Consider the following 57,671-nt stretch of genomic DNA (forward strand, 5'->3'; position numbering starts at 1 on the left):
CGCCAAGCGCACAAATTTCTCATTCTTCACGATGATTCCTATCGGAATGCTCTCCAAAGAAGGGCAATCACGGGTGTGGTGTCTGGAGCGGTTCTTTCCCGGTAAAAATGCGCATGCAATATCCTCAAATCGAAATAGTGCCGGATGTCTTTTCAATATTTCCGGATCTGCAGGTCTTCGCCCTATTGGTCAATGGGTACGACGATGCAATCTGCCATATCGATATTGAAGCGGTGCACCCAGTGCCCGCGGATATGTCCCTTGCAATGGGAGTGGGGCCGTTGTCAGAACTACCCATTATTTCATCGTGGCGAGAGGTTTATCGAACGATGGGGCTGAAGCCTTCCGTTTACCATGCCAGTGTCGAATCACTTCTTCGGCGCGCGAAAAAAGGATGGGGGCTCTGGCAGACAGGACTTAAGCATGTCGACTTCTACAACGGGTTCTCGATCCGCTGTTATGCACCAATCGGCGGTTATGACATGGATAAGGTTCGGAGCGGGTCGATCCGTGTGCGCATGCTGGATCCGAAAAAGGACATTTTCAGCCCGCTAGGTGGCCAACCGGAAGCGTTCCCTTTGAAGCCGGATATAGCTGTTTATGCAGTAGAAAACGACATTGCTTGCTGGGCATTCAATCACCGTGATTCCCGCGATTATTGTTTGACGGAAACGACGCGGCAAGCAATCTTCTTTAGTGAAGCAAATACGATCATGCAGGCAGCTGCATCGCTTGCAGCTATAGGCGCAATGCGATCAAACCTGTCCTCGCTGCGCGCAGTTTGTTCGCCATGCATCCGATACAGCAGGCAGCATCCGTGCGGGGAGTGTGTGACTTCATGATCAGCGAGGCTTACTCGACCGGCTTGACTGTGGGGCTAAGCCTGATTTTGGCGATAGGTGCCCAAAATGCTTTTGTGCTTAGGCAGGGATTGCGGAACGAACATGTATTGGCAGTGTGCCTGGCATGCGCAGTGTCGGATGCAATCCTGATTGGCGTAGGCGTAGCGGGATTTGGCGTGATTATTGACCGCGTACCATGGCTCGATCCGCTCATGCGCTATGGTGGAGCCACTTTCCTTTTTTGCTACGGCGCACGGAGTCTTATGTCCGCGCTACGGTCCAAAGAGGCATTGGCGATGGGTGACGTCGCCGTTACGGCATTGTGGCCGACTCTTTTAACCTGCCTTTCTCTCACATGGTTCAACCCGCATGTCTATCTAGATACGGTCATGCTTATCGGAACAATTTCGACACGTTTTCCCGGGTTTGAGCCCGCATTTGCAGCGGGGGCAATTACGGCGTCGTTTTTGTTCTTCTTCTCACTCGGTTATGGCGCGACCTATCTGAGACCAGTGTTTATAAGGCCAGTATCTTGGCGTTTGCTTGAGGCGGTCATCGCTGTGACGATGTGGGCGCTGGCCATTAAGCTGGTGATGGGGAAATAACCATCGTGCAGGCAGCAATTTTGAAAGGTGGCGGAATGTGATTATTCAATCGGCCTGCAACTCGGCAACGAAATCGTGGATATTGCCGCGATACCGGGGCGTCGTGAACTCCACCACCCGACCGTCTTCCAGAAAGCCGCGACGTTCAATGTGCAATTCGGCACTCCTTGGGGTGACGTGCGGTAAGCGCGCTTGCCGCGCCCTCGGCAATGCAGCGCGCAGCCGTTGCAGGGCGCGAATCGGTCGGCTGTTGCATTTTTCCAGCGCCTCGTAAAGCGAGTCGTGCACCTCGTGCGGATCGGGCAGCATGCGAGTGAAAATTTGATTGCCATCAATTCTTCCGATGTCTTGAGCCAATCATCGATTTTCCGGCGATACACCCATAACCCACTCTGGGGTGAGTGACATGCCAATGTGGTCAAGCGGTCGTCGCTACATCAGCCGCGCATCGCGCGGGCCGGAACGGGCATGGCCGTCAACTCGATGGAATGGGTGCCGATGGATACGCACCTTACGTAAAAAAATGCCGATGACGATAACGAGGATTTGCTATGAATGATCGCTGCAACTGTGACTACGGTGCTCAAAGTGGTGCGAGTTACCCGCCCGCGTGCGCGACTGACCAGCACGAGTATCCGCAGGATCATGCTTCTGCGCCTGCCAATGACAACAAGCCCTATTCCGTGTCTCCAGGGCCGGGCTTCGAATCTCCGCGTGGCACGAAGGAAAGTTCGGATGAAGTCGCTTCGACAACGAAGTTGTGTACCAGCGCGGATGGTTCTTTCAAGGAGCTGACCACCGTCGGACAGGACCAGCCGGGAAAGAACCACCCATTCATGATAAAAACTTCGACGTTCAAGACTTTCAATGGCGGCACCATCATCAACCGAAGGGAGCTCCATTGGACGATCAAGCCATCGAAGGACGGCAAGACAAGAACGGTCGACTATAAGGTGACGTTGGACAGACGCACTTACGATAGGTATGGACGAGAAACGGCCTCCAGCCACCTGGCTCCGGTTCAAGGCACCTTCAATAATGACGGGGCGCCGCTCCTGTTCGAGCAGCCGGTGCGTTGTGGATGGTCTCGTGATGAGACTCGGTCCAGTGATGAGGAGTCAAAAACGCGCGACCGCGATCTTCGCGCGCGTGCCTATAGCCGAGCATGAGTTTTCTGTTCGACGCTTCGCGCACATTTGACTGGGATTCCGGCTTCGGTCGGCCCGCCGCACAGCAGCGAAGTTGACCCATGACGAGCCGCGGCAGGCGGATCAATCGGTCTGCAATTCCGCGACGAAATCGTAAATATCGCCGCGATACCAGGACGTGGTGAACTCCACCACGCGGCCGTCTTCCAGAAACCCGCGACGTTCAATATGCAATCCGGCGCTGCCTGCGGTGACATGCAGCAACCGCGCCTGCCGCGCCCCCAGCAGCACCGCGCGCAGCCGTTGTAGTGCGCGAACCGGTCGGCAGTTGTACTTTTCCAGCGCTTCGTAAAGCGAGTCGTGCACTTCGTGCGGATCGGGTAGCACGCTGGCCGGCACCACGGTGCGTTCGATCGCCAGCGGTTCGTCTTCGGCGTAGCGCACGCGGTGCAGGCGGACCACCAGCACGCCGGGCGACAGGTTCAGCGCCATCGATTCTTCCGGGGTCACTTCGCCCACGCTGCGCTCGAAAAACTCCGAGCGCGGGTGCAGGCCGCGGGCGCGCAGGTCTTCGGTAAAGCTGGTCAGGCGCGACATCGGCTTGATGATGCGCTCGGCCACGAAAGTGCCGGCGCCGTGGCGCTGGGTCAGCAGGCCTTCCTCGACCAGACCGGAAATGGCCTTGCGCACGGTGACCCGGGACAGGCCCAGGGCCTGCGATAAATCCCGTTCGCTGGGCAGGGTCTGGCCTGGTTCGATATCCCGGTGCTGGATGACATTACGGATGGCCCGGCGCAGCCGCAGGTAGGCCAGCGGCTGGTGGGTGGTCGTGTCGCGGCTGAGGCGCCGGTATTCGTCGGCCAGGGCATTTTGCATAGTTAGAGCCTGCTCAAGGTCGCCGCGTGGCCCGCGCCGGAAGCTGTTTGCACGAAAGTGGCGAGATGGCGCATGGATGTAGTCGATACCAGATTGGGTGGTGACGCAGTCATTTAGGCAAATAGATCCAGCCCTTCGGGTTGTACCTGAGCGGTCGCCAGGCGGCAGCGCGCGGCTTGACCTGACGGCCGGTCAGGCGCTGCGCCATGCACTGCCGCCTGGCAACCGCTCAGGTACAACGCGGGCTACGCGGAGACCTCGAACAGGCTCCATGCACCATACCAATGCCTAACCACTTGTACAACAGGGGGATTCGCAGGCATCGGAGCGCTTAGGAAAATTTTGCATACGATTGCAAGTCACAAAGGACTGGTATTGCCTGGTATGTCATTGGTACGATCAGGGCTCCCCGGCGGCTGCACCCCCGTGGCCCCCCGCATTGCATTGAGGTGAGTTGTGACTGCACCTGCCCAACCGGTCGATCAGTTCGATCTGGTCATTTTCGGCGGCACCGGCGATCTTGCCGTCCGCAAATTGCTCCCTGCCATGTTCCATCGCTTCGCTGACGGCCAGATCCTCGAGGGCAGCCGCATCATCGGCGTGGCCCGCGAAGCGCTTGACGACGACGGCTACCGCAATCAGATCCGTTCCGCGCTAAATGGCGCGGCGGAATCGCACCCCGGCAAGGTCGACGCCTTCCTCAAGCAGGTGCATTACCGTTCGCTGGATGCGCGCAAGGACGATGGCTGGGACGATTTCGCCAAGCTGATGGGCAAATGCCCCGATCACGTGCGGGTGTTCTACCTGTCCACCTCGCCGGACCTGTTCGTCGACATCTGCCAGCGCCTGGGCCACTACGGACTCAACAAGTGCGAATCGCGCGTGGTGCTGGAAAAGCCGATCGGCCACGATCTGGCCAGCGCCAACCGCATCAATGACGACGTCGGCAGCGTGTTTGCCGAATCGCAGACTTTCCGCATCGACCACTACCTCGGCAAGGAAACCGTGCAGAACCTGCTGGCGCTGCGCTTCGGCAATGCGCTGTTCGAGCCGCTGTGGAACGCCGGCCATATCGATCATGTGCAGATCACCGTGGCCGAAACGCTGGGTGTGGGCCGGCGCGGCCCGTATTACGACCATGCCGGCGCGCTGCGCGACATGGTGCAGAACCATATGCTGCAGTTGCTGTGCATGGTGGCGATGGAGCCGCCCGCGTCGCTGTCGCCCGATGCGGTGCGCGACGAAAAGCTCAAAGTGCTGCACGCGCTCAAGCCGATCGACGACAGCAATGCGAGCCAGCTGACCGTGCGCGGCCAGTATCGCGCCGGCGCGGCGGAAGGCCGTAGCGTGCCTGGCTATATCGAAGACCTGAATGCCGACAGCAAGGTGAAGGTGGAGAAATCCAACACGGAAACCTTCGTCGCCTTGAAGGCTGAGATCGGCAACTGGCGCTGGTCCGGCGTGCCGTTCTATCTGCGCACCGGCAAGCGCCTGGCCGATCGGGTGTCGGAAATCGTGGTGGCGTTCAAGCCGGTGCCGCATTCCATCTTCACCGCCTCTGCCGGCCCGCTGGCGCAGAATCGCCTGGTGCTCAGACTGCAGCCCGATGAAGGCGTGAAACTTTGGCTCACGATCAAACATCCGGGGCCGGGCGGTTTGCGCCTGCGTCACGTACCGCTCGACATGAGCTTTGCCGAAGCGTTTGGCGTGCAGCAACCGGATGCCTACGAGCGTCTGCTGCTGGACGTGGTGCGCGGCAATCCCACCCTGTTCATGCGCCGCGATGAAGTCGAGGCGGCATGGCGCTGGGCGGACCCGATCCTGGCGGCCTGGGCCGGCAGCGGCGAAGCACCGCGTCCGTACACCTCCGGCACCTGGGGGCCGAGCGCGGCAGTGGCCTTGATCGAGCGCGATGGCCGCACCTGGGATGAGGATTTCGAATAGTGTCCGCCGCGCAGCAACAACTTCATGCGTTTGACGACGGGCAGGCACTCGCCAACGCGCTTTCATCAAGCATCGCCGATGCCTTGCGCGCGGCCATCGATACGCGCGGTGAAGCACTGATCGCGGTGTCCGGTGGCAGCACGCCCAAGCGTCTGTTCGAAGCACTTTCCCACGAGCTGCTGGATTGGTCGCGCGTCACCGTGACGCTGGTCGACGAACGCTGGGTGCCGGATAGCGACGAGCGTTCCAATGCGCGCATGGTCGAAGCGTTGTTGTTGCAGCACCAGGCGGCGGATGCGGAGTTCGTGCCGCTGTACGTGGAAACGGCCACGCCGGAAGCGGGCATTGGCGAAGTGCGTGCACGCGTCAACGCCTTGAAGCAGCCGTTCGACGTGGTGGTGCTCGGCATGGGGCCGGATGGTCACACCGCATCGTTTTTCCCCGGCGGCGACCGCCTCGGCGAGGCGCTCGACGTGTCCAATACCGCGCAGGTCCTGCCGATGCGTGCGCCGGGCGCGGGCGAGCCGCGCATCACCTTTACCTTGCGCGAGTTGTTGCAGGCGCAGACGCTTTATCTGCACATCCAGGGCGACGACAAGCGCGTGGTGCTGGATCAGGCCGAACAGCCGGGCAGCGAGTTGCCGATTGCCAGCGTGCTGCGCGCCGCAAGGCCACTGAATATCTATTGGTGTCCGTGAAACGACTGGGATTTTCCGAAGCTGCATCCAGGGCGGACGTCACTCCCGTTTTTACGGGAATAACGATGAGGCATGTGCTTGCCTCATCGCAGACATGCCGTTTGGCCGGCTTGTCACTATCGCAACGCCGAGTCTGCTCGGCTGGAGTCTGAAATGAGTTTGCATCCCGTCGTTGCCGAAGTCACCGAGCGTCTGCGCGAACGCAGCCGCGACACGCGCGCGGCCTATCTGGATCACATCAACGATGCCGTCATCGAAGGCACGCATCGCGCGCGCCTCTCCTGCGGCAATCTCGCCCACGGCTTTGCCGCCTGCGGCACGCATGACAAGGCCGCGCTGCGCGAAGGACATGCGCCGAATATCGGTATTGTCACCGCGTACAACGACATGCTGTCGGCGCATCAACCGTATGAGCGCTATCCGGCCTTGATCCGCGCGATTGCGCGCGATGCAGGCTTCACCGCCCAGGTGGCCGGCGGCGTGCCGGCGATGTGCGATGGCGTCACGCAAGGGCGTTCCGGCATGGAGCTGTCGTTGTTCTCGCGTGATCTGATCGCGATGGCGACTGCCGTTGCGCTCTCTCACGATATGTTCGACGGCGCCTTGTATCTGGGCATCTGCGACAAGATCGTGCCGGGCCTGCTGATCGGCGCGCTGAGCTTCGGCCACTTGCCGGGTGTGTTCGTGCCCAGCGGCCCGATGCCCAGCGGCATCAGCAACGAACAGAAATCGAAGGTGCGCCAGGCCTATGCCGAAGGCAAGGCCAACCGCGCCGAATTGCTGGAAGCGGAAGCCGGTTCCTATCACGCGCCCGGCACCTGCACCTTCTACGGCACGGCCAACTCCAACCAGATGCTGATGGAGATCATGGGCCTGCACCTGCCGGGAGCGAGCTTCGTCGCGCCGGATACGCCGCTGCGCGACGCACTCACCGCCGAAGCCGTGCGCCGTAGCGCCGCGCTGGGCAAGCACGCCGAAAACCTGCCGATCGGCCACATCATCGATGAGCGCGCCATCGTCAACGGCGTGATCGGCCTGCACGCCACGGGTGGCTCCACCAATCATCTGCTGCATCTGGTCGCCATCGCGCAGGCGGCGGGCATTGCCTTGCGCTGGGAAGATTTCGACGCCTTGTCGTCGGTCGTGCCCTTGCTGGCGCGCGTGTATCCGAATGGCTATGCCGACGTGAATCAATTCCACGAAGCCGGCGGCATGGGCTTCCTGATCGATCAGTTGCTCAGCGCCGGCCTGCTGCACGGCGATGCGCGCGCCATCACCGGCGGCAGCATGGCCGACTACAACCAGGTGCCGACACTGGACGAAGACGGCGGGCTGATCTGGATGCCGGTGCTCAAGCAAAGCGGCAACCGTGGCGTGTTGCGTGGCGTGGATGAGCCGTTCCGTCCCGATGGCGGTCTGCGCATGGTGCACGGCAATCTTGGCCGCGCGGTGATCAAGGTGTCCTCGGTGCCGGATGATCGTCTGGTGATCGAAGCGCCGGCCGTGGTGTTCCACGATCAGGACGACATCAAGCGTGCCTTCGACCGCGGCGAACTCAACCGCGATTTCATTGCGGTGGTGCGCTTCCAGGGGCCGCGTGCGATTGGCATGCCGGAGCTGCACAAGCTCACGCCGACGCTGGCGGTGTTGCAGGATCGCGGTTACCGCATCGCCCTGGTGACGGACGGCCGCATGTCCGGCGCCAGCGGGCGCGTGCCGGCGGCGATCCATGTAACGCCGGAAGCGGATGACGGCGGTCCGATTGCCAAGATCCGCGACGGCGACATCATCCGTCTCGATGCGAAGCATGGCCAGCTGGACGTGCTGGTGGATGCGAGCGAATTCGCCTCGCGTACGCATGCGATCGAGGATTTGTCGAAACACCAGCGCGGCATGGGCCGTGAACTGTTTGGCATGTTTCGTCGCAATGCGATGGCCGCCGATCTAGGTGCCGGCGTGCTGTGATTTTTTTACGCCATCTCCGCAACGTGGAGATGGCATGACGGTTATGAGAAACATTCGGAATCATTAGGCGCTTAGCATGAACATCGAAACCAAGCAGCAGCAAGTCGAAGCCACCATGCGTCTCGCGCCGGTGATCCCGGTGGTGATCATCGACGACGCCAGGCATGCCGTGCCGATGGCGCGTGCGCTGGTCGCAGGTGGCATTCCTGCGATCGAGGTGACTTTGCGCACGCCCGCCGCGCTCGATGCGATTCGCGCCATTGCCGCTGAAGTGGAAGGTGCCGTGGTAGGTGTCGGCACGGTGCTTACACCGAAAGACTTCCACGCCGCAGAACAGGCCGGTGCACGCTTCGCCGTGTCGCCGGGTGTATCGCCGAACCTGCTGGCGGCGGCTGATGACAGCGCGCTGCCCTTGCTGCCGGGCGCTGCCACGGCAAGCGAGGCGATGACCCTGCTCGAACGCGGCTATCGTTATCTGAAGTTTTTCCCCGCGGTGCCCGCGGGCGGTGCGAAATTACTCGGTGCCTGGGCCAGTCCGCTGCCGCAGCTGCGTTTTTGCCCGACCGGCGGCATCTCGCTGACCAGCGCACCGGATTTCCTCGCCCTGCCCAATGTGTTTTGTGTCGGCGGCTCCTGGCTTACCCCGAACGACAAGCTGAAGGGCGGTGACTGGAGCGGCATCGAGCAGCTGGCGCGTGAAGCGGCGTTGCTCAAAGGCGTCGTCGCTTAAATCACACTACTGCCGTTGTCCCGCAAGCCGGGACCTGGTGTTGTCGCAAGGCGCTGCGACAAGGTCTTACCGGTTCTCAAAACCGCGCACATGCTTGCGCCCTACCCCGCGTCCGCGCGCACATGACTTCTGGGCTGCGCAACCCCCATCACGCCTGCCTAAGCTTGGCGGTCGGCGCCTTGTGCCTGCCTCCGGGAATCTCAGTCCATGCGTAAGCTTCCGCTCGTTATCGCCCTTGCCGCGCTCCTGCTCGGTACTGCCAGCGCCGCAGACAAGAAGGACAAAACGACACCGGAAGACGCGACGCCCGACGCAGCCTTGCTGCATCCGCAAGCTTCCTTCAGTGAAGGCTCGGTGTCGGTCGAAGGCAAACGCGTTTCATACCAGGCGGCGGCCGGCACCATCGTGCTGCACGGCAAGAACGAGAAGGAAAACGAGCCCACCGTCAGCATGTTCTACGTCGCCTACTTCAAGAAAGGCGTGGATGCGTCCAAGCGGCCGATCACTTTCATCTACAACGGCGGTCCGGGCTCGGCGACGGTATGGCTGCATATGGGCGCGTTCGGTCCGCGTCGTGTCATCACCAGCGATGACAGCCACACACCGGCCGCGCCCTATCAACTGGTCAACAACGACTACAGCCTGCTGGATGCGTCTGACCTGGTATTTATCGATGCGCCGGGTGCCGGCTTCAGCCGCCTGATCGCCAACGATCCTGACGCGTCCAAGCGCGAAGAGCAGATGAAAGACCGGCGCAAGGACATCTACAGTGTCGATGGCGATGGCCACGCTTTCGCGCAATTCATCACCCAGTTCCTGTCGCGCTACGGCCGCTGGAATTCGCCGAAGTATTTGTTCGGCGAGAGTTACGGCACCACCCGTTCGGCGGTGGTGGCGAACGATCTGGAAAACGAAGACAGCGTCGATCTCAATGGGGTGATCCTGCTGTCGCAGATCCTCAATTTCGACACCAGCATCGATGGCCCCGATCAAAACCCCGGCATCGACCTGCCTTACGAACTCGCCCTGCCTACCTATGCCGCCACGGCCTACTACCATCACAAGCTGCCGCAACAACCGGCGGAGCTGCAACCGTTCCTGCAGGAAGTGGAGCAGTTCGCACTGGGCGAGTATGCCGAGGCCCTGATGGCCGGCTCGCGTCTTGACGACGCGCGCAAGCAGGCGATTGCCGAGAAGCTGCATCAGTACACCAGTCTGCCGGTCGACTATCTGCTCAAGGCCAATCTGCGTGTCACCGGTGGCATGTTCGAGCACGAATTGCTGGGCGATAGCGACGACACTACCGGCCGCCTGGATACGCGTTTCTCCGGTCCCTCGCTGGACCCGCTGAGCAAGGAAGCGCAATACGATCCACAGTCGTCAGCGATCAGTTCCGCTTACATCGCCGCGTTCAACGACTACGTGCGCAAGGATCTGAAGTTCGGCCAGAATCAGACCTATCGCGAATTTGCCACCGATATGACCGAATGGGGTTTCAAGCACGATGGCCACGACGGCGCCGTGAACGTGATGCCCGATCTGGCGATGGCCATGAAAACCAATCCGAACCTGAAAGTCCTGCTCAACGGTGGTTATTACGACCTCGCCACGCCGTTCTTTGCCGCCGATTACGAAATGCATCATCTGCCCGTGCAGCCGGCGCTGATGAACAACATCAGCTACGCCTGGTATCCGTCCGGCCATATGGTCTACGCCAACGAGCCGTCGCTGAAGCTGCTGCACGACAACGTGGCGCGTTTTATCGAGCAGACCGATAACGTCAAGCGTTGAGCATGTCCTCACCGTGATCCCGGCCTTTGCCGGGATCACGGCCGGCGGGAAACACCCCGAAGGACTGCGCTTCCTTAAGTCAATCGAAGTATCCTTGCCTCGCCTTACCGCGAGACTTCCCCATGCGTGCCCTTATCGACCGCTACATCGACGCCTACAACCGTATGGACGTCGACGCCATGCTTGTCACTATCCATCGTGAAGTCATCTTCGAAAACTACACGGGGGGCACGCTTAGCGTGCGCACGATCGGCATCGACGAACTGCGTCACCTCGCCGAAAGTTCGCGCGGGTTGTTCTCCGCACGCCGTCAGACCATCACCGGCTACAGCGAAGCCGCCGGCACGGCGCATGTGCAGGTCTTTTTCGAAGGCACCTTTGCGATCGACCTGCCTAACGGCGTACGTGCCGGACAACGTATCGCCATGCCGGGGCGCAGTGAATTTCGCGAGCGTGATGGCTTGTTGATCTACATCGCCGATCACAGCGATTGATCTGGCCGAGGCGCACCATGCATGGCGCGCCTCGCCTAATCCTCGTAAGTCCTGATCTCAAGCAGATGGTTATTCGGGTCGTTGAAATAAATCGTCGGTGCAACACCGCGCGCACCTCTTTCCTGGCCAACGCCCGAGTTCGATCCGACCGAATCGAAGCTCGGGCCGTAGGCCATGCCTGCCGCCTTGATGCGCGTGAATACCGCGTCGAACTCGGTGCGCGACATCGCGAAAGCGTAGTGTTGAAAACCATCGGTGCGCTGTGTATGCAGCAGTAGCAGAAAGCCGGGGCTGACCTGGATGAGGGTGAACGGCCCATCCTTGCCCGCCGGCGCAAATCCAAGGATCTGCGTATAGAAAGTCACGCTCGCTTGCAGATCGTTGACGGGCACGATGATGTGGTCGATCGTTGCCATGCGATACGGCTCCTCAGCCGTTCAGCGTTATCCTCGGTTGTCCGCTAGCCTCGCGGCTCCCACAGTTCTATCGGGTTGCCTTCCGGATCGTAAAGTCGCGCAAACCGGCCATTCGGGTACGACTGCGCATTCACTTCCACCGTAAGTCCCGCGTCGCGTAGCTGCAATACCATCGCGTTCAGATCCCTGACCCGGAAATTGACCATCCACTGGCAATACTCGCGGCCGAAATAGGGCGTGTCCTGCGGAAACGGCGCAAACACCGTTGGACCCGCCTCCTGCCGCCATGGTTGCTGCCCATAATCCGCCGGAATCAGTTCGATCCCCAGATGCTGTTTGTACCACCGGCCCAGGCGCTCGGGGTCAGCCGCGCGAAAGAACAATCCACCAATGCCGGTCACTTTTTCCATGGCGCCGCGAAGTATGCAACGTATGGCTGTTCTTCCGCCGTGAAGCAAGGCCGCCTGGACGGAAGTCAGGTGTCGAACGCTTCACGCCGGGCGCTTGCCTTTCTCACTGTGTGTATTCGGCCGAGTGAGGAATGCTTGGCGCTATCGGACGTTGGCCGGATCGAAATGAGGATTTTCGATAATGCCGAAGCGATTGCCGAAAGGATCAATCACAGCCGCCACTTTGATGCCACCGCCTACATCGGTCACGGGATCAAGCGGCTTGGCACCCAGTTCCAGCAACTTCGCATAAGCGGCGGTGATATCGGCGACGCCCCACAAGGGTTGTGGACCGCCGGTGCCGCTTTGTGCGTCAGGTACCAGCCCGAGCTCAAAGCCGCTGACCTGAAAACCGACATAGAAGGGTTCGTCGAAATAGGGTTGCTGGTTCAGCAGCAGCGCGTACCACTGTTTGGCGGCGGTCAGATCGTTGGCCGGATAAATCGCAGTGCGCAGTCCAAGGATCATACGGTTTGCTCCTTTATTCGCTTCCACGAAAACATGGTGCAGTTAACGGCGTACGTAACTCACATCACTGGTGCCGTCGGGTTCCGGGCGGCGCAGTAGCGCGTTGAACCATCGGCGTTGCTGGGCGAGATCGCTGTCGATCAGCCATTGCGGTTTGCTTGAGACGAGTGCGGCGACAGGCATGCCGTCTTCGTACAGCACGCGGGTGCCGGCCAGTGCGGGCAGGCGGTCGCCGGCGAGTGCGGTGCCGACGAGGTTGAGCGGATCGCTGCCACTAAGGCAGATGCATTGTTGTTCGAGCGGTCGCTGGCGGACGCTGCGCAGTTGGCCGATGGCTTCGGGCAGGGCGAATTGTTCGCCGACCAGGCCGTCCACGAAACGGCCGCCGCGAATTTCGCCGCGAGCTTCCAGGCGGTGATAGACACGCAGCAGTTCGCGCCAGCTGGGAAGCCAGGGTGCTTCGCGTTCGAGCAGTTTCCAGAACACGACGCCGTAGCGGCGCAGCAGGGTGCGGGCGATATGTTCGATGGTTTCGTCGGTGCTGTTGGGGGAATCCCGCAAGCTTGTCCCCGCATCCCTGCCTGGTTCCCGCAGTGCAGCGGGTGAGGAGGTTTTGCGGACCAGTGACCAGCGTCCGGCGTCCTCGATTTCGCTCAAGGCATGCCGGCGCACGCGACGATGGCGTGGTGATTCGCGCTTGGCGGCGGGTGTCAGCAAGGCGCGCAGTCCGGCGAAGCTGTCGGCGGTGACGCGTCCGGCGGCAACGAGTTCGCCGAGGGCGTCTTCCAGTTCGGTGCGTAGCAGGCGCGCGATGTCGAGCAGTTCATCGAAGAACAATGCGCCGTGTGCGGCAAGTGCGTCGAGCACCGCCTGGGCACGTGAGGAAAGCAGTAAATCCTGTTCCTGATTGCGATCGGCCATGCCCGTCCAGAGCCCAAGCTGGCGGCGCGGCAGCAGCACGATGGGCGTGGCGCGTACCGGACCGCCGCTGCCACCGCCACTGCGCAGGCGGTTCCAGCCGATACGTCCCGCGCGGCAGAGTTCATCCAGCCAGCGGCTGGAATAGTCTTCGATACGCGAGGTGAGCAATTCGCTTTCCCATGCACCGGCGGCCGCTTCGTAGCCTTCCAGTTGGCTGAGTACGGCGGCGAGCGCATCGGGGCCTTTCAAGCGCGTGCCGGGTGTGGTGTGTTGCCATTCCAGCAGGAAACGCATCAGGTCACGGCGGCTGACCGGTTCGATTTCGCGGCGCAAGCGACCGATGGTGTAGCGATGGATGCGCGCCAGCAGGTGGCGTTCGCACCATTCGATGTCGCGCGCGTCGGGGGTGAAGCGACCTTGCATCACATAGCCTTCAGACTGCAGGCGCAGCAAGGCGAGTTCGACATCGGAGGCTTCCACGCCGAGCGAGCTGGCCAGTGCGGCTACGCTGACGGGGCCGAGGCCGGTCAGGCGGCCGCGTACCAGTTCAAGCAGTGCGTCTTCGCGGATCCAGGTCTGGGCGGTGAATTCGGCGGGTGCGCTGATCGCCGGTTGCATGGAAGTCGCTGCGTGAACGGCTTGCCACGTCGGGAGTTTTTCTGCGCAGACCCACACGCTTGTTCCCTTCTCTCCTTCGCGGAGGGGGGCGAGCGTCAGCAGCGTGGCGCGATGGGATTTGGCGAGTTTGTGCAGCCAGCCGAGCCAGCCTGCATTCGCTTCGGCTTCTGCAGCGGTGACAAAGCCGAGCACGTTGAGCGCTTCATGCATCTCATCCGCGCTGCGTACGTCGGGCCACGCCTCGCCACGTACCGCGGCGATCGCTTCGGGATCGAGCCTGGCCAGATCATCGGTGTCTTCGATGCCGTTCCATTGGCGCGTCTGCACCGCACGCGTGCGGCGCTCTTCCAGTGGTGCATCATCGAGAAACGCGTAGGGCGCGGCATTGAGAATTTCGCTGGCCAGCGGGCTGGGCGCGGTGAGGTCGCGGGCGACGACGTTGATCGCGCCCGATTCCAGACCCTGCAGAATATGCAGCAGGCCATCCACATCCATCGCCTCGCGCAGGCAATCGTGCAGGGTCTGGTTGACCAGCGGGTGATCGGGAATCTGCCGCTCGCCGACAATGTTTTCCAGGCAGGCGACCTGATCGGGAAAGACCGTGGCAAGCAGGTCTTCGCTTTTCATGCGTTGCAGTTGCGCGGGAACCTTCTTGCCGCCGGCGTAGCGCGGCAGCGCTAGCGCGGTGACCGCGTTCCAGCGCCAACGCACCGGGAACAGCGGCGCATCCAGCAGCGCCTGCACCAGGACCTGCTCGGCGCTGCTGCTATGCAGATAACGTGCAACTTCTTCCAACGGGAAACTGTGGCTGGTGGACAGCGACAGCACGATGGCGTTTTCGGTGGCCGCGGCCTGCAGTTCGAAATTGAACTGACGGCAGAACCGCTTGCGCAGGGCCAGACCCCAGGCGCGGTTGATGCGGCTGCCCCAAGGGGTATGGATCACCAATTGGGTGCCGCCGGATTCATCGAAGAAACGCTCGAACACCAGGGTGGATTGGGTCGGCAGCACGCCCAGCGCGGCCTTGGCCTTGGCCAGATATTCCACGATCTGTTGCGCGGCGGATTCAGTCAGGCCGAGTGCTTCGCGCAGCCAGTCGAACGCCGCCTGCACGCCGCCGGCATCGATGCGCGCGACGATCTCTTCGCGCAAGCGCGATACACCCAGCGACAGTTCGTTGCTGCGTCCCGGTGCTTCGCCCAGCCAGAACGGAATGCTGGGCGGCGCGCCTTGCGCATCTTCCACGCGTACGCGATCACGCTCCACGCGCAGGATGCGATAGCTGGTGTTGCCGAGCTGGAAGATGTCGCCGGCCATGCTTTCGATGGCGAAATCTTCATTCACGGTGCCGACGATGGTCGCTTGTGGCTCAAGCACCACCAGATAGTCAGCGGTATCAGGAATGGTGCCGCCGGACGTCACGGCGGTAAGCCGCGCGCCGCGGCGCGCACGCAGTTCATGATGCACGGCATCGCGATGGACGTAGGCGGCGCGGGCGCCACGGCGCGTGGTGAAGCCATCGGCCAGCATGCGCACAATGGCATTGAATGATTCGCGCGGCAGCGTGCGGTAGGGGTAGGCGCGGCGCACCAGATCGAACAGCGCGTCTTCATCCCATTCGGCGCAGGCGACCTCGGCGACGATTTGCTGGGCGAGCACGTCAAGCGGCTGCGGCGGTTGCACCAGGGTGTCGAGTTCGCCGCGACGCACACAGTCGAGCAAGGCGGCGCATTCGATCAGATCATCACGACTGCTCGGAAACAGCCGTGCCTTCGGCGTGCCGTTGACCGCGTGGCCCGAACGGCCGGCGCGTTGCAGAAACGCGGCAATCGAGCGTGGCGAGGACAGCTGGCAGACCAGATCCACATCGCCGATGTCGATGCCCAATTCCAGCGACGCCGTGGCAATCAGTACCTTCAGCTCGCCGCGTTTCAGGCGTTGCTCGGCATCCAGTCGCTGTTCCTTGGCGAGACTGCCGTGGTGCGCGGCGACGGCTTCGTGGCCCAGGCGTTCGGAAAGATGTCGTGCGACGCGTTCGGCCATGCGGCGCGTGTTGACGAATACCAGGGTGGTGCGGTGCTGTTCCACCAGTTGGGTGAGGCGGTTGTAGACCAGCTCCCAGGTGTCGTTGGACATCACCGCTTCGAGCGGCACCGGGGGTACTTCGATGGCGAGATCGCGGGCGCGGGTGTGGCCGATGTCGATGATGACGCAGCTTTTCTCCCGCTCCTTTCTTGTCTCCCTCCCCCCCTCGGGGAGAGGGCTGGGGTGAGGGGCCGCTCTTGCGAAAAGGTCTGCTGTGAAAGGCTGTGGCTCTTTTGGGGTTTTTGGCGAGGTTGTCCCCTCACCCCAACCCTCTCCTCGCTCCTCAAAGCCGAGCACATCCATGTGCTCTCCCCGCGTGCCCCGGAGGGGAGAGGGAGCAAGGCCGTCGCCCTCGCCTACCAGAAACTTCGCAACGTCTTCGATCGGCTTCTGCGTCGCAGACAAACCAATACGCTGCAACGGCCTTTGGCAAAGCGCCTCAAGCCGCTCCAGGGTCAGCGACAGATGCGCACCACGCTTGCTGGCCGCAACCGCATGGATTTCATCAACGATCACGCTGCGCACGGACTTGAGCATCTCGCGCCCGGATAGCGAACCCATCAGCACGTACAGCGATTCCGGTGTGGTGACCAGGATGTGCGGTGGCACCTTGCGCATCAGGTTGCGCGCGGGTTGCGGGGTGTCGCCGGTGCGCACGGCGGTGCGGATGGGGGCGTCGGGCAGGTGGAGTTGTTCGAGTTGTGCGCGGATCCCTTCCAGGGGCGCTTCGAGATTGATGTGGATGTCGTTCGACAGCGCTTTCAGCGGCGACACGTACACCACGCGCGTTTCGTCCGGCAGCGTGCCGCCGCGCGCCACCGCTTCGCGCACCAGCGCATCGATGGCGGCGAGGAAGGCGGTCAGTGTCTTGCCCGAACCGGTCGGCGCCGCCACCAGGGTGTGCTGCCCTGCCCTGATCGCCGGCCACGCGCCGGTTTGCGCGGAGGTAGGCGCGGGGAACGTGGCTTCGAACCACGCGGAAACGGCGGGATGGAAATCGTGCAGCGGCATCGTCGATGGCCCGCGGTGGTGCGGGTGGGATTCGTCGATCATACATAGGGCCCGGTGGCAGCGCGGTAAAGGCCGGCCCCGGCGGCCTGCGTCCCGCCGCGCCGGCTACCGGCATGCTGCGGCGCGGGCGTCTCAGCCGATGAGACGCCCGCACCACCGCCCACTAAGCGCTTAGGGCGTTTGCTTGGCCATGGAGAGCCGCGGCATCGTGACGCCGCCATCGACGTCGGTGGACAGGCTTACCGCGCGCCAGCGCTCGGCGTCGGCACGGCGTGCCTCATCCGCCTGCTGGAAGAAATGCATCGCGTCGCTGCCCAGCAGCAGGTGTTCCGGCGGCGCGTCGTGTTCGGCCAGTTGCAGGATCACCTGGGCGACCTTGTCCGGATCGCCGGCTTCGCGGCCGACATAGTCGGCGAGCATCCGGTCCACCATGCCCACGGATGCTTCGTAGTCGGGCAACAGCTCCGGCACTGAGCCACGGGCGATGTCGCCCCAGCCAGTGCGCATGCCGCCCGGCTCGACCGAGGTGACTTTGACACCGAACGGTGCGGTTTCCTTGGCCAGCACTTCGGTGAAGCCGCCCACGGCCCATTTGGCAGCCTGATACGCGCTAAGCCCGGGCGTACCCATGCGGCCGCCCACCGAAGAGATCTGGATGATGTGGCCGGAACGCTGTTTGCGCATCACCGGCAGCGCGGCACGCGTGAGGTTCACGACGCCGTAGAGGTTGGTGTCGATTTGTGCGCGGAAATCCTCCGCCGTGGACTGCTCGAACGGCGTGACGTAGCCGAAGCCGGCGTTGTTGACCAGCACATCGAGACGGCCGAAGGCCGCTATCGCCGTGTCGACGGCGGCCTGCGCGGCGGCGGCATCGGTGACGTCGAGCGCAACCGTGCGGACGCGGTCGCCGTAGCGGGCAACCAGGTCTTGCAGCTTGTCCGGCTGGCGCGCGGTGGCGACCAGGCGGTGGCCGGCGGCCAGCACGGCCTCGGCAAGATGGCGGCCCAGGCCGCGGGCGCTACCGGTGATTAACCAGACTTTGGACATGATGTTCTCCTAGGGGATGTGAGTAGGGGTGTGGGTTTAAGTGAGTATGTACATACTCATTAATGGTTGAAAAAAATACGCTCAGTGCTTGGTAATGGCCGCCCAGAACGCTTCGAAACCCGCGTTCTTGTAGCGTTCGGCCAAGGCCGGTTCGCGCAGGATGAACTCCATGGTGGTTTCGGCCAGCGATCCCATGATCGCCCCGACGAAGGCCGGCGGCTGATCCCTCAAGACACCGACCGCCAGGCTTTCCTGCAGCATGGTGTTGACCCGGCTGAAGCCGGCCATGCCGGCCTCCTTGCTCTGCGGGCTGATCCGGTCCGACACGCTAAGTTGTGACATCGCCTTGCGTTTTTGCGGATGGGCGACGCCCCAGTCGACATAGCCGTTCCACACATGCCGGGCTTGCACCGCGATGCGCTCGGCGGCCGGAAAGCCGTCCAGCATGGCGTGGCGCAGATCGCTTTTCAGCTCCAGGTACAGCTGGTTGAGCAAGACATCCTTGTTCTCGAAATAGGTAAACAGGCTGCCTTCCGCCACCCCTGCCCGCTTGGCGATCCTGGCCGTCGGCGCGCTCACGCCCTGCTCGGCCACGATTTCCGTGGCGGCTTCCAGGATGGCGTTGCGCTTGTCTTCGCTGCGGGGACGGGCCACGGGTAGTTCACATAAATGAGCGTGTGCTCAATCATAGGGGCGGCCGTCACCCATCACAAGGGGCCTGCATGAGGTTATTTGCACTAGGCGACGCGCTGCCCGAAATACCGCGCCGGCGGATGCCCGAAACTGCGCCGGAACATCGCGATGAACGCGCTGGTGCTGGCATAGCCGAGGCTGTCGGCCACGGAAGCCACCGGAACGCCATCGGCCAGTTGCTCCAGTCCTTTGCTCAGGCGTGCCTGCTGCCGCCATTGCGCAAAGCTGAGTGCGGTTTCGGTGCGGAACAGGCGGCTGAGCGAACGCGGCGAAAGCCCGGCCCATATGGCCCACTCTTCCAGGCTGCGGTTGTCATGCGGTTGCTCGAGCACGGCGTGCGCGATGCGCAGCAGGCGGCGATCCAGTGGCATGGGCAGGTGCAGCGGCTCATGGGTGGCATCGCGCATTTCATCCAGCAATACGGTCATAAGGCGCTCCTGCTGCGCATCGAGCTGGGCATTCCAGGTCCATGAGCTGGCGCGGTGAACCAGTTCGCGCAACAGCGAACTCACACCAATGACGCAGGGATGATCGGGCAGGCAATGGCTGATATCGGGAGCCAGGAACACGCCCCAGCCGCTCATGACACCACTGACGGTGACTTTGTGCATTTCACCGGCCGGCATCCAGCCGGCACGATGCGGCGGGAGCAGCCATGAGCCACGCGCGGTGTGCACATGAACCAGACCACTTTCGATGCACCAGAACTGGCCGCGCGTATGACTATGCCAATCGTAGGTATGCGTGTCCGGACTGTACTCGCCGGTGGCTTCGCCTTCACTCCAGTAGGCAATGATGGGTGGGCCATCGGCCTTGTCGATGTATTCGTAGAGTTCTTGCTTGGAGCCCGTCATGGCCGGATCTCGACATTTTTTGGCCAAATGACGTTATCAGCTTCGGTCGGGCTTTGCCTAAGCTTTTTCCTACCCGACCTTGGAGTCGGATCCCCGCCGCTGCCGCCGCTCGCGGTTTTCTGTTCAACCAGGCTCCAGAGTCGCGCCCATGGCGCGAAAGCCATCGCCTGGTCATGAAGTGTCTGTCATGGCCGGTCTCATTCGTCCGTCTTAATGAGCATCCCCCGGCCGCACTGCCATGTTGGTAAGAAAAGGAAAGCACATGTCCCCCATGCAATTGGTATCCCTGAAGCCCCAGGTCTCCAAGACGCCGTTGGAGACCTTCGTTGCCTGCGCCCATCAGATGCTGGATCCGGCTACGCCGGAGCCTTTGCGCCGCGCGATGGAACCGCGCTTGCTGGCCCAGTTGCCGGCGTTGCGGGCGTTGGGCGTATTCGAGCTGTTCGAAGTGCGCGATCCGGCCTTGCGGGCCTGGCTGAGCGACGAGCTGGACGAGCTGACCGGTAGATCTCGCAAATAGTCGAAATAATACATTTCTGTCCATTTGCTGAAACAAAAGATGTTCAAACGATATTTGCCTTGACAAATATTTTAGGGCGCAATAACGTGCGCGCCCATGGACACCGAACCGCTCATTACCCCGACCAGCCAGGAAAGCCTTGGCGTGCTGATCGGCCTCGTTCGCGTGGAGCTGGTACGCGGCATCGAGGCGGAAATCGCGGCCAAGGGCCTCGATCTGCGCTTCACCCAGTTCCTGATCATCAAGCGGCTGATTGCACTAGGTCCCATGACGGCGACCGAACTGGCCCGGGCCGTGGAGTTGGACGGCGGCGCCATGACGCGGCAGCTGGACCAACTGGAGGGCAGGGGCCTGCTACGCCGATTGCCGCACGAACAGGACCGGCGCGCGCTGCGTATCGAGCTCACCCAGGCCGGCGCCGATTTATGGCAGCAACTGACCCGCTGCAATGACCGCGTGTTGGAAGCAGCGCAACGCTCGTTGACGGAAACCGAAAGCAATCAATTGCACGATTACCTGGCACGTGTCCTACGGGCGCTTCGCGACAAGAACTGATCAGCAATCAGGCAGGCGGTCATCGCCTGTCGATGTGGACTACGGACAGTCCGCTGCGAACCGGGCGCACAAAGTGCCCGATTCGCCGGAGCCGGATTTGGACATGTGCCGAATCCGGTGCGTTGGGGAAGGGCGGGAATGCCCTTGCTCAACACCTTAGCTAAAAAATTCATCGAGACTTGAAAGCCATGCGTCTGCATATTCTTGCGGTTGCTGTTGGACTGGTGCTCGCGCTGGCAGGTTGCGCCACCAGCGGCGGCATTCATCCGGACGGCACGCTGACCGACTCCTCTTCGCTCAAGGCAGACCGCAGCCTGGCGAAGGTGCAGGTGTCCCAGGCAGCCTGGCCGAAGGACGATTGGTGGACCGGACTGGGCGATCCCCAGCTCAATGCACTGATCGCCGAGGCGCTGCACGACAATCCGACACTCGCCGTCGCCGATGCGCGTGCGCGTGGCGCGCAGGCCGCGGCCAACGCGGCTGATGCCGCGCGTGATCCGAATGTCGGCGTGGGTGGCAGCGTTGCCGAAACACGCATTCCGACGACCATTCCCGTGCTGGGCACCGGACACACGGTGGCGGCCAAATACGTGTATGGCAGCTTCAAGTGGGATCTGGACCTGTGGGGCGGCCAGCGCGCCGCGTGGGAGGCCGCCCTTGGCCAGCTGCGCGCCGCGCAAGTGGATGCGCAGGCCGCGCGCATCGAACTGTCGACCAACGTCGCGCGGGCGTATGTGCAACTCAGCTACGCCTACGTGCAGCAGGATGTGGCGACTGCCGAACTGCATCGCGCGACCGAAGCGCGCGACCTGACTCGTCAGCGCGTCGCTGCAGGCATCGATAACCAAATCCAGCTCAAGCAAAGCGATTCCGAAGTCGCCAGTGCGCAAGGACAGAAGGCGCAGACTGATCGCGCGATCGATGCAGCGCGCTCGGCGTTGTCGGTGCTGCTCGGCAAGGGGCCGGATCGCGGTCTGGATATCAGCCGTCCGCAATTGCTGGCGCCGGGTGCGTTGATCGTGCCTCCGAATGTGCCGGTGGACATGGTCGGCCACCGCGCCGATCTCGTTGCCGCTCGCTGGCGCGTCGAGGCGGCAAGCAAGGACATCAAGTCGGCCAAGACCGAGTTCCTGCCTAATGTGAACATCAGTGCGCTGGCGGGCCTGATCGGCCTGGGCGGCGGCAATCTGTTCCAGCTGCCCAACCGCTTCTACGATGTTGCACCCGCCATCAGCCTGCCGATCTTCGACGGCGGCCGCCGCCGCGCCAACCTGAGCAGCAAGGACGCGCAATACGATCTGGCCGTTGCGCAGTACAACCAGACGCTGGTGTCGGCGGTGAACGAAATCTCCGACGACTACGACGCGCTCAACTCGTTGAAAGTGCAGATCGAAGCGCAGCAGCGTGCGCTGGATGCGGCCAGCGACGCGTGGAATCTGTCCGAGCAGCGTTACAAGTCGGGCATCGGCAGTTATCTGGAAGCGCTTAGCGTGCGCCAGGAATTGCTGGCCGCCGAGCAGCGCATGGCGTCACTGCATGCACAGCAGGCCGATCTCAATGTGCAACTAATTCAGGCGCTCGGCGGCGGCTTCCGCCCGCAAGCCGACACCCAACTCTCCTCCAATAATTAATCGCTTCTGAGGCAGCCCCATGTCCAGTCCGAACCCCAACACCGCCGATACGTCAGCAGTCCAGGCGCCTCCGGCCAACAACAAGCGCGGCTTCCTGATGCGGCTATTGCTCATCGTGCTTGTCGTCGTGGCCATTGCCTGGACCGCGTGGTACTTCCTGGTCGGCCGCTGGTACGAAGGCACCGACGATGCCTACGTCAACGGCAACATCGTGCAGATCACCCCGCGCATCGCCGGCACGGTAATCAGCATTCGCGCTGACGACGGCGATCTGGTGAAGCAGGGCGACGTGATGGTGCGGCTCGACAAGTCCGATGCGGACGTCGCACTGCAGCGCGCCGCTGCCAATCTCGGCACCACCGTCCGCCGTGTGCGCGGCCTGTACAGCACGGTTTCCGGCGCGCAAGCGCAGCTGGCGGTGCAGAAGGTCAACCTGCAAAAGGCGCAGGCCGACTACAACCGCCGCCGTGATCTGGCCAAGACCGGTGCCATCTCGGCGGAAGAGCTCGCGCACGCACGCGATGCGCTCAACGCGGCGCAGAATGCGTTCGACAACGCGCAGCAGCAGTTGCAGACCAACAAGGTGCTGGTGGACGACACCGTCGTCGCTTCGCATCCCGATGTGAAAGCCGCTGCTGCGCAGTACCGCGCTGCGTACCTGGATGATGTGCACACCTCCATTCTCGCGCCGGTGACCGGTTATGTCGCCAAGCGCACGGTGCAGGTAGGTCAGCGCGTGCAGCCGGGCGCTGCCTTGATGGCGGTGGTGCCGCTGCATGAAGTGTGGGTGGATGCCAACTTCAAGGAAACGCAGCTCACCGACATGCGCATCGGTCAGCCGGTGGAAGTGACCTCCGACGTCTATGGCGGCGCCGTGAAGTACAAGGCCGAGGTGGAGAGCCTGGGCGTGGGCACGGGCAGTGCGTTCTCGCTGCTGCCGGCGCAAAACGCCACGGGCAACTGGATCAAGATCGTGCAGCGTATTCCGGTGCGCGTGGTGTTCACCGATCCGTCCCAGCTCGACAAGTATCCGCTGCGCATCGGCATGTCGCTCGATGTCGACGTAGACCTGCACAACCAGAACGGCCTGATGCTGTCGCAGACGCCACGTACCGAAGCGCGCTTCAGCACCGACGTCTTCGACCATGAACTCGCCGATGCGAACGCGAAGATCGAGCAGATCATTCACCAGAACATGGGGAGCTGAGGACAGTCGTGCATGGAGAGCTTGAAACGTGAGGAAGGCCGCGCGTCTCTACGGCACTCCCCGCGCTCGCCAAACTCGCACGTTGACCAGGCGAAGAGCAGAGAAATGACCAAAACCACCCTCTTGCCACGCTCTTTTCTCACTCCTCACTCCTCTCCACTCACTCCTAGCATATGAACAGCCATTTCCGTCCACCCAACCTGGTCCTCGCGACAATCGGTTTGTCGCTGGCCACGTTCATGCAGGTGCTGGACACCACCATCGCCAACGTGTCGTTGCCGACGATCGCCGGCAACCTGGGCGTGAGCCAGGATCAGAGCACCTGGGTGATTACGTCGTTCGCGGTGAGCAACGCGATCGCGTTGCCGCTCACCGGCTTTCTCACGCGCCGTTTCGGTGAAGTGAAGCTGTTCGTGTGGGCGACGCTGTTGTTCTCGCTGGCTTCGCTCCTGTGCGGTATCGCCCAGAGCATGAACATGCTGATCCTGTTCCGCACCATCCAGGGTGCGGTGGCAGGTCCGATGTATCCGATCACGCAGGCCTTGCTGATTTCGATCTATCCACCCGCCAAACGAAGCATGGCACTGGCGCTGCTGGCGATGGTGACGGTAGTGGCGCCGATTGCCGGCCCGATTCTCGGCGGCTGGATTACCGACAATTACTCGTGGCCGTGGATCTTCTTCATCAACGTGCCGATCGGCATCTTCGCCAGCATGGTGGTGGCCAATCAGATGCGTCTGCGTGAAGTGGTCACGCAACGTCCCAAGATCGACTACGTTGGCCTGATCACGCTGGTGATCGGCGTGGGCGCCTTGCAGGTGGTGCTCGACAAGGGCAACGACGATGACTGGTTCAATTCCAACTTCATTCTGGGCACGGCGATCGTCTCGGCCATCGCGATCGTGATCTTCCTGATCTGGGAGCTGACCGACAAGGATCCGATCGTCGATCTGAAGCTGTTCCGCCATCGCAACTTCCGCATGGGCACCATCGCCCTGGTGCTGGCCTATGCGGCGTTCTTCGCGATCGGCCTGCTGGTGCCGCAATGGTTGCAGCTCAATCTGGGCTACACCGCCACCTGGGCCGGTTTCGCGACCGCGCCGCTGGGCGTATTGCCGGTGATGCTGACCTTTATCGTCGGCAAATACGCCACCCGTTTCGATCTGCGCCTGCTGACCAGCGGTGCGTTCGTGGTGATGGGCGCGACCTGCTTCCTGCGCTCGAACTTCTACATCGGCATCGACTTCGAGCACGTGGCGCTGGTGCAGCTGTTGCAAGGCCTGGGTGTCGCGTTCTTCTTCATGCCGGTGACGACCATCCTGCTGTCGGATCTGCAGCCGCATGAAATCGCCGCGGGTGGTGGCCTGGCGACCTTCCTGCGTACGGTAGGCGCGAGTTTCTCCGCATCGCTCACCACCTTCCTGTGGCAGCACCGCGGCATCGTGCATCACGAGCAATTGGCCGAGCAGATCACGCCCTACAACCCGCTGCTGCAGCAGGGCATCGCCCAGACCGGCGATTCGCCCAGCGTGTGGGCGGCGCTGAATCAGACGATCACCTTGCAGGGCCTGCAGATCTCCTTCAATGAAGTCTTCTTCATGCTGGGCTGGATCTTCCTGTCACTGATCGTGGTGATCTGGATGGCCAAACCCCCGTTCGCGGCCAAGGCGGGTGCGGGCGCCGGCGGACACTGAGCAAAGTGGTTTCAAATCCCGCATACGACAACGGCCCCGATTGGGGCCGTTGTTTTATGTGCAGCAGAAGAACGGCGAATCAGAACCCGATACCGGCGACCACCATCGTTTCACCACGGTTCGGCTCGTGCAGGCTGCCGTTGGAAATATGGCGAATGCCCAGGCTCCAGTGATTGCCCTGGTAGCCCACCGTGGTGACGAATTCGTAGTGGGTACTCAAAGCCTGCGTGCTGTCGCTATTGAAGGCCGGCTGGAAGCTGAGGAAGAACGGCTGATACCAGGCGCCGGTCGGGCCGTAGTGGAGGCGTGCACCGCCAGCCAGGATGAAGGTGTCGTGGCGTGTGGTGGGATTGTCGTTGTTGAACTCGGCAACCTTGCTGCCCGTGCGGCCACCGATCCAGCCAGCCGTGACATCCGGCGACCAGGTGAAATTGCTGCTGCCGATCTGGTACGGGTCGAAGATGACTTCGCCGAATGCAACCGGCGTGCTGTAGTTGTTGGACGGGTTACCCATGTAGCTGACGCCGCCCTGCAGTTCGAAGCGTGCGGCCATGGCAGGAAATGCCGGAAGGGTGCACAACAACACGGCTGCCAGACCGCGGGTGAGTGGATGAATGCGCATTCGAAATACCTGTGGGGAAGAGGTGGTATGCCGTTTATGTACTTAAAAGTTTACAAATGATTAAGCCGCGTGGCTAGCCACATTTATGTCACTTCCGACAAGTCGGCGTATTCCCCAAAAGGGTAAGTCCAAAACGACAGCCACACGTAAGCTTCGGCTTACAGCGCGTAATGCCGCTACATATTTACCTAAACCGCATTTTGGCGACACCCCGGCTGGCGCCTGAGCGTACCTTTCTATCGGATCACTCCTCACCAGCCGCTCAAGAGTGTTTATGGCGGTGATGGAGGTCCGGATAGTGCGGGTGGCTATGCCGGAGCGGCTCATGGGTATGCGGATGCGTGTGCGGTTCTTTTCCGTCCCAGGGAAAATCATGAGTGTGCTGATGATGCTCATCGTGGCGATGACGATGGCTATGGGTGATCGCCTCATGCACATGTTCGTGCTCGTGGCGCTCGCTGATATGCAGCCATACGCCGACCACCATCAACGCTCCGGCCAGCCAGAAGCTGGTGCCGGGATGTTCGCCGAACAGCCATAGCGCCACGCATGCGCCCAGGAACGGTGCGGTCGAAAAATAGGCGCTGGTGCGCGCGGTGCCGAGCGAGCGCAGGGCCAGCACGAACAGCACCAGGCTGACGCCGTAGCCGGCCAATCCGAGCAAGCCGGCCGCAATCAGCCTGAACGGGGCAGGGAAGTGATAGCCGGCGGCGACCGCGATACCGATGTTGATGCATCCGGCCACGGCCCCTTTGAGGCCGGCGATCTGGACCGGATCGCTCCCCGAAATCGGGCGAGTAAAGTTGTTGTCGATCGCCCAGCAAAGACATGCGCCCACAATGGCGATCGCGCCGAATCCGGCGCCGCCAAAACCAATGCGTTGCACGGAAAGCAGGCCGCCGCCCGCCACGATCGCCAGCATTCCGAGCAAAACGCGGTGGTCGACATTCTCGCGAAACACCACCCAGGCCAGCACTGCGGTGAGCACGCTCTCCATGTTCAGCAGCAAGGATGCCGAGGAGGCGGGTGTATGCGTCAGGCCGAACATCAGCAATAACGGCCCAAGTATGCCGCCGAACAACACGGCGCCCGCGAGCCAGGGGAGGTCGCGCGGTACTAACGCTGCTTCGTGTGACTCCCCCGCGTTGACGCGACGCCATAGCCACCACAGCAGCAGGCCGGCGCCGGACCCCGCGTACAGCAGACCGGCGAGCATCCCCGGCGCGATGTCGCCCAGCAGTAACTTTGCCAGCGGCGTACTTACCCCGAACAGCGCCGCCGCCAGCAGCGCCTGCGCGATGCCTTTGGCGTAGCTAGGCGGCGCCGAGTTCACGGGCGGCAGCCTGTTTGGACGCCAGACACTGCGCAATCTCCAGAAAGGCATTGACCATCGGATCAGTCGTATCGCGGCGGAAAATCGCCCACACTGCGGTCGCGGCCTCCATATCCGCCACCGGCCGGTACACCACGTTTTCCACCATCATCCGTTGCACCGAGCCAGGCAGGACGGCGACGCCGAAACCACCGGAGATCAGGCCGATGATGGTGGGTAATTCACGCACTTCATAAAGAATGCGCGGACTGAAACCGGCCTTCGTGCACAGTGCGATCACCTGGTCGTAAAACCTCACGCCCAGATGGCGCTGATAGAAGATGAAATCCTCGTTGGCCAATTCACTGACATGAATGGGCCCGGTCTTGGCGGCCAGCGGATTGCTCGCATGCAGGACGACGGTCAGTGAATCCTTGAACAGCTCGATGGCGCGCAGGCTGTCGGGCAAGGCATCCGGCCGGATCACGCCGATGTCGATGATGCCTTGTTCAAGCGCCTCGACCTGGTGCGAGGTGGGCATCTCATGGATCAGTAGACGCACATCCGGCAGGCGTTCGCGAAACCGGGCCAGCACCCGGGGAACGACAAACGTGAATGGACCGGAAGACATCAGGCCCAGATGCAGCTCGCCCAGTTCGCCGCGCTGGGAACGCGCCACCGATTCGGCGGCTCTTTCCGCCTGCGCAAGGATGCCTTTCGCACGCGGCAACAATGCATTTCCCGCATGGCTCAACACGATGCCACGCCCCTTGCGTTCGAACAGCTTGGCGCCCAGGCGCAGCTCAAGTGCATGAATTTGCTGGCTAAGTGGGGGCTGCGAAATGCCCAGTCGCTCTGCCGCCCGCCCAAAATGGAGCTCGTCGGCGACGGTGACGAAATATTTCAGATGCCGAAGTTCCAGGTATTCATTCGTCATGTGTATCGAGCCATTCGCCTTGCTGTATCGATCTTAGCAAGTCTCGTTACTAACATTTACGAAGGCCGAAGCTTATCCCCAAGCTCCGGCCATTTTTTGTTTCCGCAAGTTTGCTTGTAAGCAGAGCATGCGGTCCCTCGCGGCGTCCGCAATAAGGTTCCGTACGCATGATTGCCACGTGATGCGGCATGCGGCCTAGGTGCTCCGCCCCCACTCCCTGGAGTACATCCACATGCAGAGGATTGTACGGCTCGCTCTGGAGCGGCCTTATACCTTTGTCGTTCTCGCGCTGCTGATCCTGATTGCCGGACCGCTGGCCGCGCTGCGTACGCCTACCGACATTTTCCCGGATATTAAAATTCCGGTGATCGCGGTGGTGTGGCAGTACACCGGCCTGCCGCCGGACCAGATGGCCGGGCGCATTGACTCCCCGTTCGAGCGCGTGCTGACCACCACGGTCAATGACGTCGAGCATATCGAAGGCAAATCGATCAACGGCTTCGGCATCATCAAGATCTTCTTTCAGCCGGGTGTCAACATCGCGACCGCCAATGCACAGGTGACGGCGGTGTCGCAGACGATCCTCAAGCAGCTGCCGCCGGGCGCGACACCGCCGTTGATTCTCAACTACAACGCATCGACCGTACCGATCCTGCAATTGGCGCTGTCGGGTAATGGCCTGAGCGAACAGAACCTCGGCGACCTGGGCCTCAACATCCTGCGTCCGCAACTTGTTTCGGTGGCTGGCGCGGCGATTCCGTATCCCTACGGCGGCAAGACCCGCCAGGTGCAGATTGACGTCGATTCCAGCGCGCTACAGGCGCGTGGCCTGTCCGCACAAGACGTGGCCGACGCATTGGCGGCGCAGAACCTGATCGTTCCGGTGGGTACCGAGAAGATCGGCAAATTCGAATACACACTCAACCTCAATAACGCGCCATCGGACATCAAGGAGCTCGGCAACCTGCCGATCAAGCAGGTCAACGGCACCACCATCTACATTCGCGACGTCGCCCATGTGCGCGACGGCGCGCCACCGCAGACCAATGTCGTGCACGTGGACGGTCACCGCTCGGTGCTGTTGAGCGTGCTCAAGAACGGCTCCGCCTCCACCTTGGATATCGTGGCCGGCATCAAGCAGCGCCTGGTCGATAGCAAGGGCACCTTGCCGGACAACCTCAAGGTCACCCCGATCGGAGACCAGTCGATCTTCGTACGCGCCGCCATCAGCGGGGTGGCACGCGAAGGCATCATCGCGGCGGCACTCACCAGCCTGATGATCCTGCTGTTCCTTGGCAGCTGGCGCTCGACGCTGATCATCGCCACCTCGATCCCGTTGGCCGTGCTCGGCGCCATCGCTTTGCTGTCGGCGTTCGGCGAGACGATGAACATCATGACGCTGGGTGGTCTGTCGCTGGCGGTGGGCATCCTGGTGGACGACGCCACGGTAGCCATCGAGAACATCAACCGGCATCTCGAACTCGGCAAGGATGTGGAAACCGCGATCGTCAACGGCATGCAGGAGATCATCACGCCGGCCTTCGTATCGCTGCTGTGTATCTGCATTGTGTTCGTGCCGATGTTCTTCCTCCCGGGCGTGGCGCGCTTCCTGTTCGTGCCGATGGCCGAATCGGTCATGTTTGCGATGGTCTGTTCGTTCATCCTCTCGCAAACCCTGGTGCCGACGATGGCGAACTATCTGCTGAAGGCACATGGGCCGGATGCGGGTGATCACACCGCCCCGTCCGTGCCGTCGAAGAATCCGCTAGTGCGTTTCCAGCGTGCCTTTGAAGTTCGCTTCGAACGCGTTCGTGCGACCTACCACGGCGTGCTCGACATGGCGATCACGCATCGCAAACCATTTGTGGTCGGCTTCCTGTCGTTTGTGCTGGTGTCGTTCCTGCTGGTGCCGTTCCTGGGACGCAATTTCTTCCCGGATGTGGATGGCGGCCAGATCCTGATGCACGTGCGGGCGCAGGTTGGTACGCGCATTGAAGACACCTCGAACCTGTTCGGCGACATCGAGCAGACGGTGCGGGGGGTGATTCCGCCGCAAGACCTGGGCACGGTGGTGGACAACATCGGCCTGTCGAACAGCGGCATCAACACCACTTACAACAACACCGGCTTGATTGGCGAACAGGATGGCGATATCCAGATCGCCCTCAACGAAGGCCATCGCCCGACCGCGCAATACGTGCGCCAGCTGCGCGAGCTGCTGCCGCGCAAGTACCCAGGCGTCACGTTCTCGTTCCCGCCGGCGGACATTGTCAGCCAGATCCTGAACTTTGGTTCGCCTGCGCCGATCGATTTGCAGATCCGCAGTCCCAACCTGTCGGCCAACTTTGTCTACGCCAACACCTTGCTGAACAAGATCAGGCAGATCCCTGGCGTGGTCGACGCGCGTATCCAGGAATCGCAGGCCAGTCCGGCGTTCGATGTCAACGTGGATCGTACCCAGGCGCAGCTCCTGGGCATCACCGAGGGTGACATCACCAACAGCCTGGTGGTGAACCTTGCCGGCTCCAGCCAGGTGGCGCCGACGTACTGGCTGAATCCCGCCAACGGCGTGTCGTATCCGATCGTGATGCAGACGCCGCAGTACGCGCTGGACAGTCTTGCGCAACTGCGCAACCTGCCGATCAGTGGCCCGAATGGTCAGTCGCAAGTGTTGGGTGGTGTGATCAGCCTCAAACGCAACGACATGAACGACGTGGTCGATCAATACGACATCCAGTCGTTGGTACAGATCTACGCCGCCACCCAGGGTCGCGATCTGGGTGCGGTGGCCGCTGATATACAGAAGTTGATCAACGACACCGCCAGTCAGCAGCCGAAGGGCTCGCACGTAGTGCTGCTGGGCCAGGTGCAGACCATGAACAGCGCCTTCTCCGGCCTGCTGTTCGGTCTGCTCGGCGCAGTGGTGCTGATCTACATGCTGATCGTGGTGAACTTCCAGTCGTGGAGCGATCCGTTCGTGATCATCACCGCGCTGCCCGCCGCATTGGCCGGCATCGTGTGGATGCTGTTCACCACGCACACGCCGCTGTCGGTGCCTGCCTTGACCGGCGCCATCATGTGCATGGGCGTGGCCACCGCCAACTCGATTCTGGTGGTGAGCTTCTGCCGCGAACGTCTGGCCGAGCACGGCAACGCCGCACTCGCCGCGCTCGAAGGCGGCTTCACCCGTTTCCGTCCCGTCTGCATGACCGCGCTGGCGATGATCATCGGCATGGTGCCGATGGCGCTTGGCCTGGGCGAGGGCGGCGAACAGAACGCCCCGCTCGGCCGCGCGGTGATCGGCGGTCTCCTTTTTGCCACCTGCGCCACCCTGCTGTTTGTGCCGGTGGTGTTCAGCATCGTCCATGCGCGTCACAGCCATGCCCCGAAAGAAGCCGACGCTTCCGGAGAACCAAGCTATGTCGTCTGAAACAACTATGCATCCGCCGAAGAGGCCATCCAAACGCGGCTTGCGCCTGTTCGGACTCGTGGCTTCCGCGGTCTTGATCGCGATCGTGGTGATCGGTCTGATCACGCGCGCCACGCAGGCGAGCAGCCTGAAAACCTGGACCGATGAACAGGCCATTCCCACCGTCAACGTGGTCGCGCCGGAGCCCGGAAAAGCCGGTCCTGTGCTCGATCTGCCCGGTCGCCTCGAAGCGTTCACGCGCGCGCCGATTTACGCGCAGGTGAGCGGCTATCTGAAAGACTGGAAGACGGATATCGGTGCGCACGTGAAAACCGGCGAACTGCTCGGCGAGATCGACACGCCGGAACTCGATCAGCAACTGGCGCAGGCGCGCGCGGATCTGGTCAGCGCGAAAGCCAATGCGAACCTCGCCGAGATCACCGCCAAGCGCTGGCAGGCCATGACCGGCACTGACTCCGTTGCGCAGCAGGACATCGATGAGCGCACCAGCGACTACACCGCCAAGGTCGCACTCGTGAGCGCCGCGCAAGCCAATGTCGATCGGCTGATCGCCACCAAGGCGTTCGCGCGACTCGTGGCGCCGTTCGATGGCGTAGTCACCGCACGCGACACCGACGTCGGAGCGCTGATCAACGCGGGCGGTGGCACCGGTCCGGAAATGTTCGTGGTGTCGGACATCCATCAGTTGCGCGTCTACGTGCAGGTGCCGCAGAGCGATGGCCCTTCGATCCGTCCAGGCAGCAGCGCCGTGCTGGTGGTGCCCGAATATCCGACGCGTGAATTCCACGCCAAAGTAGTGGCGACTTCGGATGCGGTGAATGCCAATTCCGGCACGACGCTGGTGCAGTTGCTGGTCGACAACGCCGATGGCGCGCTGATGCCGGGTGCGTTTGCTCACGTGCGCTTTAACCTGCCAGTCGACGCCGCCGCGTTGCGCGTGCCGGCCAGTGCGCTGATTTTCGACAACGCCGGGCTGCGCGTGGCGACTATTGGCGCAGGCGACAAGGTGGCCTTCAAGAAAGTGAGCATCCTCTACGACTTCGGCAAGTCGGTCGAAATCGGCTCGGGTCTGCAAGCCGGCGATCGCGTGATCGACAGCCCGCCGGACGGCATCAAGGACGGCGAAGCCGTGAAGATTGCCAGCGACGACGCTACGGCCAAGCCCCATGAAAAAGCTTGAGTTCTCCCTTGCGCTCGCCGTTGCCGCGGCGTTGAGTGCTTGCTCGCTCGCACCGGCGTACAAAGCTCCGGCGACACCCACGACGCCGGCCTACAGGGACGTGGGTCCGTGGGTGAGCGCACAGCCGAATGACCAATTGCCGCGCCAGGACTGGTGGCATCTCTACGGCGACGCCGAGCTTGATCAGTTGCAGACCCAACTGCTTGCCAACAATGCCACGCTTGCCGCTGCGTTCGCCCATTACACGCAGGCGCAGGCGTTCAGCGCGGAAGCACGTTCGGAGTTGTTCCCGCAGGTAGGCGCCGGTGCCAGCGGAGAGCGGGCCCGCGAATCGGATACGGCGCCGCCGGCGCGCAATCCCGCGGCACCCGCCGATTACAACGCTTACTCAGTGGGCGTGCAGGCCAGTTATGAAGTCGACCTGTGGGGTCGCGTACGCAACACGGTTGAAGCCGGGCGCGACAACGCGCTCGCGGCGCAGGCCGATCTCGCCTCGGCCCAGCTAAGCCTGCAGGCGCAACTTGCGGACAGCTACATGCAATTGCGCGGCTTCGACCAGCAGATCGCGTTGCTGCAGCAGACCATCGAGGCTTACCAAAAGGCACTGAAGCTTACGCAAACCCTGCATGCCGGAGGCATCGTGTCAGGCCTGGACGTATCGCGCGCACAGACGCAGTTGTCCGACGCGCGTTCGCAGTGGTCGCAGACGCTGGCGCAGCGCACGCTGATGCAGGACCAGATCGCGGTGCTGGTAGGCGCGAACGCGTCGACCTTTACCTTGCCGACGGAAACGGCGGCCATTCCGGTGCCGGTGATTCCGCTCGATGTACCTTCCAGCCTGTTGCAGCGTCGCCCGGACGTGGCCGCGGCGGAGCGCCGGGTCGCCGCTTCCAACGCAGGCATCGGCATTGCGCGCGCCGCCTGGTTCCCATCGTTGACGCTTAATGCGCAAGGCGGCTTCCAGAGCACCAGCTGGGCCAGCCTGTTCACTGCACCGAGCCGGGTCTGGTCGCTTGGCCCATCGTTGGCCTATGACCTGTTCGATGGCGGCTATCGCAAGGCCACCATCGTCGCGGCCAAGGCAAAGACCGATGAAGCCGGTGCGCAATATCGCGGCGTCGTACTTGCGGCGTTCCAGCAGGTACAGGACAACCTCGCCTTGCTCGATCATCTCGGCACGGCGAGCGTCGACCAGAAGGACGCATCGACTGCCGCGCAACGCGCGCTCGATTTGTCGATGACCCAATACAAGCATGGCGCCGTCAGCTACCTCGACGTGGTGCAGGCCCAAACCGTCGCCTTGCAGGAGCAGCGTGGCTTGCTGCAACTGGATACCCAGCGCCTGCAGGCCAGTGTGCAATTGATCCGCGCGATAGGCGGCGGCTGGTCGGTGGATCAGCTTGCGCGCAGGTAAATCCCGTGCGGAAATAGTCAGAACATCCAGGAATCCAACATGACAACGAAACCCGTTGCGGATACCAGTATCGAAAAAGATGGCGCCACCGATGCGCCTGCTTCACCCGGCAGCATGCATCGACCCAGCCACAGTGCGCTGGATACCGAAGACGTCGCGGCTCGCGATGAGGTGTCGCACGAAGCCGCGCTGCGCGATTCGGCACTCCGAGCTCCGCGCTAGAACGTCGTCGTCATAGCTCCCTCCTTGAATGAGAGGGAGCGAGCCAGTCATCGCTGCGGCGGCGAGCGATGATGCTAAAGCGTTGGTTCAAATCAAGTGTGAGGCAACCGGTGGCGAGTTCGCCAGGTCATCTCGCCCCACGGGCACGGGTTCAATCCGTGACGGTATCCGGGGGAAGCTGCTCGGGCAGCACAAACTGGAACCCGCGCTGCTCAAGGTCATTCAGGGTTTGATCGAGCACGGCGGCCGTGGTCGGCTTGTCATGCATCAGCAGGATGGACAGGTTGTCCGTGTCCCTGTTGCTCCAGAAGCGAATCTGTTCCGGCCTGGTTTGCCAACTGTCCTGGCTGTTGGCGTCCCACAGCATCTGCTGCATGCCGGACATTTCGGCGAAATGCTTCACATGTGCTGAAGTCATGCCAAATGGTGGGCGAAAATAAAACGGTCGATGGCCGGTCAGGCTGGCGATGCGCCGGCTGCATCCTTCTACCTGATCACGCAAGGCCCCATCTGACAATTCGCTCAGTCGCAGATGATCGAAACTGTGATTGCCGATGATATGGCCTTCATGTTCATAGACACCAAGCAAATGACTGGTCGTGTCGTTGATGTGATTGCAAACGAGGAAGAAGATGGCGTGTGCATGATGCCGATGCAGGACGCCGAGGATCTGTTCGTCCACGCCATGTCCGTACGGGCCGTCGTCAAAGGTCAACACAGCGTACTTGCGCCCAACCAGCCAATCGCTCGCCTTGCGCCAGGAATATTCGCCGATCGGCGTAAGGCCGCCCTGGGTCACGCGGTCGAGCACAAAGCGAGGCGGGGGTAGCCCGCGTCCAACCAGCGTCAGCGAGGAGGCCAGTAGCGCAAATAACGCGCAACCGACGATCACATGGCCGCGAGCCAATCGCAGTGGCCTGGTAAAAGTCTTTTGCAAGTTCATTTTCGCCTGATCCTCTAAAGCAGTGGCGGCTTATCGCTCCCGACCCCGCAACCGGGAAACCTGGCTGCGTGCAACGGAAGCGCCCCGCTCTCGCATGGATATGCAAGAGGCATTGGGGCTAATGCACGCGTCATGCCACGCGCAAATTCATCACATGGGCGGCTTGGACAGGCGAATCCAGCGTGTCGGGACGATCAGTCGCAAGTTTGTGACGTGGCACGGCAGCTTCGTGTCTTTTTGCGACAGACTTGAGCGCGAAGTTGGGGCGGCCGGATAGCAGAAGGCTTACGCGTGCCTGACGTGGTGCGCGTTTACTGGTGAGAGTGCGTTATCAGCAGCAGGGACGTCGTCTTCGATACCTGAATTGGTGGCATGCGGATCAACGCATCGCGCTACCGAATGTCAGATCCATCTGCAGCATCACCTCACGCCCGTAGATGTTGTAGTTCTCTACATTGAAATACGGATACACGCTGTAAGTGGGATCCACCGGCGGCATCTTGTTGGTGATGTTGTTCACCAGTGCGGACAGATCCAGCTGGCGGGTGAGGTGATAGCTCACGCTGCCGTTGAAAGTGATCCACGGCGGAAGCCGTCCGGCGCCGGGATAGGTCGCACCGTCGTTTTGCGCGATGTAATTCGGCGAAGGTCCATAGCGGTGTCCGTACACAGTGCCGGTCCATCGTCCGCCGGGGCTGTTCCAGGTCACGCTGCCGCTGAGAATGCTTTTGAATTCTTCGCTGTACTGTGGATCGGCCAGCTGATTGATGGGCGCTTGCCCGGGTGCGAGCTGGTATTCGTGCCTGAGCATATCGTTGTAATCCAGTTGCACGCTGAAACTGCCGATATGCCAAGGTGCGAAATGATAGTGCGCACTGCCGATGATGGACTCGGTCATTTCATCCGTGAGATTCGCGTAATACGTCGTAATCCCGGTGATGGTGCCATCGCCATCCTTTCCCGCACGTTGTACCTGACCGTCGACCGGATTGGTGATCGCCTGGCATTCCGCTGAATCGGGATTCAACTCGCCCAGCAAGCATTGCGCATCCGTCCGCATCAGCAAGTCCACGCTCTGCTGCACGACTTCGTCCCGAATCGCCAGATGCAGATAATCCAGGCTCACACTGAAACTATCGACAGGCGACCATACCGAACCCAGCGTCCAGCTTTCCGCCGTGGTGGGTTGCAGCGCGGGATTCGCCAAAGCCGTGCCTTTGACCTCGTACTGATCATCGGCGCCGCAGTTGTTGCTGTGATCTTTCGCGCATTGGTAGTAATCGATGATCTGCGTGTAGTAGCCGGTCGGTCCGAGAAAGATCGACGACAGATCCGGCGCCTTGAAGGACGTGGTGTAGTTGCCGCGAAACAGCAAGCCGTCAACCGGTCGGTATTCGAGGCCGGTTTTGTAGGTGAACTTATGGTTGTTGCTGCCCTCGTTCAGCGCGTAATGGTCGTATCGCCCCGACAGATCGAGCGTCAGCGGTTTCAGCAACGGCAGGTTTAGTTCAAAGGACGTCGCTGCATGTGCGCGCTGGCCGCCGCCGCCCGAGGCTGCATGATCGAACACCGCACCCTGCGTAAACAGTGGATTGACCGGCTCATACCATGCTTCATTGCCGCCTTCGATCAATGCTGCAAACCCCGCGTCGCCGCCGGGCAGGCCAAACAGCGAGGCATTGCTGAGCGTGGCGCGCGTGTCGTTGATCCAGGTATTGCTGAATTCGGGAACACCTTGGGAGAAGCTCGCATATTGCGCGGGTGAGACCGGCTCGAAGAACGCCGCGTAATCGGGGTTGTAGGTATTGAGCCTGGTGACCGGATCAACGCCCACCAGGGGCCCAAGGATGCTGTTGAAGTAGCTGTCGACCTGCGCCTTCATCAGCACCGGCTCCACTACCGTGGTGCGGTCACCGGTGCGCAGATAATAGATATCCCAATCCCAGTCCGACTCGCCCAACTGCCCGTTGGCGCCGAGATCGCCTTGATACAGCAAATCATTTTGCCGATACATCTGGCCGGCGAGGCCGCCGGGCATTTCCTCGGGTGCAAAGGTCTTGCCCAGGTAAAGAATATGGCCGGTTGTCGCATCTTCGATCAGGCCGTCCGGGTAATCAATGGATGCCCACTGAGCTGCACCCGGGAACCAGCTCTGCTGTTGCCAGTTCAACATGGTGTCGCTGTACAACTGGAGCTGTTCGCTGACCTGGTAGTCCAGCTTCAACATGCCGTCGTAGTTGCGTTCCTGGTTGCTATAGGTGACATCGCCCGCGGCCTTGTCCGAGCCGCAATAGTGACCGTACTGATCAGCATTGCTGCTGCTGACAAGTTGGGTGCTGCCGCCAAACAGATGAGTGTCGCAGCCGTTGGGCGGATTGAGGTAACCCAAGGGATAGCCGCTGCTGGTGCTGGCGGTGCCGTAGTCGTAGATGGCCGCTTGTACGGTGGGGGCGCCAACGCCCGCGGGGCCCGAATCGCTGCCCATCGTCAACGGACGCTGATAGCCCCAGATCGGCGACGCATTGTCGAACTCGCCCGCTGCAAGCAGGCGCAGCTTGCCGGTGGTGTGGCCGTAGGCAAAGCTCAGGCGCTGATTGGCGCCGCCGCCATCGGAATAATTTCCCGTGCGCAGCGACAGGTCGCCGCCGTCCATCTGCGACTTGGTGACGATATTGATCACACCACCAATCGCCTGTGAACCATAGATCGATGAAGCACCGCCCGGCATCACATCGATATGATCGACGATAGCTACCGGCAGGTTGGCGACGCTGGTGACGTTGAGGGCGCCGTTATACAGAGGGCCAAAATCGGCCAGTTGCTTGCCATCAATCAGGATCAGCGTGAGCTGGGGACTGAGGCCGAACAGGCTGATCGGCTGCGCGCCCTGGGTAAACGTGCCCGCGGCCTGCGGCCCTTGGACAGAGCCGGTCGCCAGCACCGAATTCAGCAGCACATCCGCGATGCTGTTGAAGCCGCGCGCTTTGATGTCTTCGGCGGTAATCGTGTAGGTGGGCGTGGCGGTCTGGATGGCGGCATTGCTGATCAGCGAGCCACTGACACTCACCGTGCGCAAGGTTTTCGCCGGCGCCGCTGACACGTCGGCTGCCGGCGGCGCGGCCGGGACAGGCTGGAGCGCCGGTAGCGGTTTCAGGACGAAGGTGGTGTCGTTCACCGCCTTCCAGGTCAATCCGGTGCCGGCCAGCAATTGCCGCAATGCTTCCGCGGGGGTGAAGCGCCCGGAGACGCCGCGCGTGGTTTTGCCTGTGGCGAGTTCCGGTGAGTAAACCAGCTGCACATTGCTCTGCGCAGCGAAGGTGTCCAAGGCGTTGCCGAGGTTGCCGGATGCGATCGTATAAAGCTGCGATGCAAGCGTGCTTGCATCGGCCAGGCAGGGAAAGCCCAGGATCAAGCCGGCACAACCCAGTGCCGTGCTCATGAGGTGCAGGTGCATGATGGCACGACGAAGCAGAAAGCCAGACGCTGCCGGGCGCACGGATTTACGCGAGCAAATCCATGCACGCTTTCGCCGAGCACCTCCCCCCATCCCCGTCTTGCGCCTCCCTCTTTCCCCCAAAGCGTTCAGTGATGCCGGCTATCGTGCCGGCTTCTCGGGATCATAGGGCATGACCGGGTCCATATCCGAAGCCGGAACAAAGAGCCAGATGGCATAAGACAAATGGAGCCAAGGCAGGGCCTGAATCAGGCGCGTTCAGCGATTGCGCAGCAGTTCGATCTGCGTGGCGCTGATCCGCCTGGCGTGAATCGGCCAGCCCTGTTGCAACAACAGCAACAAGGTCTGCTGGTCGTTGGTACGGAAAACGCCGCTGATGTGAACGTCCTGCAAGCTCGGATCGCCAATCTGCAGCTTGGTATCACTGTAGCGATTCATTTCGGCAATCAGCGCGGGCAGGCGCCAGTCATGCACGAACAGCTTGCCTTGCGTCCATCCCTGCGCCTGTTGCAGGTCGATCGGATGCACCGGCGTGATATGTCCGCTTTGGTCATACGTCAGCGCCTGGCCAGCCACCAGAGATGCATCCTGCGTAGCGCCGTCCGGCGATTGGGCCGCGATGGCGAGCTTGCCCTTCAGCAGGGCGACATCCGTGGCCTGGTCATCAAGACGGACCTGGAACTGCGTGCCAACCGCCGTCACCGTGCCGGATCCCGCATGCACCACAAACGGCCAGGCATGATTGCCCTGCACCGTGAATTGCGCCTGCCCATGCAACAGATCCACACGGCGCGTGCGTTCGCTATAACGCACCACGACCTTGCTATCCGTATCGAGCAGGATGGATGAACCATCCGCAAGCTTCACAGCCTGCTGCTGACCGGCTGCCGTGGTGTAGGCGATTCCGGCGGGATCGGCCGGTGGCGCCAGCCAGCGCGGCACGATCGCCAACGCCAGCAGCGCGGCCAGTCCGACAGCGAAGGTCGGGATAAGCCAGCGTTTGGGCGAGCGGACGGAGGGCTCCCGAAGCAGGGCGCGACTCGCGGCCGCCATGACGGCTGGATCTTTCAGCGCATCCTTGCTCTGCTTCCACAGCTGTTCGATGTCCCGGTAAGCCGCCGCATGCGCCGGATCCGCCGCAAGCCAGCGCTCGAACGCGGCGCGCGCATCGGCGGGACAGTCTGGCTCGAGCAGGTGCACAAACCACCGCTCGGCCTCGTCGTATATGCCGAGCTCCGTTGCCACGTCTGTGTCGCGCCTGTCCATGACCATTACAACGTATCCTTGGACGAATCGCCTACCTTGCGCCGCAGCTGGGCCAGCGCGGTAGCAAGATGCTTTTCCACCATCTTTACGGAAATGCCGCAGTGTTCGGCAATCTGCGCATGGCTCATGTCATGGGCGCGCTTGAGCAGGTACACGCGCTGGCATTTCGGCGGCAACTCCAGAATGGCCTTGGAAAGGCGGGTGACCTGCTGGTCGTAGGCGGCGCGCTGTTCGGGCGTGTGCTCGCTGGCCGCGATGTCCAGCCCATCCAGCGCCACGTGCTCCTTGCGGCGATGGGTCAGGGAGGCCCGGAACTGATCGTGTGCCACGTTGACGGCAATCCGGTAAAGCAACTGCTTCCAGGCTGAAGGCGGTTCGGACTCGCGATAGCGAAGCAGCTTGGTCATGCTCTCCTGCGCCGCATCTTCAGCATCCTGCTCGGACGCGGTGCGCGTGCGCAGAAACTGCACCAGGCCGCGAAACTGGCTACGGATAAAGGCATCAAAGCTTTGCGCATCCGCGCGTGCATCAATGGCCGGGATTTCCGGCAACGGAACGATCGACGCACTCTCCCGCTTGTTATCCATCCCCTGCTTTTCACCCACCCCACACCCGGTCGAATGTGCAGCAAATGTGAGCAACATGCAACGAATCTGCAATCAAACGGTGAGTGCAGCGGAGTGGTCTGCAAAAGGTCGGGTCAGGCGCGTCAGCTTTTCGTAAGCGTGGCGCGCGTTCTTTTTTTCCTTTTGGTAAAGCCTCGGGTGGCCAGGTCCCGCAAGCTGGGCTGCCGGCACTTGCGGCACGCTATTCCGGCGCAGGGAACCAGATTCGGTCAGATCCGAGGTCTCAGGAAGGCGGCTGGATCACGCGGCCTCGATGCGCGGGCGATGGGGGTGCCGCAAAGCAACATCCCCGTATCGGACGATGCCCAGGTAAATTTCGACGTTCCCAACAATGCAAATTTCAAGTATTAGTGCGATCTTATTCGTTTCGCACTTTACCCCTAAGGAACCACCATGCGTATCAACCCAACCCTCATGGCTCTTGCGGTCGCCGCCCTGGTGGGCGTACCGAGCGCCGCGGTACACGCTCAGACCGGCGGCGGCGACAGCGCACCGCTGAATGGTCCGGTCGTGCCGGGCGTCTGCTACCTGTCGCGTGAGCAGATCTTTGCCCAGGCCAAGGTCGGCCAGGCGGCCAGTCTGCGTCTGCGGCAGTTGGCCGAGCAGGCACAGAGCGAGGTCGATGCGGAGCGCAAGCCGATCGACGCCGACGTGCAGGCGTATCGCGCGAAGGCTTCCTCGCTGACCGCCGAACAGCGTCAGTCGCAGGAGCAGGCCTTGTCGCAGCGCCTGCAGGGTGTGCAGGCCGATCAGCAGACCAAGGCGCGGCAGTTGCAGGCAACGCAGGCCAAGGCTTTGCAGCAGATTGCCGGGGAAGCACAGCCGGTCATCGCGAGCGTCTACAGCAGCAGGAAGTGCGGCGTGTTGTTCGATCGCAACGCGGTGCTTGGCGGCAACATGACCAACGACCTGACGACCGCCGTGATCGCGGGCCTGGACGCCAAGGTCACGACCATCTCGTTCAATCTGGAGCCGGCACCGGCTGCCAACACGACGGGTGGTACCGGCACGCCTTGATCGGCGCGTAAGCCGATGTGCGTGCCGCGAGCATGCACGCGAGGGATCGGCACGTTATATCTGGCATCTACGTGATTCACCTGCACGTCTGGCGATAAACACATCAGTCGGCGGTGGTGGATGTAAGCGTGATCGACCGCAAAGAAAAGGAGGGGGCGCATGCTCCCTCCTTTTTTTCATGACGACACGTTGCCCACTCGCTACTTCGAAATCAGCAGCAACAGCGATTGCCCGCACTGGCTGTATGTGGCGCCGCTTCCGCCGATCAACGTTTCGTTGCCCGGCGTGACCCAGGTATTGGGGCCATCGTTCCAGTTGCAGGTATCCGTCACGCGATACCAGTTGGTGCCGGTGGGCGGCGGCGGCAAGGTGAAGGTGACGCTGCCGGACCAGCCGTTGTAGGCGATGTAGATGGAGTTGCTATCGCCGAAGGACGAGCCATTGATGGTGTAGGCGATGGCGTAGTTGCTGGTGTTGTCCCAGTAACTGGTTGTCGCCTGCACGCCGCTCGGTTCCCACCATTCCACCTGGCTGGTGGTGTACCAGTTCTCCGGGCGTAGCGCGGGGTGCGCAAGACGGAAGGCGATCGCGCGCTGGGCGAAGTTGTAGAAGTTGGATTGATCGCTCATCCAGGAATAGTTGAGCCAGTTCGCGGTGGAGTCGACGTTGTACGGATTGTTGTTGCAGTTGAGCGAACGCAGGTACTCATCGCCGCCGGCCATGATCGGCGTACCGGCGGAGAGCATGGTGAAGGCCAAGCCCGTGCGTGCCGCACGACGCTGGTCTTCCGCGGCGCCACCCTGGTTCCAGCTGTAGTTGGTGGTGTTGCCGCCCGACGAAGGGCCATATGGCCAGGCCTGGTTGTTGTTCGGGCTGTTGCAGTAATACACGTCGAACAAGGTAAAGCCGTCGTGGATGTCCATGTAGTTGGTGGAGTTCCACGGATAGCGGCCATTGCCCTGGAAGATGCTTGAGGAGCCGGTGAAATCCTGCGCATCCTGGCCGATCGAGATGGTCATGTTGCCCAGTTCGTTCTGCGCCTGGCGCAGCGTGTTTTCAAACACACCATTCCATTCCGACCAGCCCAGCGGGAACTGTCCCTGATTGTCGCCGCCGCTGGCGCTCCACGGTTCGGCGAAAAGATCCAGGCCGCTGCCGCCGCCGGCCGGGCGCACGGTGAAGTTGTCCAGAATCTGGTTGAGCGCGATGTTCGGATCGGAAGCATCAAAGTTGAAGCCACCGTTGGGACAATTCGGCGCAGCCGACTCATACGACTGATTGAGGCAGTTGTTGCCGAGGATCGGTGCTTCGTCAAAGCGGAAGCCATCGACACCCATGCTCGTACTCCAGTACGCGAGCGAGTCGATGATCATCTGCTGGGCAACCGGGTTATAGGTATTGAAGTTGCCGCCGGTTCCGGTGTCGTCGTAGAAGTATTGATTGCCGGTGGTCAACTCGTAATACGTGGCGTTGTCCAGCCCGCGCCACGAAAACAGGGTCGCCGTGGTGGGATCGGTGCTGCTCCAGGTGCCGCCTTCGGCGGTGTGGTTGTAGACCACGTCCATGTACACCTTGATGCCGGCATTGTGGAACGCTTGCACCATCGCCTGGAATTCCGCGGTCGGGCCGCCCGGTGCCTTGTTATAGGCGTAGCGGCGATCGGGCGCGAAATAGTCCTCGGTCATGTAGCCCCAGTAGTTCTGATCCTGGGTGGAATCGGGGATCACGTCGTTTTCGTCGTTCTGCGTTTCCTGCATGGGCAGGAACTCGACCGCGGTAACACCGAGGCTCGCCAGATAACTCGCCTTGAGTCCTGCACCGTAATAGGTGCCCTGATACTGCGACGGCGTGTTCGGATCCTGCATGGTCAGGCCGCGCACGTTCACTTCGTAGATCACATCGTCTTTCTGCGCGCGCGTGGGCTTGGTCCCGGTGCTTTGGCTGCCGGGTGCCAGCACGACGCCTTTCGGTGCGTAGGTGCCGCTGTCGATCAAGCGATAGGCTACGCCGAAGCTGGCATCGACCGTCGCGCCGCTGGCAAAGATGTCGGCATTTTTATTGTTGGCGTTGAGCGGATCCTGGCTGATTTCCCGCGCGTAGGGATCGAGCAGCAGTTTGTTCGGATTGAAGCGATTGCCGTTGCTGTCCACGTCGGAGACAAAGCCGACCGACGAGCCTTTCGTCCAGCTTGAGCTATACGGCCAGTTCGGTCCCCAGGCGCGATAGCCGTAATACACCGCGCCGGTAATGCCGGCCGCCTGGATCGACGAAACCGGCACCAACACTTGCCACACGCCGTTGCCGACATTGCTCAGGGCATAGGTTGCCGATTCCTGCACGCCGTAGCCGGCGCTGTACAGATACAACACCATGTAGGTGGCATTGGCGGAGTAGACGCGGAAAGTGATCTGCGTCTGTTGCGAGTTGTAGCTTGCGCCCAGGTTCATGCTGTCGATCGCAGCGTGCGCGGGCTGCACAGGCGCTGCAAACAGGCTGATGCAAATCAGCAAGGCGGCGAGAAACTTCGGACACTTCATTCGGGCATGCCTCCATCCTGCTTCATGAGTGAACAGGTTCAATGGACGTGCTTAGCGTGATTTCCCTGAAGTGCATGCAGGCGCGACCGCCTGCAGCCGCAGCTGTTGTCGTAGGCCGAATCGATCTCCCCATCGATTGCGCGTGATGCACGCAGTTTTGGCGATGCGTCAGCTGGTGCGGCGGATAGTAGGAAGCATCGCGGTGCAGCAACCAGCGTATGCATACGTATTCATTGGAAGAAATGCGTTGTCGTTGCGAGAACGCGCCGTGTTGTGTGAAGAGGATGTGGAGATGGACGGTTATCCGGGGCTCGGTGCCCCGACCATGCAATGCCGCCAACGAGACGACATCGATCGCGGGGAGCGCAAAACAAGACCGCCGCGAGGTCGCGGCGGTCTTGTTTCCGTTGAAACTAAGGTGACTGGCGCATCACCACGGTGCAGTCACGATCGAAGAGAGTGGCTCGCCAAAAAATACCGGCGCTGCCTTGTTGGTGCGTGGCTCGCTGTCCGCTACCGTGGTCTGCGGGTGAGCAGGGTGCGCCCACTTCGGCGAGCGCAGCACCATCAGCGCCACCATCAGGTTGCCCTGCAATTGGGGCACGGCGTCGTGGACCAGGTCGCGCAACGCAGGATTGCTGGACGTGGCCTTGATGCACTCGTAAGCCGAAATGATCCGGTTGTGATCGCGTACCAGCAGTCCAGCGAACGATTTGTCAAAGGCCTCGCCGTTCAACGATTGCAACGAAGCGGGGATGGCGTGCTCGTTGACCACCGACTTCGCGGTGCCAGCCAGCAGCAACGCAAGCTGTGCGTCCAGTGTGGTGCGCTCGCGGATAACGGTATTGGCCAGGTCGAGCACTTGCGGATTCTTCGACTTCTGCAAGGCCAGCGTGGCCATCGCGATCTGCGCGGCGTTATCCGCCATGGCCTGGGACAGGAAGGCCTGCTCTTCGGGACTTAGCGACGGATGGTCGTCAGCAGCACGAGTCAGCTCGGGCGCCACGGTCAGCAGCATGACCATCATCAATGTCGATATGTACCCGAACCAGCTGACCTTGCGCATAACTATCCCGACCTGACGCATCAACAGGGAACTCCCCCTTGGCCATCAATCTGAACTTTGGGAAGTTCAAAAGGTGTTTAGAAATTGTCAGGCTCTCATAGGTCGACCGTGCGGCGGATCGCGCATCTTCAGCAAGGTCGGCGCGGCGTGTGCAAGCGGGCGTAAGTTCTTCACCTCAGTTAACACCTTCGCCCAGCCGGATCTTCCGTGTCGCCCCACCGACTGGCCGATGGAACGACGCCCCATCACGCCCCCGGGTGGTACACCCGTTCAATATGTCCCTGCAATTGTTCGGGCCAAAAGTAAACCTCGCGCAGATTCCCGGTGGTGTATCGCTCGGCTTCGTCGTTGAAGTGCGGTGAGTCCGGATGACCGCTCTCCCCACCCGCGGTCAGGGCGCGGGCGCGCACCTTGTCGCCGAACTCGACCACGGCAACAAAACTGTTGCCGCTGGTGCCGTAGTAACGCTTGGTGCCGGGCCAGCGGTGCGCGCCGAAGGAAGCGAGCGAACCCCAGCGCGACGAGGTGAACGGCACCGGGATGCTCGGCCTGGCATCGTTGAAGGCTTGCACGATGTCACCGTTGAGACGTTGATAGCGATTCACCTCGCCCCAGGGTATGCCCCAGCTGCCGAAGTCCTGTTGCAAACGATCGACCGCATCGGCCAATGCCTGCAGGCGCACCTGCGCGCCGGCGGTCTTGGCCATCCGGTCATACATGGACAGGCCTTCGGCGTTGTCGGCCTTGTCCATCGTGTCCCACAGCGTGTCGCCCCAGAACACCGCCAGCGTGGTGGGCATCGAGGCGATGCCCCAGCGGTAGTCCCAGCTGCGCAGCATGGCGATCGGGCCGGCCAGCTTGCGTTTCAGCGGATCGCCGGCCGGAAGGGCATCGTAGTCGCCGATCAGGATCGGCAGTTGCCGCGCGAATTCCGGCAGATAGGAATCGAAGGCCAGCGTAATCAGTGACTCCAGCGTGAAACCTTGCTTGCCGGTCAGCAACATCGTGGCGTGAACGCCGCGCGGGTTTTCGCCCACCGTGTCCATGTAGCGCGGAAAATCTTCCCGCTTCGGACTGTATGGGCCGGCCGCGGAATAGGGCCAGTCATTGGTGTTCATCACCCAGCCGTTGGGCGGGTTCAGCACATGCGGCAGTTCGTCGAGCGCGTGCAAGCCGTGCCAGTCGGTCGCGGGGTCGCTGCCATCGACCGGTTTGGTGTAATCGAAGCGGTTATCGCGCCTGGGCATGAACTGCGGATGCAGATAGGCGATCTCGCCCTTGTCATCCGCGAAGATGGTGTTGTTCGACGAGTTGGCTTTCAATGCGGCCACTTTCATGTAGCTGGCGTAATCGGTGGCCTTGGTGCGCAGCCAGCTTTGCTCCAGCGCGGCCACGGGTCTGTTCATCAGCGCCTCGGCAATCCACTTCCCGTCGTCGGCGCGCACGATCGGGCCATGATGGGTGGCATAGACGGTAAAGCTGCGCTCGCCGATCGAGCCGTCACGCCGGCGGTAAGGCACGCTGATCTGTCGCGTGAGCACCGGCCGCAGGTGATCGCCGTAGCGATAGAACAGCTTGCCGTTCTGATGCACGATCGTCTCGGCAAACTGGTCGACGTTATCCGCGGTGGTCGAGGTGTGCATCCAGCCGATATGCGGGTTGAAGCCCTGGTAAACGAAGAACTGTCCCCAGGTCACCGCGCCGTAGGCATCCAGGCCCTGATCGCTGCTCATCTGCAGCTCGGAGCGGAAGTAAAACGAAGTGTGCGGATTGATCAGCAGCAGGGCATGACCATCGGCGGTCAGCTTGGGCGCGATGGCGATGCCATTGGAGCCGGATGGCTCCACCCAGCTCGATGGCGTGTCGATGCTTGCCACGGCGTGATCGTCTGCGCCGTAAAAAGCCCGAAGTTGATCGAGCGATACGCGCTCGATATCGCCGCCGATACTGCCTTCGCTGAAGCTTAGGGCCATCCACGGCTCGAAATGCGTGATCACCCGCGGATGCACGTCTGGATGCGTGGCGAGATAGTCGTTGAGTCCATCGGCCCAGGCATTCATCAGCGCCTTCAGCCAGTCCGGACTGTTGGCGTAGTCGCGCTGCAAGGTGGCCGGATCGATAAACAGCTGCATGCGCAGATCGCGCCAGATCGCCGATTCACCCTCGGCTTCAGCCAGCCGTCCCATGGCATTGAGGTAATTGGTTTCGACGCGATTGAAATCATCTTCGGCCTGCGCATAGGCCATGCCGAACACCGCGTCGGCGTCGGTCTTGCCGTGTACGTGGGCTATGCCCCAGTCATCGCGGGTGATGGTGACGGCCTGCGCTTCGCGTTGCCAACGGGCTTGTTCCGGCGTGCCCGCGTGCGTTGCGGCGGCAACAAGGCATGCAACGAGGGCGACGGAAAGCGAGCGTTTTAGGTACGAATGCCAGCGGCTGGAGCGGTCCGCTTTTTTTCCAGGAGTGATTTGCCTGAAAGAAACGACAAAGATGGATGGCATCGCCCCGCAGCCCGCTCGATAGATGTCGGGGCATGGTAGCGAATGAACCCATCCCGTGCGTGACGCAGGCCCGGGTATAAACCCGGGCCTGCACCGTTCCGGCAACCACTTTGGTCGCGATTATTTGGCCAGGTTGGAGATCAAGGCGGCCTGCATGCTGCCCCAGCCAGTGACCAGGTCGTAGCCCACTTCAGCCGAATACTTCTTGTTCTTGCCACTGGTAATGTCGTGGAAAGTATCGGCGTAGATGGTGCTGTTGGTGGCGTTGTTGTCGTAGATGGTCGGGTTAATGAAACCAGCATAAGCGGTGCTGCCGTTCTCGACCGTCTGCTCGTTGATCAACGCGGTGAAGGCCGCCCACAGCGGCGCGGCAAAGCTGGTGCCGCCGTACTCGTTGGCGGTGCAACTGCCGTTGCCACAGGCGTAGTAGGTGTAGTTCGCGTTGGCCGCTACGTCCGGACCATTGCGATAGGTCTTTGAGCCACCATTGGCCGAGGTGATGATCTTGCTTTCGTAATCAGACTGCCAGGTGGGAATGGCGATTTTGTCCGGTGACACGCCACCCGAGGAGTCGGCCCATGCGGTCTCCGATTTCCAGGCGCCGGCGGCGCTGGCCGTGGTGAGGTCGGTACCACCCACGCTGATGACATAGTCGGCGTCGGCCGGCCAGGCGGCCGCGGCGCCGGTCGCGGTCCACTCGCCCGAGTCGCCGGACGCGGTATAGAAGCTCTGTCCTTGTGCCGCCATCTTCTCCCAATAGGGATTGAGCGTGGTCGGATCGTCCGGCGTCCAACCCCACGAGCAGCTGATGGTCAGTGGCAGCGGGCTGTAGGTGGTCATGTCGCTGATGATCGCGGTGTCGGTGGAACCGACAAACATCAGCACGTGGCTCAACCCGGGCGCCATGCCTTGTGCCTGCGTGGTATCGATGGTCTGTTCGATATCCGTGCAGCTGCCGGTGCAATTGGTGGCTGTGCCGTCGGTGGAGATGAGGGTGAGGTTGTTCGGATTGGTTTCCTTCGCCCCGGTGTAGTACAGCTGCACGTCCGACGTATTGATGCCTTCGTATTCCCACAGACCCAGGGTCTGGCCGGAGCCAGTAAGCGCGGTGCCGCCATAGTAGGCCGCGCGCATGTCGCTACCCAGGAACGAAGCCGACGGACCCGAACCGGTGGTGGCGTGCGAGACTGCGTCTGCCGACTGCGCTCCGAAGGCGTCGCTCTTTTTCACATACAGCGGATGCGGAATGGAATAGTTGTCCAGACCCGACACGTGCCACAGCGGAATCGCTAGCGAAGTGGTCGGTTCCCGGTCGGGGCTGAAGAAGACGCGATTCTCGGTGGGATGCTGATACGTACGCATCTGCACGTTGAAGGCTGCCTGCACCGCGGAGACCGGACCCACCGCCTGCACGTCCATGCCATCGCGGCTGCCGCCGGTGATGGTGAAGCCATACTGCTTCAGATATTGCACCACCGTGTCGTAGTCGTTCTGCGTCGGACCAAATTGCGCGGTGAACTGTTGTGGCGTGAGGTATTGGCGATACTGCAGGCTGAGCGGATTGGTGACGTTCGCCACGAACTGATCAAGGCCGGCCTGGTCGCGTACCGGCAACACCACGTCGATACTCATCAGCTTGGTGGCAGGCAGGCTTCCTACCAGCTTGGCGGTCGACTGGCTCACCACGTCCCGCACATGGTGAGTTTCGAACTGTGCCGCCTGCGCGACGCTCGTGACGCCGAAGGCCAGGGCAATGGCAAATGACAGGCCGCATGTTTTGCGTGCCAGGCCGGAAATTCCTTTAGTGAGATTTTTTCCCGTCGAATCTGTTCTATTCATCGTGAGCTACTCCCAAGTAGTCAGTGAAAGTAAAAGAAGAGATTGCGAGGAATCTAGACTAGTGCTCCCCTCCCCAGGGGTGCCGAGTGGCCGCGGAAGCGTAGGCGCAGGTTTGTGGTTGCCGAGTGAAAACCCGTATCAAACAACGGGGGGCAAACGGGACAAGTTGCGTTTTCTGATCAGCGTCGCTATTGCAGTGGAAAACTCATCAACATTGCGCGGACTTTCTTGCGCTATGTGATGATCGCTTTCACATGCGAGCTTGTGTTGTGCATGCAGCGTGCATGCAGAGAGAGCAACTACAGCAGCTGTCAGACGTTGAACCCGGCTGTTTGCGCAACAAGGATGGCGTTGAGGCCAATCACGGCCGCCACCGCAGCGATGGCCAGCGTGCGAACACCCGCGCCATTGCGATAGTTGCCCATCACATCACGCCGGTTGGTGAACCACACCAGCGCGACCATCGGAAAAGGCAGCGCAAGACTCAGCACCACCTGGCTATCGATCAGCGCCTGCGTGACGTTCACGCCGATGGCGACTACGGCAAAACTGGGCACCATGGTGATCGCGCGCCGCAGCCACAGTGGAATCTGCCGGCGAGTAAATCCTTGCGTGATCAGCTGGCCCGCCATGGTGCCCACCACGGAGCTGGACAGGCCGGACGCCATCAGCGACAGCAGAAACAGTCCGGCGGATGCGGCGCCGAGCACCGGTTGCAGCGTGTGATAGGCAGTTTGAATTTCCGCCACACCAGCATGGCCATGATGAAAGGCGCCGGCAGCCATCACGATCATCGCCACATTGATCAGGCCGGCGATGGTCAGCGTTACGCCGACTTCTGTGTGCGAATACTTCAACAACTTCCGGCGCTCGGTTTCGTTTCTTGCCGGCACCCGCGACTGCGTGAGTCCGGAATGCAGGAACAGCGCATGCGGCATCACGGTGGCGCCGATCATGCCAACGGCGAGATTGGCGGCCTGCGCATCGGGCAACTGGTACACCACCAGCCCTTCAATCACGCTGGGCCACTGCACATGCGCGATCAGCAGTTCCGCGAGATAGCACAGCCCAATCACGCCCACCAAGGCACCGATGAGAATTTCCAGCGGACGAAAGCCGCGCTTTTGCAGCATCAGCACCGCATACGTCGCTATCGCGGTGACCACCATGCTGACCAGCAAGGACAGGTGGAACAGCAGCGACAAGCCGATCGCACCACCCAGGAACTCGGCCAGATCCGTCGCCATCGCTGCGATCTCGCTGACGACCCACATCGTCAGCACCAGCGGCATCGGGAAATGTTCCCGGCTGAGTTCGGCCAGATTGCGCCCGGTCACAATGCCCAGCTTGGCCGACAAGGCCTGGAACAGCATGGCGATCAGGCTGGCGACCAATGTGACCCACAGCAGGCTATAACCATAGCCCGCGCCGGCCTGGATATTGGTCGCGACATTGCCCGGATCGACATAGGCCACCGAAACGACCAGCGCGGGCCCGACGAACTTCAACCACGCTCTCCAACCCGGCACCTGCCCTTCGAGCGCCCGGCGAATGGACACAACCGCGCTGTCGGCGACGGGCAGGGTGCCGTCCAGGACGCGGGTGTTCATGGCGTGGCTCGGGTGGCTTTCATGGTAGGACGGGGCAGGCGGCTCAAGGACCGGAATGAGAACCACTCTAATCCCGGGCCTTGCCTTCAATGAATTCGATTGTTCCTATGCTGTCGATAGTCCCGGACTATCGGTCCCAGACAGGCCAGGGCGCGTGGGGTTGTAGGCCGCGAGGAACGGACGCGGTCAGCAAGCACGCGTTCACCTGTAGGACATCCGCTGGGCAGGAAACTGTGCGGTCGCAAGCCACCGGGATTCCGGGTCCAGGAGTCGTAGTGCCGTACCGTCACGCTGTTAACCGTCTTTCCCGCAGTCGCTACATCCTGGGTGGGGCCTTGCTGCTGCTGGCGTGCGTGGCGCCGATGCGGGATCTTCAGGCCAAGACCACGACCTCCTCGCACAAGAGCACGTCGAGCGAGCCGAGTTCCAGCCTCGCCATTCAGGTCAACAACGACCGGCTGACCCTGACCGTGGCCAAAGCACCGCAGGTGTATCTCACCGGCGTGATCGACGCCAATGCGCCGCAACGTTTTGCCACCATGGTGCAGACGGGCAAGATCGCGCCCGGTTCCGATATCTATTTGAATGCCACCGGCGATGACATCCACGCCGGCATCGCCCTGGGCCGGCTGTTCCGCCAGGGCTCGATGGTGACCCACCTCGGTACGCCGCGCCTGCCTCGTCACACCGGCATGGTCGGCAAGCCGGCCACCTGCACCGGCGCCTGTGCTTACGCCTTTCTCGGCGGCCTTTACCGCTGGGCGCCCACCGGTGCGGATCGCATCGGTTTCCCTTCCGCATCCGCGAACGATCCCAAGCCGGCCAGCGCCGACCAGGCACCGCAGACTCCGGATGAATTCACCGCTTATTTGAAAGACATGGACATCGACGCCAGTGCGCTCATGCCGCTGCTGGCTGCGGGGCATGGCGAGATGGTCTGGCTGACCGCCGATCAGATGATCGCATCGCGGCTCGCCAACAATGGGCGCCTTCCGCTTGTCGCCACCTACCAGCTTCAAGAAGGCGCGCCGTATCTCGTGCTCGATGAAGTGAAGCGCGGCGGCGAACACCGCATGACCCTGCAATGCAAGAAAGAAGGTGTCACCCTCACCGCCTACAACACCATCGGTGCCGACCACGCCAGGCAGATCGTTGCGCGCAGCGCGCGCTCATTCTTCGAAATCAATCGCGTAGAGAGCCAGCCGCAACAGCAGGACAATGCCACGGTGGATGATCAATCCGTCGTCGTCACCCGCACCTATCCGGCGTCACAGCTAGGCAGCCTGATCAGTGCGCACACCATCGGCGCCTGGGTGCGCGACCGCAGCAGCTCGCTGCGTTACGGCTTTGAATTCGAGCTGGACGGGCTCGATCGCATCATGAATACGTATTACCAGAGCTGCTGGCAGTATGCCCCGTGGCAGGCGCCGTCACAGAAGAGTTGAGGGGCAGGTAGTAGCGTCAAGACGGGGCAGCTTTGTGACATGACATCGCTGCTTCCTGCGCGGGGGACACGCTGGGTTTCCACTCCCGAGACGAAGCGGGCGTTGCATTTCAAAATCCCTGTTGTCCATACAGCATGAAGGGAAATGTATGCGAACCATCCTGGCCTTTGCACTGTTGTTGTCAGCGGGCCCCGCGTTTGCGGCTCACGATGCGCAAGCCGTCATCAATACTTGCTGGCAAGGGCATGATCATGCAGGCATGAGCGCATGCGTGGCGGATCAAGCCGAAGCATCCCTGCAGGATCTCACCAACACCGAGAACACAATCCGCCTGGCCATCCGGGACGGCACTTACGATCCGGCCTTTCCAACGTATCAGACTGACGCGCTGGCGGACCTTGACGCTGCCAGCAATGCCTTCAAGCTCTACCGAACCGAGCATTGTGCGTTTCAGGCTGCTGTCGCCTCCAAAGGAAACGGCGCCGAGGATGTTCGCAAAGCATGCGAGGCCGTTCTCAACAGCGAGCGCGCGGATCAGTTGAGAGCTTCCAAGCCATGGCTTTGATCGAAAGAGCTGGGTGATCTGCCATGCATCACCTGCGTGTTTTCCCTCCGATACAGAATTGATTTTCGCATTCCCCCGTGTTCGCGCAAAACTCGGATAACCGTCAAGGCGGAGTAAGCACCGTGAAAAAACCAAGTGAATTGTTGAAGGCGGCGGATATCGAGGCCATGAGCGTCACGCGGTCAGTCCACACCTTGAATCCCAATGCAATTCGGCTGAGAAAGCGGGTTGGCGATGCCGTCGGCCTGACCCAGCTTGGCGCGCACATCATCACGATCATGCCTGGCCACGAATCTTCCGAATATCACCGCCATCTCTATGAGGAAGAGTGTGTCTACATTCTTTCTGGTGATGGGGAAGCACTTATCGACGAACAGCGCTACAGCATCGGCGCGGGCGATTTTCTTGGTTTCCCCCGAAAGGGTCCGGCTCACGTCCTGATCAATACAGGAAACGATCCCCTGGTGTTTTTCGTGGTTGGGCAACGACTGGAACAAGATGTATGTGACTACCCGCATAAGAAAGTCCGGCTCTACACCGCGGGCGAAGACGAGGCTTATACCGAGCTCTGAGCTGACACACGCGAACAGAGGGCGGTATCACCGAGCACTGTGTTTCGTTATGCCCGGTAGCCGCTTTTGTTGCGTATCGGGTCGACGCTTCGGGGGCTGGCAAAATAGAGTCGGAACGTCCGGATAGCTAGGGTCAACAACCCAGTTCGGTATACGCCTGTTGCATTTGTTGTTCTGTAAGCCCGCGTTTAAGCAGCTCCTCGTCGGTCATGCGGCCCTTAAAAAGGGCATTCTTGCAATTAAGTAATTTCCCGGTCGCGCGGAGAACGCTCTTAAGACTAGGTGGCGGGACGACACGGATACCTGGCGCGGTGGAAACGAGATTCGAGCCAGGGATTGCCGGAAGTCCGCTCGATTGAGCGTCATCCAGCGCCCGTGCGAAAGCCGCATTTCCGTAAGGAATGCGAGGCGCGGGAGGAGGGGGTGTACTCTCAACGACTGGCGGCGTGATGCTCGCAGGATGGGCGGACAAGACGGGTTGCGAGTGAGCGTAAGCAGACGTGGCCTGCTTGATATGCGGGACGCGCAACACAGAGTGCCCGGCTTTCCTGGCTGCTACGCTGCGCCGGAGGCGTGGCAGCAGTTCTATCCGTAGTGCAGGCTCTCCGGCACTGGACCGTGATGGACGAAACGACCATGGTGTCGGTGGGCACATCAGAAATAGCATAAGTCCCAGATGTAACAGCATGGTCAGTGCCAGGGCCATGCTGCGAATCAGGAATCCCCGCCAATTTGCGATCAAACTCCGCAGCGTGTTGGTCGACGTGGCCGGCACGAGCAAGGTCCCTTTGAATCGCGTTTAGCGTAGGACCGTTACCAAGGCACCGGGTTCCCCGTCGTACCTGGCAAGAACCTGCTTTCGAGTCGTTGACTATCCAAGGAGCGCCAGACGTGACACCAAAAAGAACGTTCGCCGTATCCATCGACGAGATAAAACAAAACTTCGCCTTCGGCGACGTATTTTCCGGTAGCTACACAAGAGCGGTAACGATGTCGGATGGATCGGTGCGCGAAATCTCGCTACGCCCCGTAATAAGAGAGGGTGAGCTCGTGGTGGAGCTCAAAGACGGCGAGCACGTCAGCTACCTGGGGCCAAACGGCGCCGCGACACACGGCACGCTGATGATCAACCTCACAGACATGGGCGTGCTTGGTAACGATCCAGCGCACACCGCTTGAAGCCACAACCCCATGCCGACATAGAATTGGCCCTGTCCCGCCAAACCTAGAATCGCATGCGCTACTTATCTCTGCTACTTCTCGGCCCGTGGCTCGTGCTGTTGGCCTGGATCTATTGGGCGGCATGGAAGCGGTCTCGCCGCACCTGGCAGCACAAGGCGTATGACATGACAGTCATCGTCGTTGCATTGGCCACGGCCTACGGCTGTGCCCTGGCCGCCTATGATGACATCGCCACCCAAAACATCGGGAACTTTGGACGGGAAAGCGGCAGCATCTGGAAGCAAGTCATGCCGGCGCTATACGGCTACGGTGGTTTCGCGGTGGTGATGGTGGCCGGGTTGCTGGTGAAGTTGCTCCTTCGAAAACGAAGGCGCGATTTATTGAGCCGATAAATCCTTTCGCCATTGCGCAGACCTCTAAGGTTGCGGCTGCGCGACAATAATCGCCATTCCCAGCAGCGCGATACACGCGCCTCCGATATCCCAAGACGTCAACCTGACGCCGTCGACAAAGCGCAACCAAGCCAGCGCCACCGCAATGTAGATGCCACCATAGGCTGCATAAGTACGGCCAGCGGCAGTCGGGTGCATGGTCAACAACCATGCAAATACGCTGAGCGACATCAGTGCGGGTAGAAGTAGCCAGGCACTCTTTTGCTGCTTCAACACCAACCAGGGCAGGTAGCAGCCAACGATTTCAGCAACTGCGGTGAGAACAAACAATACGAACTGCCGGAAGAAGTCGAACATAAACTTGCTGCTTTATCGCGAAGAAAGTCGGCGCATTTTGACAGGCCGACATTGACGCCCGCCAGATGTTGCGACGCCAGGTCGAGAGATGAGTTGGATTCGCGATGGCAGAAAGGTCATTTCTGCCGAAGCAGAACACCGGGCGAATGCCGTATTTGCTTTATGCATTGTTTACAGCAATGTTGTGTACCGGCAGCTTGTTCGTAAGAAAAGTAAGGGGAAGGCCATTGATTTCCTCGCCATATACGCAGAAGCCAAGGCAACCGGCCCAGCCCCGTCCCGCGTCGCTTTGAAACCCGATACGATATTCAGCGTCTGGTGCGACTTCAGGGAGAAAGCGTGGCGGCATTTTTCAAACGCTGTCTGTTCGCCATGCCGCTATGGCTGTGCATGACCATGGCGCAGGCCCACATGACTGCCGGCGATACACCACCGGATTATCCGGGCGACATCCGTGGGGGCGACGCCATCCACGTGATGACAACAAAAAGATGCATCTTCGCGAACGAATTTGTTGATTCGACTTGGCAAGTCATCCAGTTGGAAGTGTCCGCCTTGGAACCGAAGTGCGTCTTTTAAGCGGAATGGGTGGGATCAGATCGGGTGAATATCGTGCACATAAGGAAGGCCACCATCGAGGACGCGGCCATCAGCTTCGCCATTCGTCGCGATGCGATTCGTGAGCAGTGCCGCGATCATTATCCCGCGGGTGATCTGGATATCTGGACCTCGGGAGAAATGTCGGAAACATTCGCCAAACGTGTCGCCGACGAGTTTCACGTTGCGACGGTGGATGGCCAGGTTGTTGGCACCGGCATGATCGACCTCGCGACAGGAAAAATCGACGCTATTTTTGTCCTCCCCCAATACATGAGGCGCGGCGTTGGGCGGGCCATGATGGATCATCTGGAAGACCTGGCGATGAGCGCTGGACTCAGCGTCATTCAATTGGATGCCACGTTGAATGCTGCCGCGTTCTACCGGGCACTAGGATTTGAAGGAGAAGCCAGAAGCACCTATCAGTCTTCTCTTGGGGTGAGCCTCGTCTGTGTGCCGATGGTTAAACACGTGCGGAGTACCCGGCGCCAGAGTGAGGGGTAATGCTGTGGGGCCGGGGCAGGTATCCGAGGTGGCAGATAAGTGCGTTTCCGATAAAGAGACGCGGTCAAGGTGTCCGCTTCGGCCGGCCGAAGTCGCAACCCTGGGCAGAGGCAATCCGTTGAGTGCAAGGTAGAAGGAACTTCAGTGTAATCAGTTACGTACGCGATCTGAAAAGAATGCCTGCGAGACGGACGATTTAAGAGTATTGTGGAGAGTACCGCCTCTAACCATGAAGACATTCGAATGAACGACACACCCAAACCCTTGTCGGCATCGACCATTCATTCGGTTTATTCAGGCACGAAGATTACTTCTGCGGTCGAGCAAGCCAAAGATTTCAAATCGACGAACCGTTTTATGCGCGATGCCTCGCATTCGGGGCAGGCGCCTGAGAAACCCAAGGTCGAGAAAAAGCCGTCCCGCCGGTAATGATGGGAGGCTCCTTCCCAACGCCGAAGTCAGGTTCGGCTAGCAAGATCAACTCAACGCGCAAATTTGAAAATTGCGTCGTTTGATCTTGCTGGCACGCATGCGACTTACAGGCCTCTCGCGAATTCGGCGACAGCGTCCGCAATGTCCCTCGGCGCTTCGAGCGGCGAGAGATGGCCGACTCCAGGCAACGTCTGCATCGTTGCCCCCTTGATGCGCGCAAGTACGTCAGACTTCAGCGTCCCAACCGGATCGATCTTGTCCAGCTCGCCGGCAATGATCAACACCGGCACAGCGATATGCGCCACCGCCGCCGTGATGTCTTCCATGATGGTGCTCATCGCCCAGGCGATCTTTGCAGCCGGCGCTCCGCGCAGGCTGTCCTCGACG

At 61.3% G+C, this 57,671-nt stretch carries 50 protein-coding genes and 2 pseudogenes (2 of these 52 only partly in view); 28 read left to right on the forward strand and 24 right to left on the reverse strand.

Annotated features, from left to right (window positions below; all coding sequences use genetic code 11):
- The 3 genes in view from ISP19_RS05355 to ISP19_RS05365 are tightly spaced (at most 8 nt apart) and all read left to right on the forward strand, a layout consistent with a single transcriptional unit that may run on beyond the window.
- On the forward strand, window positions 1-105 hold the 3' portion of the coding sequence (locus tag ISP19_RS05355; protein ID WP_204680326.1) for a fatty acid desaturase. It extends 852 nt beyond the left edge of the window; the window shows 105 of its 957 coding nt (coding positions 853-957); its start codon lies beyond the left edge, outside the window; its stop codon occupies window positions 103-105.
- An 8-nt stretch (window positions 106-113) separates the two neighbouring features.
- Window positions 114-842 (forward strand): B3/B4 domain-containing protein, encoded by a 729-nt coding sequence (locus ISP19_RS05360; protein WP_204680327.1) that lies wholly within the window; start codon window positions 114-116, stop codon window positions 840-842.
- Complete coding sequence (locus ISP19_RS05365) at window positions 839-1,447, forward strand: LysE/ArgO family amino acid transporter (RefSeq protein ID WP_204680328.1); 609 nt, start codon at window positions 839-841, stop codon at window positions 1,445-1,447. The genes ISP19_RS05360 and ISP19_RS05365 overlap by 4 nt, the downstream gene beginning before the upstream one ends.
- 45 nt (window positions 1,448-1,492) lie before the next feature.
- Here the strand turns inward: ISP19_RS05365 and ISP19_RS05370 are convergent, their stop codons facing one another.
- On the reverse strand, window positions 1,493-1,756 hold the full coding sequence (locus ISP19_RS05370) for a UTRA domain-containing protein (protein ID WP_204680329.1): 264 nt from the start codon (window positions 1,754-1,756) through the stop codon (window positions 1,493-1,495).
- Between the two features lie 242 nt (window positions 1,757-1,998).
- Here ISP19_RS05370 and ISP19_RS05375 point away from each other — a divergent pair, with 242 nt between their 5' ends.
- On the forward strand, window positions 1,999-2,616 hold the full coding sequence (locus ISP19_RS05375; protein WP_204680330.1) for a hypothetical protein: 618 nt from the start codon (window positions 1,999-2,001) through the stop codon (window positions 2,614-2,616).
- A gap of 102 nt (window positions 2,617-2,718) precedes the next feature.
- Here the strand turns inward: ISP19_RS05375 and ISP19_RS05380 are convergent, their stop codons facing one another.
- Entirely contained in the window at window positions 2,719-3,471 is a 753-nt protein-coding gene (locus tag ISP19_RS05380) for a GntR family transcriptional regulator (protein WP_204680331.1), read from the reverse strand.
- A gap of 456 nt (window positions 3,472-3,927) precedes the next feature.
- Between ISP19_RS05380 and zwf the strand changes: the two genes are divergently transcribed.
- The 6 genes from zwf (at window position 3,928) to ISP19_RS05410 (ending at window position 11,093) form a co-directional block, all read left to right on the forward strand.
- Window positions 3,928-5,415, forward strand: coding sequence for a glucose-6-phosphate dehydrogenase (gene zwf, locus ISP19_RS05385; protein ID WP_204680332.1), 1,488 nt, complete (start codon window positions 3,928-3,930; stop codon window positions 5,413-5,415).
- A complete protein-coding gene (gene pgl, locus ISP19_RS05390; protein WP_204680404.1) occupies window positions 5,412-6,113 on the forward strand; it encodes a 6-phosphogluconolactonase in 702 nt (233 codons plus the stop codon). The genes zwf and pgl overlap by 4 nt, the downstream gene beginning before the upstream one ends.
- Before the next feature lie 153 nt (window positions 6,114-6,266).
- On the forward strand, window positions 6,267-8,078 hold the full coding sequence (gene edd / locus ISP19_RS05395; protein WP_204680333.1) for a phosphogluconate dehydratase: 1,812 nt from the start codon (window positions 6,267-6,269) through the stop codon (window positions 8,076-8,078).
- Between the two features lie 76 nt (window positions 8,079-8,154).
- Window positions 8,155-8,808 (forward strand): bifunctional 4-hydroxy-2-oxoglutarate aldolase/2-dehydro-3-deoxy-phosphogluconate aldolase, encoded by a 654-nt coding sequence (gene eda, locus ISP19_RS05400; RefSeq protein ID WP_204680334.1) that lies wholly within the window; start codon window positions 8,155-8,157, stop codon window positions 8,806-8,808.
- A 207-nt stretch (window positions 8,809-9,015) separates the two neighbouring features.
- Window positions 9,016-10,599, forward strand: a complete 1,584-nt coding sequence (locus tag ISP19_RS05405; protein WP_204680335.1) for a S10 family peptidase — start codon at window positions 9,016-9,018, stop codon at window positions 10,597-10,599.
- 122 nt (window positions 10,600-10,721) lie between these two features.
- The gene (locus tag ISP19_RS05410) at window positions 10,722-11,093 is read left to right on the forward strand and encodes a nuclear transport factor 2 family protein (RefSeq protein WP_204680336.1); all 372 of its coding nucleotides are present in this window, start codon (window positions 10,722-10,724) and stop codon (window positions 11,091-11,093) included.
- A 35-nt stretch (window positions 11,094-11,128) separates the two neighbouring features.
- On the opposite strand, the gene ISP19_RS05415 is transcribed toward ISP19_RS05410, so the two are convergent.
- The 8 genes and pseudogenes from ISP19_RS05415 to ISP19_RS05445 all read right to left on the reverse strand — a co-directional run bounded on the left by ISP19_RS05415 (window position 11,129) and on the right by ISP19_RS05445 (window position 19,655).
- Window positions 11,129-11,509 (reverse strand): VOC family protein, encoded by a 381-nt coding sequence (locus ISP19_RS05415; protein WP_204680337.1) that lies wholly within the window; start codon window positions 11,507-11,509, stop codon window positions 11,129-11,131.
- Window positions 11,510-11,553: 44 nt separating this feature from the next.
- On the reverse strand, window positions 11,554-11,919 hold the full coding sequence (locus ISP19_RS05420; protein WP_204680338.1) for a VOC family protein: 366 nt from the start codon (window positions 11,917-11,919) through the stop codon (window positions 11,554-11,556).
- A gap of 141 nt (window positions 11,920-12,060) precedes the next feature.
- Window positions 12,061-12,426 carry a VOC family protein gene (locus ISP19_RS05425; protein WP_204680339.1) on the reverse strand — a complete coding sequence of 122 codons (366 nt, stop codon included), beginning with the start codon at window positions 12,424-12,426 and terminating at the stop codon, window positions 12,061-12,063.
- 42 nt (window positions 12,427-12,468) lie between these two features.
- Window positions 12,469-16,182, reverse strand: a pseudogene (locus ISP19_RS05430) (Lhr family helicase); the annotation flags it as partial.
- A gap of 201 nt (window positions 16,183-16,383) precedes the next feature.
- A pseudogene (locus tag ISP19_RS21620) lies at window positions 16,384-17,061 on the reverse strand (DEAD/DEAH box helicase); the annotation flags it as partial.
- Between the two features lie 171 nt (window positions 17,062-17,232).
- Window positions 17,233-18,108: an oxidoreductase gene (locus ISP19_RS05435; RefSeq protein WP_204680340.1), complete on the reverse strand. Its 876-nt coding sequence runs from the start codon at window positions 18,106-18,108 to the stop codon at window positions 17,233-17,235.
- A gap of 81 nt (window positions 18,109-18,189) precedes the next feature.
- Window positions 18,190-18,762 (reverse strand): TetR/AcrR family transcriptional regulator, encoded by a 573-nt coding sequence (locus ISP19_RS05440; RefSeq protein ID WP_204680341.1) that lies wholly within the window; start codon window positions 18,760-18,762, stop codon window positions 18,190-18,192.
- 83 nt (window positions 18,763-18,845) lie between these two features.
- Window positions 18,846-19,655, reverse strand: a complete 810-nt coding sequence (locus tag ISP19_RS05445) for an AraC family transcriptional regulator (RefSeq protein ID WP_204680342.1) — start codon at window positions 19,653-19,655, stop codon at window positions 18,846-18,848.
- A gap of 262 nt (window positions 19,656-19,917) precedes the next feature.
- Here ISP19_RS05445 and ISP19_RS05450 point away from each other — a divergent pair, with 262 nt between their 5' ends.
- The 5 genes from ISP19_RS05450 to ISP19_RS05470 all read left to right on the forward strand — a co-directional run bounded on the left by ISP19_RS05450 (window position 19,918) and on the right by ISP19_RS05470 (window position 25,262).
- On the forward strand, window positions 19,918-20,175 hold the full coding sequence (locus ISP19_RS05450) for a hypothetical protein (protein ID WP_379945674.1): 258 nt from the start codon (window positions 19,918-19,920) through the stop codon (window positions 20,173-20,175).
- Between the two features lie 96 nt (window positions 20,176-20,271).
- Window positions 20,272-20,730, forward strand: a complete 459-nt coding sequence (locus tag ISP19_RS05455) for a MarR family winged helix-turn-helix transcriptional regulator (RefSeq protein ID WP_204680343.1) — start codon at window positions 20,272-20,274, stop codon at window positions 20,728-20,730.
- A gap of 188 nt (window positions 20,731-20,918) precedes the next feature.
- A complete protein-coding gene (locus ISP19_RS05460) occupies window positions 20,919-22,361 on the forward strand; it encodes an efflux transporter outer membrane subunit (protein WP_204680344.1) in 1,443 nt (480 codons plus the stop codon).
- A gap of 19 nt (window positions 22,362-22,380) precedes the next feature.
- A complete protein-coding gene (locus ISP19_RS05465; RefSeq protein WP_204680345.1) occupies window positions 22,381-23,568 on the forward strand; it encodes an HlyD/EmrA/EmrK family protein in 1,188 nt (395 codons plus the stop codon).
- Window positions 23,569-23,741: 173 nt separating this feature from the next.
- On the forward strand, window positions 23,742-25,262 hold the full coding sequence (locus ISP19_RS05470) for a DHA2 family efflux MFS transporter permease subunit (RefSeq protein ID WP_204680346.1): 1,521 nt from the start codon (window positions 23,742-23,744) through the stop codon (window positions 25,260-25,262).
- Window positions 25,263-25,341: 79 nt separating this feature from the next.
- Here ISP19_RS05470 and ISP19_RS05475 read toward each other — a convergent pair whose 3' ends face one another.
- From ISP19_RS05475 to ISP19_RS05485, 3 genes are all read right to left on the reverse strand, one after another.
- Complete coding sequence (locus tag ISP19_RS05475) at window positions 25,342-25,884, reverse strand: acyloxyacyl hydrolase (RefSeq protein ID WP_204680347.1); 543 nt, start codon at window positions 25,882-25,884, stop codon at window positions 25,342-25,344.
- Between the two features lie 262 nt (window positions 25,885-26,146).
- Window positions 26,147-27,217 carry a DMT family transporter gene (locus ISP19_RS05480; protein WP_284384915.1) on the reverse strand — a complete coding sequence of 357 codons (1,071 nt, stop codon included), beginning with the start codon at window positions 27,215-27,217 and terminating at the stop codon, window positions 26,147-26,149.
- A complete protein-coding gene (locus ISP19_RS05485) occupies window positions 27,198-28,133 on the reverse strand; it encodes a LysR substrate-binding domain-containing protein (protein ID WP_204680349.1) in 936 nt (311 codons plus the stop codon). Before ISP19_RS05485 ends, ISP19_RS05480 begins: the two co-directional genes overlap by 20 nt.
- A gap of 232 nt (window positions 28,134-28,365) precedes the next feature.
- Between ISP19_RS05485 and ISP19_RS05490 the strand changes: the two genes are divergently transcribed.
- The 4 genes from ISP19_RS05490 to ISP19_RS05505 are packed head-to-tail and all read left to right on the forward strand — an operon-like array spanning window position 28,366 to window position 34,379.
- On the forward strand, window positions 28,366-31,563 hold the full coding sequence (locus ISP19_RS05490) for an efflux RND transporter permease subunit (RefSeq protein ID WP_204680350.1): 3,198 nt from the start codon (window positions 28,366-28,368) through the stop codon (window positions 31,561-31,563).
- 7 nt (window positions 31,564-31,570) lie between these two features.
- Complete coding sequence (locus ISP19_RS05495; protein WP_204680351.1) at window positions 31,571-32,743, forward strand: efflux RND transporter periplasmic adaptor subunit; 1,173 nt, start codon at window positions 31,571-31,573, stop codon at window positions 32,741-32,743.
- On the forward strand, window positions 32,730-34,157 hold the full coding sequence (locus tag ISP19_RS05500) for an efflux transporter outer membrane subunit (RefSeq protein ID WP_204680352.1): 1,428 nt from the start codon (window positions 32,730-32,732) through the stop codon (window positions 34,155-34,157). Before ISP19_RS05495 ends, ISP19_RS05500 begins: the two co-directional genes overlap by 14 nt.
- Window positions 34,158-34,196: 39 nt before the next feature.
- Entirely contained in the window at window positions 34,197-34,379 is a 183-nt protein-coding gene (locus ISP19_RS05505) for a hypothetical protein (protein ID WP_204680353.1), read from the forward strand.
- Between the two features lie 151 nt (window positions 34,380-34,530).
- Here the strand turns inward: ISP19_RS05505 and ISP19_RS05510 are convergent, their stop codons facing one another.
- From ISP19_RS05510 to ISP19_RS05525, 4 genes are all read right to left on the reverse strand, one after another.
- A complete protein-coding gene (locus tag ISP19_RS05510; protein WP_204680354.1) occupies window positions 34,531-35,322 on the reverse strand; it encodes a polysaccharide deacetylase family protein in 792 nt (263 codons plus the stop codon).
- 379 nt (window positions 35,323-35,701) lie between these two features.
- Window positions 35,702-38,776, reverse strand: a complete 3,075-nt coding sequence (locus ISP19_RS05515; protein WP_204680355.1) for a TonB-dependent receptor — start codon at window positions 38,774-38,776, stop codon at window positions 35,702-35,704.
- A gap of 258 nt (window positions 38,777-39,034) precedes the next feature.
- The gene (locus ISP19_RS05520; RefSeq protein ID WP_204680356.1) at window positions 39,035-40,042 is read right to left on the reverse strand and encodes a FecR family protein; all 1,008 of its coding nucleotides are present in this window, start codon (window positions 40,040-40,042) and stop codon (window positions 39,035-39,037) included.
- A gap of 5 nt (window positions 40,043-40,047) precedes the next feature.
- Window positions 40,048-40,629: an RNA polymerase sigma factor gene (locus ISP19_RS05525; RefSeq protein WP_204680357.1), complete on the reverse strand. Its 582-nt coding sequence runs from the start codon at window positions 40,627-40,629 to the stop codon at window positions 40,048-40,050.
- A 432-nt stretch (window positions 40,630-41,061) separates the two neighbouring features.
- On the opposite strand from ISP19_RS05525, the gene ISP19_RS05530 reads away from it, so the two are divergent.
- Complete coding sequence (locus ISP19_RS05530; RefSeq protein WP_204680358.1) at window positions 41,062-41,685, forward strand: OmpH/Skp family outer membrane protein; 624 nt, start codon at window positions 41,062-41,064, stop codon at window positions 41,683-41,685.
- A gap of 200 nt (window positions 41,686-41,885) precedes the next feature.
- Here ISP19_RS05530 and ISP19_RS05535 read toward each other — a convergent pair whose 3' ends face one another.
- The 5 genes from ISP19_RS05535 to ISP19_RS05555 all read right to left on the reverse strand — a co-directional run bounded on the left by ISP19_RS05535 (window position 41,886) and on the right by ISP19_RS05555 (window position 51,238).
- Window positions 41,886-44,222: an alpha-amylase family glycosyl hydrolase gene (locus ISP19_RS05535; RefSeq protein ID WP_204680359.1), complete on the reverse strand. Its 2,337-nt coding sequence runs from the start codon at window positions 44,220-44,222 to the stop codon at window positions 41,886-41,888.
- Between the two features lie 430 nt (window positions 44,223-44,652).
- Entirely contained in the window at window positions 44,653-45,288 is a 636-nt protein-coding gene (locus tag ISP19_RS05540) for a DUF4142 domain-containing protein (RefSeq protein WP_204680360.1), read from the reverse strand.
- A gap of 245 nt (window positions 45,289-45,533) precedes the next feature.
- Window positions 45,534-47,789 (reverse strand): penicillin acylase family protein, encoded by a 2,256-nt coding sequence (locus ISP19_RS05545; RefSeq protein WP_204680361.1) that lies wholly within the window; start codon window positions 47,787-47,789, stop codon window positions 45,534-45,536.
- 120 nt (window positions 47,790-47,909) lie between these two features.
- Window positions 47,910-49,628: a S53 family peptidase gene (locus tag ISP19_RS05550; protein ID WP_204680362.1), complete on the reverse strand. Its 1,719-nt coding sequence runs from the start codon at window positions 49,626-49,628 to the stop codon at window positions 47,910-47,912.
- Between the two features lie 311 nt (window positions 49,629-49,939).
- On the reverse strand, window positions 49,940-51,238 hold the full coding sequence (locus tag ISP19_RS05555) for an Nramp family divalent metal transporter (RefSeq protein WP_204680363.1): 1,299 nt from the start codon (window positions 51,236-51,238) through the stop codon (window positions 49,940-49,942).
- Window positions 51,239-51,513: 275 nt separating this feature from the next.
- Between ISP19_RS05555 and ISP19_RS05560 the strand changes: the two genes are divergently transcribed.
- From ISP19_RS05560 to ISP19_RS05580, 5 genes are all read left to right on the forward strand, one after another.
- Window positions 51,514-52,683 (forward strand): hypothetical protein, encoded by a 1,170-nt coding sequence (locus tag ISP19_RS05560; RefSeq protein ID WP_204680364.1) that lies wholly within the window; start codon window positions 51,514-51,516, stop codon window positions 52,681-52,683.
- Window positions 52,684-52,942: 259 nt separating this feature from the next.
- Window positions 52,943-53,248 (forward strand): lysozyme inhibitor LprI family protein, encoded by a 306-nt coding sequence (locus tag ISP19_RS05565; protein WP_239556544.1) that lies wholly within the window; start codon window positions 52,943-52,945, stop codon window positions 53,246-53,248.
- Between the two features lie 122 nt (window positions 53,249-53,370).
- Window positions 53,371-53,820: a cupin domain-containing protein gene (locus ISP19_RS05570; protein ID WP_204680366.1), complete on the forward strand. Its 450-nt coding sequence runs from the start codon at window positions 53,371-53,373 to the stop codon at window positions 53,818-53,820.
- Between the two features lie 891 nt (window positions 53,821-54,711).
- Window positions 54,712-54,999, forward strand: a complete 288-nt coding sequence (locus ISP19_RS05575; RefSeq protein ID WP_204680367.1) for a hypothetical protein — start codon at window positions 54,712-54,714, stop codon at window positions 54,997-54,999.
- A gap of 167 nt (window positions 55,000-55,166) precedes the next feature.
- Window positions 55,167-55,394, forward strand: coding sequence for a hypothetical protein (locus tag ISP19_RS05580; protein ID WP_204680368.1), 228 nt, complete (start codon window positions 55,167-55,169; stop codon window positions 55,392-55,394).
- 24 nt (window positions 55,395-55,418) lie between these two features.
- Here ISP19_RS05580 and ISP19_RS05585 read toward each other — a convergent pair whose 3' ends face one another.
- Window positions 55,419-55,751, reverse strand: a complete 333-nt coding sequence (locus tag ISP19_RS05585; RefSeq protein WP_204680369.1) for a YnfA family protein — start codon at window positions 55,749-55,751, stop codon at window positions 55,419-55,421.
- A gap of 339 nt (window positions 55,752-56,090) precedes the next feature.
- On the opposite strand from ISP19_RS05585, the gene ISP19_RS05590 reads away from it, so the two are divergent.
- The 3 genes from ISP19_RS05590 (at window position 56,091) to ISP19_RS05600 (ending at window position 57,281) form a co-directional block, all read left to right on the forward strand.
- Window positions 56,091-56,330: a hypothetical protein gene (locus tag ISP19_RS05590; RefSeq protein ID WP_204680370.1), complete on the forward strand. Its 240-nt coding sequence runs from the start codon at window positions 56,091-56,093 to the stop codon at window positions 56,328-56,330.
- 24 nt (window positions 56,331-56,354) lie between these two features.
- Window positions 56,355-56,852, forward strand: coding sequence for a GNAT family N-acetyltransferase (locus ISP19_RS05595; RefSeq protein WP_284384921.1), 498 nt, complete (start codon window positions 56,355-56,357; stop codon window positions 56,850-56,852).
- 243 nt (window positions 56,853-57,095) lie between these two features.
- Entirely contained in the window at window positions 57,096-57,281 is a 186-nt protein-coding gene (locus ISP19_RS05600) for a hypothetical protein (RefSeq protein ID WP_204680371.1), read from the forward strand.
- A gap of 107 nt (window positions 57,282-57,388) precedes the next feature.
- Here the strand turns inward: ISP19_RS05600 and ISP19_RS05605 are convergent, their stop codons facing one another.
- Window positions 57,389-57,671, reverse strand: partial view of an alpha/beta fold hydrolase gene (locus ISP19_RS05605; RefSeq protein ID WP_338082366.1) — the 3' portion only. 119 nt of this gene lie beyond the right edge of the window; only the last 283 of its 402 coding nucleotides appear in the window; its start codon lies beyond the right edge, outside the window; its stop codon occupies window positions 57,389-57,391.

The organism is Dyella flava, assembly GCF_016904955.1.
Lineage (GTDB): Bacteria > Pseudomonadota > Gammaproteobacteria > Xanthomonadales > Rhodanobacteraceae > Dyella_B > Dyella_B flava.

Bases quoted from the DNA above. Each gene is read 5' to 3' on its own strand.
- ISP19_RS05360 (WP_204680327.1), top strand. From the start codon at position 114: ATGCAATATCCTCAAATCGAAATAGTGCCGGATGTCTTTTCAATATTT.
- ISP19_RS05365 (WP_204680328.1), top strand. From the start codon at position 839: ATGATCAGCGAGGCTTACTCGACCGGCTTGACTGTGGGGCTAAGCCTG.
- ISP19_RS05370 (WP_204680329.1), bottom strand. From the start codon at position 1,756: ATGCTGCCCGATCCGCACGAGGTGCACGACTCGCTTTACGAGGCGCTG.
- ISP19_RS05375 (WP_204680330.1), top strand. From the start codon at position 1,999: ATGAATGATCGCTGCAACTGTGACTACGGTGCTCAAAGTGGTGCGAGT.
- ISP19_RS05380 (WP_204680331.1), bottom strand. From the start codon at position 3,471: ATGCAAAATGCCCTGGCCGACGAATACCGGCGCCTCAGCCGCGACACG.
- edd (WP_204680333.1), top strand. From the start codon at position 6,267: ATGAGTTTGCATCCCGTCGTTGCCGAAGTCACCGAGCGTCTGCGCGAA.
- eda (WP_204680334.1), top strand. From the start codon at position 8,155: ATGAACATCGAAACCAAGCAGCAGCAAGTCGAAGCCACCATGCGTCTC.
- ISP19_RS05405 (WP_204680335.1), top strand. From the start codon at position 9,016: ATGCGTAAGCTTCCGCTCGTTATCGCCCTTGCCGCGCTCCTGCTCGGT.
- ISP19_RS05410 (WP_204680336.1), top strand. From the start codon at position 10,722: ATGCGTGCCCTTATCGACCGCTACATCGACGCCTACAACCGTATGGAC.
- ISP19_RS05415 (WP_204680337.1), bottom strand. From the start codon at position 11,509: ATGGCAACGATCGACCACATCATCGTGCCCGTCAACGATCTGCAAGCG.
- ISP19_RS05420 (WP_204680338.1), bottom strand. From the start codon at position 11,919: ATGGAAAAAGTGACCGGCATTGGTGGATTGTTCTTTCGCGCGGCTGAC.
- ISP19_RS05425 (WP_204680339.1), bottom strand. From the start codon at position 12,426: ATGATCCTTGGACTGCGCACTGCGATTTATCCGGCCAACGATCTGACC.
- ISP19_RS05435 (WP_204680340.1), bottom strand. From the start codon at position 18,108: ATGTCCAAAGTCTGGTTAATCACCGGTAGCGCCCGCGGCCTGGGCCGC.
- ISP19_RS05445 (WP_204680342.1), bottom strand. From the start codon at position 19,655: ATGACGGGCTCCAAGCAAGAACTCTACGAATACATCGACAAGGCCGAT.
- ISP19_RS05450 (WP_379945674.1), top strand. From the start codon at position 19,918: ATGTCCCCCATGCAATTGGTATCCCTGAAGCCCCAGGTCTCCAAGACG.
- ISP19_RS05455 (WP_204680343.1), top strand. From the start codon at position 20,272: ATGGACACCGAACCGCTCATTACCCCGACCAGCCAGGAAAGCCTTGGC.
- ISP19_RS05460 (WP_204680344.1), top strand. From the start codon at position 20,919: ATGCGTCTGCATATTCTTGCGGTTGCTGTTGGACTGGTGCTCGCGCTG.
- ISP19_RS05465 (WP_204680345.1), top strand. From the start codon at position 22,381: ATGTCCAGTCCGAACCCCAACACCGCCGATACGTCAGCAGTCCAGGCG.
- ISP19_RS05470 (WP_204680346.1), top strand. From the start codon at position 23,742: ATGAACAGCCATTTCCGTCCACCCAACCTGGTCCTCGCGACAATCGGT.
- ISP19_RS05475 (WP_204680347.1), bottom strand. From the start codon at position 25,884: ATGCGCATTCATCCACTCACCCGCGGTCTGGCAGCCGTGTTGTTGTGC.
- ISP19_RS05485 (WP_204680349.1), bottom strand. From the start codon at position 28,133: ATGACGAATGAATACCTGGAACTTCGGCATCTGAAATATTTCGTCACC.
- ISP19_RS05490 (WP_204680350.1), top strand. From the start codon at position 28,366: ATGCAGAGGATTGTACGGCTCGCTCTGGAGCGGCCTTATACCTTTGTC.
- ISP19_RS05495 (WP_204680351.1), top strand. From the start codon at position 31,571: ATGCATCCGCCGAAGAGGCCATCCAAACGCGGCTTGCGCCTGTTCGGA.
- ISP19_RS05500 (WP_204680352.1), top strand. From the start codon at position 32,730: ATGAAAAAGCTTGAGTTCTCCCTTGCGCTCGCCGTTGCCGCGGCGTTG.
- ISP19_RS05505 (WP_204680353.1), top strand. From the start codon at position 34,197: ATGACAACGAAACCCGTTGCGGATACCAGTATCGAAAAAGATGGCGCC.
- ISP19_RS05510 (WP_204680354.1), bottom strand. From the start codon at position 35,322: ATGAACTTGCAAAAGACTTTTACCAGGCCACTGCGATTGGCTCGCGGC.
- ISP19_RS05515 (WP_204680355.1), bottom strand. From the start codon at position 38,776: ATGCACCTGCACCTCATGAGCACGGCACTGGGTTGTGCCGGCTTGATC.
- ISP19_RS05520 (WP_204680356.1), bottom strand. From the start codon at position 40,042: ATGGACAGGCGCGACACAGACGTGGCAACGGAGCTCGGCATATACGAC.
- ISP19_RS05525 (WP_204680357.1), bottom strand. From the start codon at position 40,629: ATGGATAACAAGCGGGAGAGTGCGTCGATCGTTCCGTTGCCGGAAATC.
- ISP19_RS05530 (WP_204680358.1), top strand. From the start codon at position 41,062: ATGCGTATCAACCCAACCCTCATGGCTCTTGCGGTCGCCGCCCTGGTG.
- ISP19_RS05535 (WP_204680359.1), bottom strand. From the start codon at position 44,222: ATGAAGTGTCCGAAGTTTCTCGCCGCCTTGCTGATTTGCATCAGCCTG.
- ISP19_RS05540 (WP_204680360.1), bottom strand. From the start codon at position 45,288: ATGCGCAAGGTCAGCTGGTTCGGGTACATATCGACATTGATGATGGTC.
- ISP19_RS05545 (WP_204680361.1), bottom strand. From the start codon at position 47,789: ATGCCATCCATCTTTGTCGTTTCTTTCAGGCAAATCACTCCTGGAAAA.
- ISP19_RS05550 (WP_204680362.1), bottom strand. From the start codon at position 49,628: ATGAATAGAACAGATTCGACGGGAAAAAATCTCACTAAAGGAATTTCC.
- ISP19_RS05555 (WP_204680363.1), bottom strand. From the start codon at position 51,238: ATGAACACCCGCGTCCTGGACGGCACCCTGCCCGTCGCCGACAGCGCG.
- ISP19_RS05565 (WP_239556544.1), top strand. From the start codon at position 52,943: ATGAGCGCATGCGTGGCGGATCAAGCCGAAGCATCCCTGCAGGATCTC.
- ISP19_RS05580 (WP_204680368.1), top strand. From the start codon at position 55,167: ATGACAGTCATCGTCGTTGCATTGGCCACGGCCTACGGCTGTGCCCTG.
- ISP19_RS05585 (WP_204680369.1), bottom strand. From the start codon at position 55,751: ATGTTCGACTTCTTCCGGCAGTTCGTATTGTTTGTTCTCACCGCAGTT.
- ISP19_RS05600 (WP_204680371.1), top strand. From the start codon at position 57,096: ATGAACGACACACCCAAACCCTTGTCGGCATCGACCATTCATTCGGTT.